The sequence below is a fragment of the Amycolatopsis sp. NPDC051716 genome (genome assembly GCF_040681595.1).
Classification (GTDB): domain Bacteria; phylum Actinomycetota; class Actinomycetes; order Mycobacteriales; family Pseudonocardiaceae; genus Amycolatopsis.
Genome location: NZ_JBFAZA010000016.1, coordinates 96,054 through 153,724, shown reverse-complemented (window position 1 = coordinate 153,724; position 57,671 = coordinate 96,054). Strand labels below are relative to the sequence as shown.

The following is a 57,671-nucleotide window of genomic DNA, read 5'->3' as shown; positions in this document are numbered from 1 at the left end:
GCGTGCTCTCGGCGCTGGAAGGCACCCTGATGCTGCCGCTCTACCTGCGCCGCACCGGCATGGACATCGGCAAGCGCGTCGTGCTCGGCGAAGGCTTCGCCCAGGTCGTCGACCCCGACATGCTGCACTTCGGCGACGGCGCGACGGTCAGCGCGATGTTCCAGGCCCACACGTTCGAGGACCGCGTCCTCAAGATCGACCACGTGTACGTCGGCGCGCATTCGACGCTCGCGCACGGCACGGTTCCGTTGTACGGCGCGGAAATCGGCGAACACACCCACGTCGCCCCGCACAGCGTGATCATGAAGCGGGAACACCTGCTCCCGCGGTTGCGTTACGCGGGCGTCCCGACGAAGGAGCAGAAAGCCCCGTCGCCGCGGACGAACCCGGAGCTGCGGACCCGGCCTCCGCGGCCGAGCGGCCGGCGGCCCGTTCCCGAGCCGCCGACCCAGGCGTTCTGGCAGGTCGACCGGACCTTCGCCGTGCCCGGCGAGCAGCCGGGCCGGCGAAGTTCCCCCGCTATGGCGCCGTCAGGTCGAACCGCTGGAGGGTGACCGAGCCGCCGAGCGCCTGGGTGGCGTGGTTGAAGACGGCGAACCGGTACCCCATGAAGAACTGCCAGGCGTTGTTGAGGGTGAACGGCGAGCCCAGCGGGGTGAAGTTCACCCCGTCGGTGCTGTAGGAGAACCGGGCCTGGCGGCCGGTGCCGGGGCGGATGTCGGCGTTGGCGCGCACCCAGATCCGGCTGCCGGGCAGGTCGGCGCTCGCGACCTCGGTCCCGGTGCCGGTGGTGTTCCAGTTGCCGTCCATGGTGAGGCCGTTGACCATGACCACCCGGTTGCGGCCGCCGTCGCGTTTGACGCCGATGTACGCCGAGGAGTCGCGCAGCATCGCCAGGCCGGTGCGGTCGCCGTCGCGCATCGACGTCAGGTCGAGCGTGGCGGTGGCCGTGGAGGACGGCCCCTGGATGCGGTGGGTCACGGTGTTGCGGGCGGAGTACAGGTCGTTGGTGACCGTCGCCGTGGACAGCTTGAGCCCGTTGCCGACCGAGAACTTCGTCGTGTCGGGGTTGTGGTTCCACTCCCATTGCGGACTCAGCGCCGGCCCCGGGAAGGTGTCGGTGCCCGTCATCGGCTCGACCTGGCGGGGCGGCGGTGGCAGGTTCGGCTTCGGGTAGGTCGTGCCCCAGCGGCCGTTGACCGTCTGCAGCTTCGGCCAGCCGTCGGCCGTCCAGGTGACCGGGGCGAGCACCGGGACCCGGCCGCCGGGGTAGGCGTCGACGAAGGCCATGTAGTACCAGTCGCCGTTCTGCGTCTGCACCAGCCCGCCCTGGTGGGGGACGCCGCCGCCGGAGACCGGGCCCGGCAGGTCCAGCAGCACCTGCTGGATGGTGTACGGCCCGAACGGGCTGCTCGCCTTGAGGATGTACTGGCCGTTGGCCGGCCGGGTCGTGAAGATGTAGTAGCTGCCATTGCGTTTGTAGAACCGGGAACCCTCGAGCGTGCCGATGTTCGACGGCGTCTGGAAGACCTGCTGCGAGCGGACTTCGGTCTTCCCGTCCTTGGAGAGCTGGGCGACGCTGAGGGTGGTGTTGCCGTAGGCGACGTACATCGTGTCGTCGTCGTCGACGAGCATGCCCGCGTCGTAGTAGCACTTGTCGATCGTGGTGTGCTTCGACCACTGCCCGTCCACCGCGGTGGCGGTGTAGATGTAGGTCTTCGCGAAGTCGACGCAGCCGCCCCAGTAGAACGTGTCGTTGCTGGCGCGGTGGTTGAAGAACGACGCCCAGATGCCGCGCACGTACCCCCGGCCGCCGTTCATGTCGTACTTCGCGCCGAAGTCCAGTTTGGGCACGGAGTGGCCGGCGAACTCCCAGTTCACCAGGTCGTAGGAGCGCAGGATCGGCGCGCCGGGGGAGTAGTGCATCGTCGAGGCGGAGTAGTAGTAGGTGTTGCCGACGCGGATGATGTCGTCGTCGGCGAAGTCCTGCCACAGCACCGGGTTCGTGAAGGTCGACGGCTGGTTCGGGGTGGTCGTGGTGGTGGGGGTCGTCGGTGTGGTGGGTGTGGTCGGCGTGGTGGTGGCCGTGGTCGTGGGGTCCACGCCGCCGGTGCACAGGGTGCCGTTGAGCCGGAACCCGTCCGGGACGGGGTTGGCCGAGGTGAACGAGCCGTTGAAGCCGAACTCCGCCTTGCCCCCGGTGGGGATGGCGGCGTTGTAGGTGACGTTCTTCGCGCTCACCTGGGTGCCGGCCTGGGTGATGGTCGCGTTCCAGTGCTGGCCCACCTGCTGACCGGAGGCGAACGACCATTCCAGCGTCCACCCGTCGATCGCGTCACCGAGGTTGGTGATCGACACGGACGCGCCGAAGCCGCCTTGCCATTCGGAGGTCTTCGTGTAGGTGACCGAGCACCCGGCCGCGGCGTGCGCGGCCGGGGGCGCCACCAGGACGGCGCCGGCGAGGCCGGTCGCGGCGAGCAGGGCCGAGGCGGCCGCCCGGGATCGTCGGCGTGACACCACGTATGTCCTTTCCGGTCAGCAGGGGGTGGAAGGGAAAGCTCAGGCGGAGAACTGCCACCAGTTCACGTTGAACAGGTAGCCGCTGCCGCCGGTGAACCGCAGGACCAGGTCCTGGGTGCCGGTCACTCCGCTGACCGGGCAGGACACCGAGGTCCACGTCTGCCAGCCGCCGGTGCCCGCGACGGTGCAGCGGCCCACCACCGTGCCGGTGGCACTGCCCAGGCGCACCTCGATCGTGCCGCCGGCGTTCGCGGAGGCGACGCGGGCGGTGAACGTCTTCGCGCCCGCGCCGAACGCGACGTTGCGGACCTTGACGGTGTCACCGTTCTCGATCCACCCGATGTTCATGCCGCCTTCGGACGCCGGTTCGGTCTCGATCCCGGTTTCCCAGTTGATCGTCTCGGCTTCCTGCCGGACGAAGGGGTTCAGCGTGTCGGCCGGCGGCGGCCCGCTGTTCGTCATGGTGATGGTGGGGATGCTGCCGTCGGCGTTGTAGGCGAACTTCTCCACCGACACCGAGCGGGTGTAGCCGCCCCCGCCGGGCAGGGCGCCGTTGTGGTAGAAGAAGTACGAGCCGCCCTTGTAGTCCACGATTCCCGGGTGGTTGGTGAAACTGCTGCCCTGCGTGGGCATGACCGTGCCGCGGTAGGTCCACGGGCCGGTCGGGCCGGGCGAGGTGGAGTAGCCGATGAACTCCGAGCAGCACTTCGCCGCGAACACGTTGTAGTACGTGCCGTTGCGCTTGTAGACCCAGGGGCCTTCCTCGTACAGCGTCGGGCGGCTGCCGCCGTTCGGACGGGTGCCGAACCCGGCCGTGGTGAGCGGGATCTGGTTGATGCCGCCCGAGTACGACGTCATGTCGGTGTTGAGCCGCACGTACGACAGGTTGGGGTTGCCCCAGTACAGGTACGCCTGGCCGTTGTCGTCGATGAAGACGGTGGGATCGATCTCCCCGTTCTCGACGAGCGGGTGGCCGATGGCGTCGCGGAACGGCCCGGTGGGGCTGTCCGCGACGCCGACGCCGATGGCCATCCGGCCGGTCGCCCGGTTGACCACCGGGACGTACCAGTAGAACTTGCCGTTGCGCTCGACGGCCTGCCCGGCCCACGCGTCCTGCTTGGCCCAGCTGAACGTGGCCAGGCTCATCGGCGAGCCGTGGTCGGTCCAGTTGACCATGTCCGCCGACGACCAGACCCGCCAGTCCTTCATGGTGAAGTAGGTCGAGCCGTCCTCGTCGTGCCCGGTGTAGAGGTAGACCCGGCCGTTGTACACCAGCGGCGCCGGGTCGGCGGTGTAGATGTGCTGCACGATCGGGTTGTCGGCGTGCGCGGTGCCGGGCAGGAGTGCCATCGCGCACAGGGCCGCGGTCATCCAGGCGAGTACGCGCTTTCGGTGGTGCACGATGGTTTCTCCTTCGTCGGGGAGCGGGGTCAGCTCGCTGAGCAGGTCGACGTAATGCCCTCGGCGCTGCCGGTGCCCTGGAAGCCGAACTCGGTCGTCTGCCCGGCCGCGACGGTGCCGTTGTAGGAAACGTTGGACCAGGTGACGCTGCCGGTGGTGCCGCTGTTGCTCGCGCTCCACGAGCTGGTCACGGCCGCGCCGGAGGGCAGGTTCGTCGTCACCCGCCAGCCGTTGAGGGCGGAGCTTCCGGCGGTGACCTTCACGTTGGCCACGAAGCCGCCGTTCCACGAGTTCAACGAGACCGACGCGCTGCAGCCGCTGGGGTTCGGCGTGGTCGGGGTCGTCGGCGTGGTGGGGGTCGTGGGCGTGGTCGGGGTGGTCGGCGTGGTGGGGGTCGTCGGGTTGGTCGGCGTGGCGGCGTTCAGGGCGTCGAGGACGCTGTTGTACGCGGCCTTCTTGTTCCCGTTGCCGTCGAACAGGAGCGGGTTCTCCCCGGTGCGCCAGGAGTCGGTGTCGCGGATGCCCCACGTGGTGATGCCGGCGCAGCGCGCGACGGCGACGCAGGCGCGGGTGACGGCGCCGTAGGCGTTGGCCTGGTTGGAACCGGCGATGTCGAGCTCGGTGATCTGGACTTCGACGCCGAGGTCGGCGAACCGCTGGAGGTTGGCCTGGTAGTCACCGGGCGGGTTGCCGCTGAGGTGGGACTGGAAGCCGACGCAGTCGATCGGGACGCCGCGGGACTTGAAGTCGCGCACCATGTTGTAGATGCCGGTGCTCTTGGCGTTGACGCCGTCGGTGTTGTAGTCGTTGTAGCAGAGCTTCGCGCCCGGGTCGGCGGCCCGTGCGGCGCGGAAGGCGGCTTCGATCCAGTCGTTGCCGGTGCGCTGGAGGTTCGAGTCGCGGCGGCCGCCGCTGCCGCCGTCGGCGAACGCCTCGTTGACGACGTCCCAGGCGTAGATCTTGCCCTTGTAGTGGGTGGCGACCTGGGTGACGTGGTTCATCATGGCCTGGCGCAGGTCGGAGCCTTCCATGCGCTGCGCCCAGCCCGGTTCCTGCTGATACCACAGCAAAGCGTGCCCGCGCACCCGCTTGCCGGTGCTGACCGCCTGGTTGAGGATCCGGTCGCCGCCGCTGTAGTTGAACTGCCCCCGGTTGGGCTCGGTGGCGTCCCACTTCATCTCGTTCTCGGGCGTGATCATGGTGAACTCCCGGTTCAGGATGTTCACGTAGGTCGAGTCGCCGAGCTTGCCGGCCGCGACGGCGGCGCCGAAGTACCGGCCGGACTGGGCGGCGGCCGCGCCGAGCGTCGAGGCCGCGCCGCCGGCGGACGTGGCGAGCACCAGGGAAACTCCGAGTGACGTCGCCAGGAACGTCGAAGCCAGCGCGGCGCGGGAGAGTGCCCGCGATGTCATCTTCATGTGCACACCTTCATTCGTGGGTACGGGTTCGCGGTCACGGGCTGGTGCACGTGGCCGCGTCGAGGCTCGCCGTGCCGGGGCCGGACACGAGGAAGCCGAAGGTCGTCGAGGCGCCGGCGCCGAGCGCGCCGTTGTAGTTCGCGTTCTTGACGGTCACCACGCTGGTGCCGCTCGCCGTGCCGCCCCAGACCTGGCCGAGGCTCTGGCCGCCGGGCAGGGTGAACCCGGCGGTCCAGCCAGTGAGCGCCGCGGCACCGGTGTTCGCGACGGTCACTTCGCCCTGGAAGCCGTTGTTCCAGGTGCCGACGATCCGCGGCGTGGCGGTGCACGGGCCGCCACCGGCCGGGGGCTGCGGGTCCCCGCCGGTGCTGCCCGGTACCGCCTTGAGCGCGTTGTACCAGGTGGTGGCCATCTTGCTGTAGCCGGCAGCGTTGGGGTGGATGCCGTCGGGCAGGTCCGCGATGGCGACCGAGGGGTACATGTCGACCAGGTGCACGCGCTTGCCGGCGGCGGCCTTGGCCCGCATGTCGGGGGCGATCGCCGCGTTGAAGGTGCGGACCGCCGGATCGGCGAACCGGATCGGGATGATCGTGGCGACGAAGAGCTCGGTGTCCGGCGCCAGGTTCGTGATCCGGTCGACCAGGGCCGACAGCCGCCGCGGCGCGCCGGCCGGGTCGCTGCCGTACATGTCGTTGGTGCCGATGTGGAGCAGGATCGTGTGCGGGTGGTACGTGTTCAGCCAGCCGGTGACGGATCCGTCGAGCTGCGCGATGGTCCAGCCCGGGTGTCCTTCGTGGTTGCGGTCGGGCATGCTCGCGGGTCCGTCGGCCAGCGAGCCGACGAAGTCGATCGAGCGCCCGTCGGCCCGCAGCTTCGCGCCGAGGTCGAGCCGGTAGCCGCCGATCGAGCCGCCCTGGGTGATCGAGTCCCCCAGCGGCATGATCGGCACCGCGGCGGCGGCTTCCGCGACCGCCGGCACGACACCGAGCGCGACGCAGGCCGCCAGCACACCGGCGAAGATTTTGGCGAGTTTCATCGGTGAATCCTTCGGGTACCGCGGATCCGGTGTAAATTACATTTCGGCGGGGTTCCGAAACTTTCGCCGCCGGCAGTTTCGGAATTGCCCGGTGGAAACGTTAGCGCTAACAGTGACCGGGGCCGATGGCCGGGCGCCTGCGTGGCGCCCGGCCGCCGTTTTCCGGCCTAGTTCACGCTCGCGGAGAACGAGTTGACCGCGAGCCCGACGCCGCCGCGCCACGGCTCGAAGCCGGCCTGGATGCTGGTGAGGTACCAGGAACGGTCGACGCGGGTGCGGTTGTCGACGTCGTTGACGAAGTCCATCACGTTGAACGACCAGCCCGAGATGGTGGACTGGGCCACGTAGGACACCACGTCGTTGCCGCCGTTGTTGCCCTGCCACACTTCCCAGCCCCGGCCGCCGATGCTGGTGGTGCCGACCCGGCCGCCGACCGGCTGGACCCCGCCGACGCGGTTGAACCAGATCATCAGCTCCATCTGGTTGACCCCGTTGGTCTTCGCCGTCGGGTCCATCCAGATGTCGTAGGAGGCGTCGAAAACCGAGTTGCCGACGTAGTTGTACGAGATCGACGACGGCACGCTGCCGATCCGGCTGAGCTGCCGGGGGAGGGGACTGCCGGGGGAGCAGTTCGAGTAGTGGCAGCCGAGGTAGACGGCCGGGTAGGACAGCGGTGCGCCGCCGCTGGTGGACCCCTGCTGGGTCTGGATCCGGAACCCGCTGCCGGTGACGTTGATGCACTGCTGCGCGCTGCTGCCCCAGCGGTTGTTCATCACGACGTACCGGCCGCCGATGGTGGTCGAGCCGTACTGGTCGCAGATCAGGGTGTCCGCGTGCGCGGCCGGGGCGACGGCCATGGGCGCCGCGACACTGGCCGCGGCGAGCAAAGCCGCGGACAGGGCGTTCCTCAGTTTCATGATCTCCTCCACGTCGTCGTGGCATTTTCTGGGAGCGCTCTCATTCGAATCGCCATTGATGTAACCACAGCGGGCGGCCGGATAAAAGAGGATGGCGGTGATCGATTTTCCGAATGCGTTCCCGGCGCCCCGGAAGCAATGGGGAACGAGCCGGTCACGCGGCCGCGCGCAGCGCCCACTTCTGGTTCGCCTGCCCGTTGCAGGTCCACAGGATCAGCTGGGTACCGGCGGCCGTGCCCTGCCCGGTCGCGTCGAGGCACCGGCCGGACTGCACGCCGGTGATCGTCCCGTCGGCGTTGACGGTCCACTGCTGGTTGGCTTGGCCGGAGCAGGTCCAGATGATCACCTGGGTGCCGTCGGCGGTGCCCTGCCCGGACGCGTCGAGGCACTTGGACCCGGCGGTCGTCAGCTGCTTGCCGGCCGGCGTCCACGCCGGTGCGCCGCAGTCCCGCAGCTGCACGGGGGTGCCGTCGGTGGCGGCCGCGACCTCCGCGCACCGGCCCGACTGCGCGCCGAAGAGCTGCCTCGCCGTGGACTGCCCGGGCGTCCCGATGCTGCCCGGGACCGACTGCAGCGCCGAGTACCACACCGCGGCCATCTTGTCGTAGCCCCCGGCCGTGGGGTGGACGCCGTCGACCAGGTCGGCGGCCGTCAGCGCGGCGTGCATGTCCACCAGGTGCACGTGCTTGCCGGCGTTCTGCTTGCTCTGCACCATGCCGGGGATCGTGGCGTTGAAGGTGCGCCCGGCGGCTTCCTGGCCGCTGTTGGCGATCGGGATGATCGTCGCGACGAAGACCTCCGCGTCCGGTACCGCGCCGGTGATGTGGTCGACCAGCGCGGACAGGCGGCCCGGCGCGCCCGAGACGTTGTAGTTCTGCAGGATGTCGTTGGTGCCGATGTGCAGCAGGACGGTGTGCGGGGCGCTGGTGCGCAGCCAGCCGGCGATGTTCGCGTCGATCTGGTCGATGCGCCACCCCGGGTGTCCCTCGTGGTCGTGGTCGCCGAGCGTGGCCGGGCCGTTGTACTGCGAACCGACGAAGTCCACCTGGTAGCCGCCCGCGGTGACCCGTTGCCAAAGCCCGATCCGGTACCCGCCGGGCACCTGAGTCCCCTCGGTGATGGAGTCGCCGAGGGGCATGACCCGGACCCCGCCGTTCGATTCGGCGGCGGCCGGGGTGCCCGGCAGGAGAGCGGCCAGGACCGCCGCGGCCGCGGCCAGCCACCCGAATCGTGTACGCATGCTGTCTCCTCGCCGGCCGCCGTCACACGGCGGTGATGGTCCACTGGTTGTTCGTGCTGCTGTTCGGTGTCCAGAGGCCCACGCTCGAGCCGGCGGCGGTGCTGCCCATGCCGTCGAGCGCCGTGCCGGTGGCCCGGTTGACGACCTGGTACCGGCCGTTGCCCAGCCCGGTCAGCTTCCACTGCTGGCTGGTGGCGCCGGTCCACGCCGTCTGCGCGCAGATGGCGCCGTTGGCGGTGTTGCCCCGGCTGTCGGCGACCAGCCCGTTGGTGCGGTTGACGATCCGGACGTAGCCACCGCCCGCGTCGGTCAGCTGCCACTGCAGGTTGGTGCTGCCGTCCCAGTTCCACTGCTTGAGCGGGGAGCCGGCCGCGACGCTGCCGCCGCCGTCCAGCACCAGGCCGGTGGCGACGTTCGCGATCCGCGACCAGCCGGTCGGCAGGGGACCGGAGCCCGGCGTGGGAACCTGGCCGGAGAAGGTCAGCTTCACCACGTACGCCGGCGCGTCGAACGGCGGGTTGGCCGAAGGCAGCTGGACGCGCAACGCGGAAGCGTCCTGGACCGGCATGGGCAGGGCGGTGGCCGCGCCGGCGTCCGGGCCGAGCAGCTGCGCCGAGACCAGGTTGGCCAGGTTGATCCGGTTCGAGCCGAGCGTCGTGATCGGGAAGGTGCTCCCGGGCCAGCCCAGCACGGTCGCGTACAGCACGGTGTTGTCCTTGCTGCGGGTGAACCGCACGTCGGTCCGCGTGCCTTCCACCGGGGTGGTGAACGAGCCGCCGCCCATCTTCGTCGGTCCCTCGCCGTACACGGCCCACGCGCGGGTCCCGTAGAAGGATTCGCCGAACCGCTTGAGGTAGTTCCCGATGCCGAGCAGGATCGTGCGCTGCCCGGCCGGGATGGTGCCGTCGGCCATCGGGGCGATGTTCAGCAGCATGGTGCCGTTCTTGCTGACCCGGTCCAGCAGCGAGTGCAGGATGGCCTTCATCGAGTAGTAGCCGATGCCGTTGGTGTAGCACCAGCTGGAGCTCGAGATGCTGTCGTCGGTCATCCAGTAGGGGCTCATGAGATCGCCCGGCCCGCCGCGTTCGAAGTCGAAGACCTCGCCGCGGTTGTCGAACCCGTCCTTGTAGGTGGCGACGACGTCCTTGTTCCAGGCCACGGCCTGGTTGTAGTAGTGCGAAAGGAAGTTCAGCCGCTGCGCCTCGTCGACCTGGGTCAGGTTGAAGTCCTGGTAGACGAGGTCCGGCTGGTAGCCGTCGACGACCTCCCGGAGCTTGTCGTACCAGAGCTGGTTCTCCGCGGACCGGCCGTTCTGGCCGAACAGCCGCCGCAGCGACTCGGTCGGCTGGTTCGGCACGTGGTCGTAGTACCCGGTGAAGTGGTACGCGTGGTGCAGCGCCGTCAGCAGCTTGAGGCCCTTCCCGCGGATGGCGTCCGCGTGCAGCCGCAGCAGGTCCAGCTTGGGCCCGGTCTTGACCGAGTTCCACTCGTTGGCGGCGCTGTTCCACATCGAGTAGCCGTCGTGGTGCTCGGCGACCGGGCCGGCGAACTTCGCCCCGGCGTCGGCGAAGAGCTGGGCCCACTCGGCGGGGTCGAAGTTCCCGCCCGCGGACTTCAGCTTCGGCGCGAACTGCACCCAGTTCCCCGCCTTGTCCCGGGCGCCGTTGATGAAGTTCTGGTACGGCCACGCCGACGGATCGCCGAAGACCGCCTTGTGGTGGTTGTTCTCGTTGGAGCCGCCGATGTACATGTTCCGCGGGTACCACTCGTTGCCGAACGCCGGGACGCTGAACACGCCCCAGTGGTAGTAGATGCCGAACTTGGCGTCCTGGAACCACTCCGGGGCCGGTGGGTGCTGGTCCACCGAAGACCAGCTCGGCGTGTAGCTGCCGGGGCCTTCGGTGGCCCACGCGGTGCGGACGCGGAACACGCCGGCCGCCGCGGCGGCCCCGGCCACCACGATCAGCCTGCGCCTGGACAGCTCGAACGAAGACATCGCAGGGAACCCTTTCGGAAGTTCGGTCAGCCCAGGGACCACTTCTGGTTGTTCGCCCCGGTGCAGGTGGCCAGCTGGATCGCGGTGCCGTTCGCGGTGCCGGAGCCGGTGACGTCGAGGCACAGCCCCGATTGGGTCCCGGTGACGGTGCCGTTGGCGTTGAACGTCCACTGCTGGTTGTTCTGCCCGTTGCAGTTCCAGATGATGATCTTGGTGCCGGGCGTGGTACCCCGGGCGTTCGCGTCGAGGCACCGGACGTTGCCGCCGTCGTAGACCGTGAGCTCACTCGAGCCGCTGCGGGTCCAGGTCTGGTTGGTGCCGCCGTTGCAGTCCCAGATCTGGACCGCGGTGCCGGGCGTGGTGGAGACACCGTTGACGTCGAGGCACTTGTTCGCGCCCACCGCGTGCACCGCCCCGGTGCTGGTCGGGCCGCCACCGGTGCTGTAGCCGGCCGCGGTGATGCTGGCCTGCACCGCGTTCTCGGTGGCGTCGGTCGGGAAGCCGCTGGTCACGGCGCCTTCGAAGAACTCGCCGACGCCGGAGACGCTGTTGTCCCCGCCGGTGCCCAGCAGGATCGACGGCTCCAGCTTCATGGGCGAGTAGCCGCGCGGCAGCCCGCCCGAGTACGGCGTGGTGAGGCCGCCGGTGGTGGCGTCACCGTACTTGAGGGTGAAGTTGCTCGTGCCGTTGTTCTTCAGCCACGCACTGACGAACGGGTGGTGCACGCCGGGGTTGTTCGGGTCCTTGTTGGACCCGGTTCCGGTGTGGTACATGCCGTTCTCGAGGTCGGCTTCGACCCACGGGCCGGTCCCGGTGCAGCCGTTGAACCAGCAGGCGGTGCCCCAGTAGATGGCGTTCATGGTGGCGTTGCCGGTGTCGTTGTGGGAGGTTTCGCCGCTGCCGTAGTCGAAGCAGCACCACTGGTTGACGTAGTTCGACGAGGTGATCATGTAGATCCCCTCCGGCTGGGCCCCGACCGGCGCGCCCTTGGCGTTGTCGATCCGGTAGCCGACGCCCTGGGTGACCTTGATCCCGTACACCGGGTGCCCGCCGACGGTCACCGGCAGCGCCATCGCGTCCGCGCCGACGTCCGACCCGTTCGGGCCGGGGCCCTTCCAGAACCCGCCCCACGAGATCGGCAGGTCGTTGTGGTTCGCGGTCTGGTCGTAGATCTTCGTGACCGTGCACCGCGTTCCCGCGCAGAAGGAGACCTGCGGGGCCGAGTCCGCGTAACCGCCCGCCTCCAGCAGCCCGATGTCGAGGTACTTCTGGTCCGATGCCCGCTGGATCTGGTACAGCGGGCCGTTGTACGCCCCGAAGAGGGCGCGGGTGGTGCTGTGCGCCGTGACGCACGGGGTGCCGCCGGTGGCGTAGAGATCGCACGCCTGCGGGGTGGCCGCCTGGGCCGTCGGGGCCGTGGCGGCCACGGCCCCGGCGGTCAGCAGCAGCGCCGCCACCGTGGCCTGGAGGGCTCTTCTCAAGGAACGCTTGCGGAAGACCATGGCCGAACTCCTCTGTTCGTCAGCCGAGAGTCCACTTCTGGTTGTTCGCGCCGGTGCAGGTGGCCAGCTGGATCGCGGTGCCGTTCGCGGTGCCGGAGCCGGTGACGTCGAGGCACAGCCCGGACTGGACACCGGTGATGGTGCCGTTCGCGGTGACCTGCCACCGCTGGTTGCCCTGCCCGTTGCAGTTCCAGATCGCCACCTTGGTGCCCGGGGTGGTGCCCTGGCCGGAGGCGTCGAGGCACCGCGTGCTGTCGCCGCTGTAGACGGTCAGCTCGCCGGTCGAGGTCCGGGCCCAGGCCTGGTTGGTGCCGCCGTTGCAGTCCCAGATCTGCACCTGCGCGCCGGGCGTGGTGGAGACGCCGCTGACGTCGAGGCACTTGTTCGCGCCGACCGCCCGGACCGGGCCCGCGGCCGGCACGCTCCCGCCGCCGGTGCCCGCGGCCGCGATGACCTGCTGGGCGCCCGAGGGCCAGTTGGTGCCGCTGACCTGGACGTTCCCGCTCAGGACGTTGTTGTGCGGCGAGCCGGTGGCCACCTGGGTCGCGCCGCCGTTGTACCAGTTGCCGCTGAAGGTGTTGTCGTTGGTGTTGTTGGACCCGTTGGCGTTGGTGAAGGCCCAGACCCCGGAGTCCTGGATCACGTTGGCCGACAGCTTCACGTAGCGGGAGCCCTCGTCCAGGTACAGGCCGACCGTGCGGTTGTTGTCGAAGATGTGGTTGTGGTCGAAGGAGCTGCCGGGGTTGGCGGAGAGGTTGTAGATGCTGCCGCCGTCGTGCATCAGCTTCTTGGTGCCGTGCACCCGGTTGTAGCTGATGACGGTGTCCCGCAGCGTGGTCGGCGTCGAGTAGACGGGCTGGTAGTCGTACAGGCCGCGGTTGCGGTAGTCCTGGCTGCCGCCCTGGTCGTTGGCGCCCCAGCCCCAGCCGACGTCGATGCCGTCGTAGGTCAGGTTCGAGACGTCGTTGTGGGTGATGACGGTGTGCGTCGCGTAGGTCGAGAGGATGCCGGCCATCTCCCGGTAGTCCAAGGCGACCCGGCTCACCGTGTTGTACGAGATGGTGACGTCCCGGATCGTCATCGCGGAGTTCGACGGGTGGTGGGCGTCGGCGCGCACCCCGCCGACGATGATGCCGCCGCCGGAGTTCTCGGTGAAGGTGTTGTGGTCCACGGTGATCGACGACGCGCCCAGGCCGACGCCGGAGGCGTGGGCGTTCGCGTCGTTGCCGATGCCCAGGGCCACCTGGCCGAGGTGGGTGAAGGTGTTGCCGCTGAAGGTGATCCCGGTGGCGGCCGAGACCTGGACGGCGGCCGGTGCCTGGGCCCAGGTGCTGCGGGCGCCCTCGAACTGGCGGCAGCCGGACTGGCAGGAGGTCAGGAAGTCGCCCGGCATCGGGACCGCGGCCGGGAGGAACGTGCCGGTCTGCTGGTTCGCGTAGCCGACCGACGTGCTGGGCGTCAGCCAGGTGGTGTGCTCGAAGTTGAGGCCCTTGAAGGTGAGCCCGCGCACCGGGTTGTCGAGGGTGCCGCCGATCTGCAGCAGCGACTGCAGCCGCGGGAGCTCGACGTCGTGGCTGCCGGGGACCCAGCCGCCGGGCGCCTTGTAGTAGAGCTTCCCGGCCTGCGGGTCGAGGTACCACTGGCCGGTGTTCTTGAGGAACGAGTACGAGTTCTCGAGGAACAGCTGGCCGCCGCCGAACGGCTTGGCGAGGGTGTCGTAGCCCCAGTTGTTGTTGTTCCACGCGGGTTGCTGCATGACGATCGAGGTCCCGCTGATGTGGTCGACGGGGGAGTACCGGTCGGTGAAGGAGTTCTGGCTCTCCACCTCGATCCGGTTCTGCTGCGGCAGCGTGGCCAGGTAGTTCAGCGCGGAGTTGGTGATGGTCATCCCGGACGTCGTGAACTGCACGTCGTTGCGGGAGATCGTGATGCCCGCGCGCGGGGCGAGCGCGCCGTCGACGAACAGCTGCCGGGAGTCGGCGCCCTGCGGCACGGACGCCACCCAGATGTTCTGGCCCGCGTCCTGCACCGACCAGCCGCCGACCTGGCTGCCGCCGGAGAGGACCGGCGTCTGGCCGGAGGCGGCCTGCCAGGTGACGGTGTGTCCGTTTTGCCCGGAGTCGGCGCTGGTGAAGCGCAGCGGGGCGGCCAGCCGGTAGGTCCCGCCGGCCAGCTGCACGACGACGTCGTTGCCGGCCGACTGGGCGCGGGCCAGCTCCTGGGCCTTCGCCGGGGTGGCGACCGGCTGGTCGGGGGTCCCGGGGTTGGCGTCGTTGCCGGTCGGGGCGACGGCGATGGTGACGGTCGCGGCCTGGGCGGACGGGGTGGCGATGGCGGTCACCACGAGAGCGGTGACGAGCGCGGCGGCGATGCGCGACGGCATGGGCGGGGACCTCTCCGGAACGAGGCGGCGGTCGGGGGCGCCCAACCGTCCACTGTGTACTGATCACCGGCACCCGGCGGTCAGCCGCCCGCGGCGCGGTGCCGGGGCCGGCCTCCGTCCGGTGGCGGACCGGGCAGGATGTGTCCGACTCATTCGACGCGGTAAGGCTCGGACCGCGATCGAAAGTTTCGACGTGACTCAGGGAGTTTCCGTTGGTGTGTCGGTGATCCATGAGAACAGTGCGCCTGCCCGGCGTCAAGCGAGGAGGTGGCCCATTGCTCCGTATCGCCCCTGCACCCGGCGCTGTGGGTGTAACTTTCAATCCGCTCTGACAAAGATTGACCGGGTGGTGGGTCGGCGAGGTAAGGTGCTGCCCGGAGTTACTGAGTCATACTCATTGCGTGACCCGTGACGAGGAAGTAGCACCGCCTGTCCCGTACCGCCCCGGCTACGAAGTCGTGGCGGAGCAGATCCTCCGGCTGATCGCCGAACTGGAACTGCGGCCCGGCGACCGGATGCCGACCGAGAACGAGCTGGCGGCGCGGATGGGAACCAGCCGGACCATGGTGCGGGAGGCCGTCAAGATCCTCTCGGCCATCGGCCGGGTGCGAGCGCACAAAGGACGTGGGCTGTATGTCTCCGATGACGAGGGCATGCTCGGCGGATCCCGGTGGGGTGCGTTCTTCATGCCCGCCGATCTCGACCACGTCTACATGCTCTTCGAGTTCCGCCGGATCCAGGAGACCGCGGCGAGCCGCCTGGCGGCGGCCAACGCCACTCCCGCGGAGCTGCGCGCGATCGAGGCCGCCGCCGAAACCTGCCGGCACGGCCACCTGACCGGGCAGTACTCGCTGTTCGACCGGGGCGACGACGACTTCCACGCCGGGATCGCCGCCGCGTCGCACAACCAGTTCCTCGTCGCGTCCGTGCGCGAAGCCCGCCGCCTGCAACGCCAGTCGAACATCATCGGGATGTCCGGCGCGATCGGTGGGCACGCGGCGGGCGCGATCGACGAGCACACCGCGATCTACCGGGCGATCCGGGACGGCGACCCGGACGCGGCGGCCCACGCCGCCGGCGTCCACCTGGACAACACCCTGGAGGACTACCGCCGGGAGATCCAGCGCCGGCTCTTCGGCCGGTGAGCACACTCGCTGAACATTCCATTGTGGACTTATACGCTCCCGGGATCTTCCCCGGCCCGGGAGGCCGACGACGACGTCCGTAGACAGAGGGAGCCCCCGTGATGGTGAAGAGATCCTTGTTCGCCTCCGCCGTGATCGGAGCCGTGCTCGCCTTGCTGGGGGGCGGGACAGCGCAGGCCGCCCCGGCCACCGTGGCGGCCCCGGCTACCGCGGCCGCCGGCACCGCGGGGTGCGGGAAGGCGCCCGGGCTGGCGAGCGGCAACCACACGATCTCCAGCGGCGGCCAGAACCGCAGCTACATCCTGCGGGTCCCGGCCAACTACGACAACAACCACTCCTACCGGTTGTTCGTCGGCCTGCACTGGCGGGGCGGAACGATGAACGACGTCGACTCGGGCGGGACCGACGGCTACAACTGGTCCTACTACGGGCTTCGCCGGCTGGCCGACAGCTCGGGCAACAACACGATCTTCGTGGCCCCGCAGGGCAACGGCAACGGCTGGGCCAACCCCGGCGGCCAGGACGTCACCTTCATCGACGACCTGCTGAAGCAGCTCGAGGGCGCCCTGTGCGTCGACACTTCGCAGGTCTTCGCCGGCGGCTTCAGCTACGGCGCCGCGATGAGCTACGCGCTCGCCTGCGCCCGGCCGACGGTCTTCCGCGCGGTCGCCGTCTACTCCGGCGCGAACCTCAGCGGCTGCAGCGGCGGCACCCAGCCCGTCGCCTACATCGGGATGCACGGCATCAACGACAACGTCCTGCCCATCGCTTCCGGCCGTCAGCTGCGTGACCAGTTCGTGCGGAACAACGGCTGCACCCCGCAGAACCCGCCGGAGCCCTCGAGCGGCAGCCACACCCACATCGTCACCGCCTACTCCGGTTGCCGGGCCGGCTACCCGGTCGTCTGGGGCGCCTTCGACGGCGGGCACGACCCGGGCCCGCGGGACGGCTGCAGCTGCAGCGGCTGGCAGACCTGGACCTCCGGCGAGGTGTGGAAGTTCATCACGCAGTTCGACTCCTCCACCCAGCCGCCGAACCCGCCCGTCCAGACCGGCGTGAACTACAAGCTGGTGGCCCAGCACAGCAGCAAGCTCGTCGGGATCACCGGCGCCTCGACGGCGGCCGGCGCGCTCATCGAGCAGGAGTCGGCCAACGGCGGGCTCGGCCAGCAGTTCGACTTCGTCGATTCCGGTGACGGCTACTACCGGGTCCGGGCGCGCAACAGCGGCCTGGTGCTCCAGGCGGCGAACGCGAACACCGGCGCGGACATCAGCCAGCAGGCCGACACCAACGCCACCGCCCAGCAGTGGCGGGTCGTCGACCAGGGCAGCGGCGCGGTGAGCCTGGTCAACCGGATGAGCGGCCTGGCGCTGGACGTCTGGGGAGTCTCGACCGCCGACGGCGCGCGGATCTCCCAGTGGACGTTCACCGGGAACCCCAACCAGCGGTTCCAGCTCCAGCGCGCCTGAGCCCGTGTCCATCGTCGAACCGTCGGGGTTCCGGCCCACCCTGGCCGACGTCGCGCGGGCGGCCGGGGTGTCCATCGCCACGGCCTCCCGCGTGCTCAACGGCTTCCCGCGGGTGAGCCCGGAACGCCGCAAGCAGGTGGAATCCGCGATGCTGGCGCTGGGCTACGCCCGGCAGCGGGCGGCGAAGGCGAGCAGCGCGCGGCACACCGGCTCGATCGCCCTGGTGGTCTGCGAGGAAGTGCCGCGGTTGTTCACCGACCCGTACTTCCCGCGGATCGCCGCGGGGGTCGGGCGGGAGCTGACCGCGGTGGGGGTGCAGCTCGTGCTGCTCACCGTGCCGGCCACCGACGACTACCAGTCGCCGGTGGTGCGGTACCTCGACGGCGGGCACGTCGACGGCGCGCTCGTCGTCGGCATGCACGGCCGCCGCCCGCTCGACCTGGACTGGCTCGGCATCCCGGTGGTGTTCGGCGGCCGGCCGGTCCAGGCCGGCCGCACGGGCCGGCTGCCGTACGTCGACGCCGACAACCAGGGCGGGGCGCGGCTGGCGACCCAGCGGCTGCTCGACGGCGGCCGCCAGGTCGTGGCGACCGTCGCCGGGCCGCAGGACATGACCGCGGGCGCCGACCGGCTGCTCGGCTACCGGCAGGCGATGACCCGGGCCGGCCGGTACGACGAGAGCCTCGTCGTGTGCGGCGACTTCGGGCAGGCCTCCGGCGAGTACGCGGCGGCCCGGCTGCTCAGCCGCCGTCCGGACGTCGACGGGATCTTCGCGGCCTCGGACATGATGGCGGTCGGGGCGTTGCGCGCGCTCCGCCGCGCGGGCCGGAAGGTGCCCGAGGACGTCGCCCTCGTCGGGTTCGACGACCTGCCGATCAGCTGCTGGACGGACCCCCCGCTCACCACCGTGCGCCAGCCGGTCGAGGAGATGGGCGCCCGGATGACCGCCGAACTGCTGGCGATGATCGACGGCGCGGCCCCGCGCCGGAGCACGGTGCTCGACACCGAGCTGGTGCCGCGCAAGTCGGCGTGACGCCGCCGTCCACTCCAGGACGGCCGACCCGAGGAGGATTCGTGCGCGTGTTCGTGGTGGTGGCCGCGATGGTGGTGACGGCGCTGGCCGGGGCGATACCCGCTTCGGCCGCGCCGGCGCCCCTGGTGAGCGCGGCGTCGGGACGGTGCCTGAACGTCAAGGGCGGCACCGACACCCAGGGAGCGACGCTGGAGATCCAGGACTGCACCGGCGCGGCCGGGCAGGCCTACGAGTTCACCGCGGCGGGCGAGCTGCGGACGATGAACGGCACGCGCTGCGTGGACGCCTCCGGCAACGGGACCTCGCCCGGCACGGCCGCCATCATCTGGTCGTGCCACGGCGGGGCGAACCAGCAGTGGCGGCAGAACGCCGACGGCACGATCAGCGGCGTCCAGTCGGGGCTGTGCCCGGACGTGACCGGCGCCGGCACGGCTAACGGCACCGCGGTCGTCCTGTGGACCTGCCACGGCGGCAGCAACCAGCAGTGGACCGGCGGGACGACCCCGCCGCCCCCGTCCGGCACGGCGCCGTGCGACATCTACGCGTCCGGCGGCACGCCGTGCGTCGCCGCGCACAGCACGGCCCGCGCGCTCTACGGCACCTACGCCGGCAACCTGTACCAGGTCCGGCGCTCGTCCGACAACACGACCCGCAACATCGGCGTCCGGGCGGCGGGCGGCACCGCCGACGCGGTCGCCCAGGATTCCTTCTGCACCGGCACATCCTGCGTGATCACCGTGGTCTACGACCAGTCCGGACGCGGGAACGACCTGTGGTACCAGGGCTCGACCGTGGTCCCGGGGTCCAACCAGAGCAGTCCGGCGAAGGCCACGTCGGAGTCGCTCACGGTCGGCGGCGCGAAGGCGTACTCGCTGTACATCAACCCCGGCAACAGCTACTGGCGCGACGGCCACACGACCGGGGTACCGACCGGCAGCGCTCCCGAGGGCATGTACATGGTGACCAGCGGGACCCACGTCAACAGCGGCTGCTGCTTCGACTACGGCAACAGCGAAACGACCCGGAAGGCCGACGCGGCCGGCGCGATGGACGCGATCAACTTCGGCACGGAGTGCTGGTTCGGCGGCTGCCAGGGCTCGGGCCCGTGGGTCCAGGCCGATCTCGAGTGGGGGCTGTACCCCGGCGGCAGCCAGCAGTGGAACCCGAACCAGCGCGCGCTGCCGAGCAAGTTCGTCACCGCGATGCTGAAGAACAACGGCACGTCCCGCTTCGCGCTCAAGGGCAGCAACGCCCAGTCGGGCAGCCTCACGACGATGTGGGACGGCGGCCTCCCCGGCGGCTACAGCCCGATGAAGAAGCAGGGCGCGATCATCCTGGGCAGCGGCGGCGACTGCTGCAAGCCCGGCGGTGGGGCGAACCTGAGCGCGGGGACGTTCTACGAAGGTGCGATGGTCGCGGGCTACCCCTCGGACGCGACCGAGAACGCGGTGCAGGCGAACGTGGTGGCCGCCGGCTACCGGTAAAGCCGCTGGAGCGGACGAAAGGGGCTTTCCCCGCGGCTTGGCGACGCGGGGAAAGCCCCTTTTGGTGATCACGACCCCGAAGCTTCAGGTCCGAGCCGACGCGACCCCGCCCGGGCCTCCTCGCCCAGACCTCCCCGCCGAGGCCTCCCCGCGCAGACCGTTCCACCAGACCTTCCTGCCCCGGCCTCCCCGCGCAGACCGTTCCACCAGGCCTCCTCGCCCCGGCCTCCCCGCGCAGACCGTTCCACCAGGCCTCCCCACCCCGGCCTCTCTGCCCAGACCTCCTCCCCTCCCGGCGGGGGCCAGACCCCCCCGGCCCCCCACCCAGACCTCCCCCCGCCACCCCGATCCGAAGCCCGCACGCGGACGGTGGTGCCGGGTCAAGGCACGCTTTCCCGCCTTGACGCGGCGCTACCGTCCGTCGTCACAATCCGGCTTCGGGGTGGTGGGTCACCGAAAGCTTCGGGCGGCGGGTGCACCGCACTGGACCACACCATGGCCAGACCGCCACCGAACCGGTTCGCCTCCATTTGGCCGATTGTCGCTGATTTCCCTGCGGCGTAAGTTCCTCACTGGTCGAACCGGTTCGATGACCGGGTCGTCCCCCGCACGTCCACCGCCAAAGGAGTCGTCTGTGGACCTCTCGCGTCAGCGGCCCCGCGCTCGCCGTGGCCTGGCCGCCCTCCTGATCACCGGCGCACTGACCGGTGCCTCCGCCGTGGCCCTTCCCGCGCCGGCCCAGGCCGCGGACGAGTCGGTCTCGGTCGACTTCTCCGCCGTCGGCGGCTCGCCCACGTACCGGGCTTCCGGGTGGATCTACGGCATGACCGAGAACGCGGCGGGGCCGCCCGACCACTTCTACCGGGACGTGAACTTCCAGGCGATGCGGGCCGGGGGAGCGCAGCTCGACAGCCCGGGCGGCTGGGTGTCGGGCAAGTACGACCGGCGGTGGAACGCCACCCGCGCCCAGCTGCTGCGCACCCGGTCGCTCGGCGGGCAGTTCGTCCTGCTCGTGCACGACCTCTGGGGCGCCGACGGCTACCCGATTTCCCGGTTCCCCGGCGACAACGGCGACTGGACCGACTACGACAACTTCCTCACCCGCCTGATCGGCGACGTCCGGGCGACGGGTGCCCCGGTGGAGTGGGACATCTGGAACGAGCCCAACATCTCGCTGTTCTGGAACCGGCCGCAGAGCCAGTACTTCGCCATGTGGCAGCGCGCCTACCAGCGCATCCGGGCGGCCTTCCCGGCGCAGTCGATCGTCGGCCCCAGCCTCGCCGGGGTCCCGTCGACCTCGGGGAGCTGGTGGACGCAGTACCTCGACTTCGTCCGCAGCTCCAACACCGTGCCGGACATCGTCAGCTGGCACTCGCTGCCGGGTGACCCGGTGGCGAACGTCGCCGCGGCCGACGCGTCACTCGGCTCGCGCGGCATCCCGCACCCGAAGCCCTACCAGATCAACGAATACGGGGCGTCGAACGAGCAGAACCCCGGCGACGGCGCCTGGTACATCGCCCGGCTCGAACGCGCCGGCGCCGACGGGCTGCGCGCCAACTGGGCCAGCGGCGGCAACCTGCACAACGACCTCGGCAACCTGCTCGTCCGCAATTCCGCGGGCCGGTACCAGCCCAAGGGCGAGTGGTGGGCCTACCGCTTCTACGCCTCGCAGACCGGCCAGCTCGTGGCCACCAAACCCAGCCCGGGCTACGACCCGTTCGCCACGAAAGCGGCCGGGGTGGCGAGGATCCTGGTCGGCGGCGGTGGCACGACCGGGAACGTCGCGGTCGCCCTGCAGCGGCTGGACACCACCTCCGGTGTGGTCCAGAACAACCAGGTGCGGGTGATCGTCCAGCGGATCCCGTACAACGGCGGGGCCGCGGTCCAGAGCCCGGTCACCATCCAGGACTCCGTGGCCACGGTTTCCGGCAACGCCCTGACCGTGAACCTGCCGCACACCACGGTCGACGACGCGTTGAGCATCACCCTGCTGCCGCCGTCGGACAGCGGTTTCCAGACCGTCGCCGTCGCCCAGCATTCCCAGCAGTGCCTGGACAACACCGACCTGGGCACCGCCGACGGCAACCGGCAGCAGCAGGACGTCTGCGACGGCGGAGCCCAGCAACAGTGGAACTTCCGGCCGGTGGCCGGCGCCGCGGGCACGTACACGGTCGTCAACCAGCAGAGCGGCAAGTGCCTCGAAGTCGCCGGTGCCTCGGCCGCCGACGGTACCGCCGTCCAGCAGCGCACCTGCACCGACGGCGCGACGAACCAGCAGTTCTCGCCGCGGCGGGTCACCTACGGCGGCAACGACTCCCACGACTACCAGCTCGTCGCCCGGCACAGCGGCAAGTGCGTCGACGTCAACGGCGTTTCCACCGCCGCGCGCGCCCAGGTGATCCAGTGGACGTGCAAGCCGGTCACCCAGAACAGCCCGCTCAACCAGACCTGGCGGCTGTGGGGCCGGGGACCGGCCTGACCCCGGCGGGCCCGGCGCTTTTTCAGGCGCCGGGCCGGTTTCCGGTGGGGATCGTGATGGGCGTGCTCGTCGAAGACGTGCCCTTGTTGAGGAACAGCATGGCGAGCGCGCGGATGAACTGGTCGAAGAGGTAGAAGCCCGCCGGGGCGATGGGCAGCAAGCCCTCCCGGAAGGCGATGTACGCGGGCCACCCGGTGCGGACCAGGGTGGCTGCCGCGTAGTCGCGCGGCAGGCCGAGCCAGTCGCCGACTTCGTTGCTGAGCACGTACCGCACGAACTCGTTGAGGAAGCCGCGGGTGACGCCCAGGTCGATCTGGGCGGTCAGGCCGAGCAGGTCCGCGGCCAGTTCCTTGCCTTCGGGCGTCGGGGCGAGCAGCGGCGTGAGCACCTGGGCCGACTGCGTGTCCGCCTCGGCCCACGTCTTCGGGATGAACTCGTCCCGGACGCCGAGCAGGTGGATGGCGACCTGCCACTGGTGCAGGAAGGCGTCCTCGTCCGCGGCGGACATCGGGACGTGCCACTCCTTGAGCTTCCGGTGCACGAAGGTGCCGAGGCTGTGGAAGGTGACCAGGATGTCGCCGTTGCTGATCGGCACCCGCTCGTCGGCGACCGCCCGCCAGTGCGACGACTGCGGCAGCAGGTGGCGCACGGCGGCGTGCACCAGGCGCGTCTTGTTGGCCGTGACCACGAACTGGCCCGAGGGCTCGAACGCGTGCGCCTCGCTCAGGTCGTAGCCGAAGGTGAACGTCTTGGCCGCACGGTCCTGCATGTCGGCACCCCCGGCGGACCAGTAGACCGACCGGGCCTCCCGCGGGATCACCGTGCTCATGATGCCGCTGCCCAGGCCGTAGAGCATGAACAAGTAGGTGTCCTTGCGCCGGTTGAAGTCCGCGGCGCGGCGCAGCTTGGCCGGGTCGGCCCAGGACGGCAGCCGGTTGGCGCCCTGGAGCCACGCGGCGACGTCGGCGGGCAGGCCGGTGGGCAGCGGGTCGGCGTTGTCCACCCACGACCGCAGGGCGGTGTTGACCGCGGGGACCCCGCCGGTGTCGAGGACGCCCGCCATCAGGCGGTCCACTTCGTCGTCCCAGACCCACCAGGGGTCGGTCGCGGTCGTCGACGCCCAGGCCGGGACGACGCTCGCCGCGCCCACCAGGCCCAGCGCCACGCCGAGTGAAAGGGCGTTCCTCCTGCTGAGATTGCTCATTTACTTACCTAGCTTCCTTGGTAGGCAGTAGCCGGTCAGACTGGGTATGAGCGGTGCTTGAGAGGAGATTCCTCATTAACATAAAAGGTGACTCGCGGGTCGGCAAGACCTCGCCAGCCTGTGGTTGACTGACACGCATGGCCCCGCGCACTTCGTCCTGGTGGCCGCGGTGACCGCCGAGCCGGCCGCGGCCGTCCGGCCCCGCAACCGGCGGCAGCTCATCGTCGAGGCGGGCGCCGCGGTGTTCAGCGAGCGCGGCTACCACGCGGCGTCCATGGAGGAGATCGCGGCGCGCGTGGGCATCACCGCGGCCGCCCTGTACCGGCACTTCCCGAACAAGTACGCGCTCTTCGCCGAGTGTGCGAACGTCATGGCGGACCGGCTCGTCGCCGCGCTCGCCGAGGTGGCCCCGGACGCGCCCCTCGCGGAGATCTTCGCCGCCGTCACCGGTGTCACCGTCGCCCACCGGGAGACCGGGGGCGTGTACCGGTGGGAGGCCCGGTACCTCGAGCGCGAAGACCGCCGGCTGCTTGCCGGGAAGTTCGCGCACGTCGTCGAGCGCGTGGCGGCGGCGGTGCGGCGCGAGCACCCGTGGCCCGGCGAGCACCTGCGGGCCGTGGCGGCGCTGGGGGCCATCGGGTCGGTCACGACGCACCACAACTCGATCGGCCGGCGCCGGGTCGGGGACCTGCTGCGGGCCGCGGCGGGCCGGGTGGCCGCCACCGGCCCCGCCGCGGCGCACGCGCCCTTCGTCGAGATCCCCGCGCCGCCGGTGCCCCGGACCCGGCGGTCGGAGATCCTCGCGGCCGCCGTCCCGCTGTTCGAACGGGACGGGTTCGCCACCGTGACGAACGGCCGGATCGCCGAGGCGGTCGGCCTGGTGCCGTCCGCGCTCTACCGGTACTTCCCGGGCAAGGCCGACATCCTGGCGGCGGCCTGCCTGCAAGCCGCGGCGCTGCTGGCCCAGGCCGTCGAGCACAACCTGCGCGGGACGACCGATCCGCACGGCGCCCTGAGCGCCCTGACGGCGACGTACGTGGCCTACAGCTTCGAGCACAGTGCCCTCAACAGCGTGGCCAACGCGGAAATCGCCGGCTTGCCCGACGCCCTGCGCCGCCCGCTGGTCGCCGCGCAGCGCGAGCACATCGCCGTGTGGGAGCAGCACCTGGGCGAAGCCCGCCCGGAACTCGATGCCCGCCAGGCCCGGGTGCTGGTGCACGCGGGCTTCGGTGTGGTGGTCGAGGCCGGCCGCCGGCTGCGGTGGGCGGACAGCCCCGAACACCGGGCCGCGGTGGCCGCGCTGCTCGTGAGCGCCCTCGGGCTGTGATCTCCGGCCGGCTGACAACTTTCCGCCCCGCGAGCACATCTATTCCGGTGTGAAGCAGACAGAGGACGCCGAGACCGGCCGCGACGCGGAGTTCCGCGAGTTCGTGCGCAGCCGGGCGACACCGCTGCACCAGAGTGCGTACCTGCTCTGCGGTGACCGGCACCTGGCCGACGACGTCGTCCAGGACACGCTGGTCAAGGCCTACCAGCACTGGCGGCGGGTGCGGCAGGCCGACAGCCCGGACGCCTACGTCCGGCGCATCCTGCTCAACGAGGTGCGCGGGCGCTGGCGGCGGCGGGAGCGCTCGGTGCCGGTCGCGGAGTTCGCCGACGAACCCGCCGTGGCCGATCCCTCCGACGACGTGGTCCGGCGCGACGGGCTCCGGCAGGCGCTGCTGACGCTGCCGCTGCGGCAGCGCGCGACGGTGGTGCTGCGCTACCTGGAGGGCCTGTCCGAGCGGGAGACGGCGGCGGTGCTCGGCTGCTCGACGGGCACCGTGAAGAGCCAGAGCTCCCGGGCGCTGGCCGCTCTCAAATCCTTCTTCGACCGGACGGGGACCAAGCTGTGAACACCGAACAGGAGAACCGGCTCCGCGAAGACCTCCGGCGGGCCGTCGACGGCGAAACCTTCCGGACCGACCCCGACGTCGTCCTCGGGCGGGCCCGCCGGGCGCGGCGGCGCACCCTGGTCGCCCGCGGTGCGGCCGGGACCGGCGTGCTGGCGGTGGTGGCGGCCACGCTCATCGCAGGCCACCCCGGTGACGCCCCGGAAGTCCGCACCGCGGCCTACGTCGTCGAGCGGGTTTCGGCAGCCTTGGACGGCGGCCCGGGGTACGTCTACCGGATCGTCGACCACGACGAGGGCACGGTCTGGTACCAGGACCAGGTCACGATGAGCCAGTACTGGGTCTACGGCACCGGCGGCACCCGGATCGAGGCGTGGGACAGCTCGCCGGTGATCGACCACGCCGCGCACCTGCTGGACACGACGGTGAACCACCAGGACCGCACTTACTCCACAGAGGACACGAAGCTGCCCGGTCACGTGGCGGGCGAGCTGCCGCCGAAGACGAACTTCGTCGACCGGATCAAGAGGTCGATCAGCGGGCAGGAGATCGTCGGGTCGGGCGAGTACCAGGGGCACCGGGTGCTCAAGCTCGGTTACGCCGCGGGGGAGCTGTGGGTCGATGCCACCACGTACCTGCCGGTGTACCGGATCACGACGGACGCGGACGGCCGCAGGACGACCAGCGACCTCGCGTTCCTGCCGCGGACGCCCGATCTGGTGCAGACGGTCAACACCCCGCGGGTCCCGGCCGGGTTCACCAAGGTCGCGGAGGCGAACACCGGCCCGGGCCACGGCGGCTGAGGGCGCGTCAGCCGCAGGGCAGCGTCCCCGTGCGCAGGGCGTGGCCGCCGTCGTTGCCGTCGTCGGACCACACGACGGCGCGGCGCCCGGCGGCGCAGGCCGGGGCGATCGCGAACCCTTCGTTGTTGTAGTCCGGCATCTTCGCCGGCCGCGCGTAGGTCGCGGTCACGGTGAACTCGCCGCCGGAGAGCTTCAGCGTCGCCGACTTGCCGGAGCAGGTGTCGTCGCAGACCGACCAGAGGCTGCCGGTCGCCGGGTCGAACTCCAGCTCCATCACCTTCGGGAAGCCGGCCGGGAAGGACGCCACCCGGGTGAAACCGCCGCCGGCCGTCTCCAGGGCGTAGGCGTAGATCCGCCCTTCGTCTTCGAGGCCGAGGAAGTAGAGGCCGGTCCCGTGGCCGGGGTAGGCCGCCGGGTCGTAGAGCGCCTTGGTGTGGTCGTCGCGGAAGCCGCCGGCGGTCAGGAAGGCGTCCGGGATCCAGGTGATGCCTTCGAAACCGCCGTTGTCGCCGACGGCGGGCAGGTCGTCGGTGAGATCCCAGTCCGCGGTGGCGTCGAGCTCGCTCGCGGTCGATGCGGTGTCGTACCGCAGCACTTTCAGCAGGCTGCCGTCGCCGTCGTTGTCGCGCTCGGTCGCGGCGAACAGGCCGTCGGGTGTGACGACGACGCCTTCGGCGTCCGGGTCGCCGCTGCCGTCCCGGTAGCGCAGCCGCTTGCCGGCCGGCCAGCCGTCGGCGGGGCGCCAGCCGCTGCCCGAGCGGACGAGCCGGTGGAGGGTGCCCGGGCCGTTCTTGACGGCCCACAGCACATCGGGCCCGTCGAAGGAAAGCCCGCTGACGTTGTCGCCGAGCACCCCGGCGGGATTGGCGACGGCGACGGCGGGATCGCCGGGCCACTTCTGCGTGGTGGCGGCTTGCGCGCTGCCGGTGGGCGCGCAGAGCAGGACAGCGGCGAGGTAGAGGAGAAAACGCACGTCGTGCTCCCGGGTTCGAAGGGGCAACGCGGCGTTGCTTCGGACTGTACCGAGCCGATCACCTCGCGGGCAACCTCGTCTCGCACCGCACTTGCGGCGCGGCCTCGGTCCCGGAGGCCACGCAGTCGACGACCCGGCCGGGCGCGGGAACGGGGTAGCTGAAGACGATCGGCGCGTCGGAGTCCGGCCCGGCCGAGAACTTGACGACCGTGGCCTTCCGGTTTCCGTTGCCGTGCAGGGTTTTCGAGTAGTACGTGGTGTGCGGCCCGATGGCGGTGGTGATGCCGTCGCCGCCGTCGTCGAGTTCGTGCACGTTGAGCACGTAGTCCCCGGTGGTGTACTTGCCTTCGTTCTCGTGCCCGGCATCGGCCGGGGCCGAGCTGGTGATTTCGGGCGAGACGGGATCGGCGGCGGTGGCGATGACGGTCGCCCCGACGGCGACCACCGCGGCCCCGGCCACGGCCGCGGTGACGACGACTCGCTTGGCGGTGAACTTCATGGTCCCCTCCTCCCCGCCTGACGATCAAGCTAGGGGAGGGCGGGGGCAGGTCACCTCGGCCGAAGGGGCGGTTCGGCCGCCGTGGGCTCGTCCTTTCGGCCGATGTCCGGCGGCACCGGCCGGATCGCGGTGACCGGGCGGCGAATCGGCGTTAACCTGCGTGCGGGCGAGAGGGGCCGCATGCGGGGTTGCTGCTGCTGGGTGCTGCTGTTCTTCGTCTCGAGCGCCGTCGGGCTTCCCCTCGCGACGGGAGACTGGCGGAGCGGGTTCTGGGCGTTCCTGATCGCGCCCGTCCTGGCGTGGGCGGCCTACTTCTCCATGCTGGACCTGATGGCCCGCCGCCGGTTCCGCCGGTACTTCGCGCTCGCCGACCGGATCGGCGCCCGCGACGGCCAGGTCATCCGGGAGCTGAGGAATAAGTACTACGTCATCGCCTTCCATCCCGAGGTGACCGTGCAGACCCTGCGCCCCGGCACCGAAGCCGAAGTGCGCGAGAAGCTCCGCGGGGCTGCTCTCGAGGCGGGCTACGGGTTCGCCCCTCGCGACCGGTTTCGCCTCGAGAGCGAGGCATTCACCGTCTCGCTCAGGATCCAGGTGTTCGGGCCGGGCGGCCACCCCCTGGTGCACGTTCCCGAGGGGTACGTGATGACGGAAGTCTCGGTCGAAGAGGGGTGAGGGCGTCCAGCCGGCCAAGCTCCGGCGCGCCCGCGATGGTGACCGGCCGGCTGAGCCCGGTCACGACCTTGCCCGCCGCCACACCGCCAGCGCCGTCGCGGCCAGCGCACCGCCGGCCGCGGCGACCACGCCGTGGTGCCGGCTCGCCCACAGCTGCCCGCTCCTCGGCGTCGCCTTGTCGTCGAACTGGCCGTGCGCACCGAAATCCCGCGCGCGATCCGCGGGCGACCACAGGTTCTCCGGCTGGTCCGACGGCTTCGTGGCTCCTGTCTGCTGCGACCGGTAGCCGGTCCGGGCGAGGTACCGATCGAGGACGCCCGGCGCGACAGCGTTCGCGATGAGCGTGCCGACCGTGCTCCCGCCGACCCAGTACTCGCGACGACGCGGGTGATCGGCCGCGTGCAACACCGCGCGCGCCGCCACCTCCGGCTGGTAGATCGGGGGCACCGGCTGGGCCTGGTTCGGCAGCTTGGACCGCACCCAGGAGAACTGCGGCGTGTTCACCGCCGGCATCTGCACCATCGTCGTGCGGACGTGGCTGCCGTCGTGCAGCAGCTCGCAGCGCAAGGCTTCGTTGAACCCCTGGATCGCGTGCTTCGCACCGCAATACGCGCTCTGCAACGGGATTCCGCGGTACGCCAGCGCCGAGCCGACCTGTACGATCGTGCCGCGATCGCGCGGCTTCATCCGGCGCAGGGCGGCCATCGTGCCGTGGACGTAGCCGAGGTAGCTCACGTCGGTGACGCGGCGGAACTCGGCCGGCTCGATCTCGGCGAACGGCGCGAACACCGACGTGAACGCCACGTTCACCCACACGTCGATCGGGCCGAGTTCCCGCTCGACCCGGGAAGCGGCGGCGTCGACCTGGTCGAAGTCGGCGACGTCGGTGGGGATGGCGAGCGCCGTCCCCCCGCTTCGGGTGACGTCTTCCGCGGCGGCTTCGAGGCCTTCCTTCCCGCGTGCCAGCAGGGCGACCCGGGCCTGCCGGGCCCCGAACGCCCGCGCCACGGCGCGGCCGATACCGCCACTGGCTCCGGTCACGACGACGACCTGGTTCATGCTTGCCTCCGTTCTCCGGTACGGGCCGCGCGGGCCCAGGCGGCCGCGACCACCGCGTTCGCCAGCGCCGCGGTCCGCCACCGCGGCGACACCACGGCCAGTCCGAGCATGCTGGCGCTGTGCGCCGCGTCGAGCGTCCAGCCCCGGCGGGCCATCAGGCCGTTCGGCCGCCGCAGGACGGCCGCGGCTTGGGCGAGGTGCCGGATCCCCAGCGCCAGCGCCACTTTCCGCGGGATCGGCAGGGAACGCGAGGCGAGCACGATCCCGCCGCCCCACACCGCGCGCGCCGCCGCGACCCCGCGCGTCACCGGTTCTTCCCGGGCAGGAACTCCTGCAGCTTCGTCTTGACCCCCTGCGCCACGAGGTGGAACGCGTCGGGGTCGCCCTTCAGCACCGCCTGAGCGGCCGACTTCACCTGCTCGAAGGTGGCGTGCGGCGGGATCGGCGGCACGTCCGGGTCGCAGCGGACGTCCAGCACCGCCGGCTTGCCCGCGGTGAGCACCGTGTCCCAGGCCGAAGCGAGCTGGTCCGGCTTGTCGACCGTGACGGCGGCGAGGCCGAGGGACAGGGCGAAGCCCGCGTAGTCGACGTCCGGCAGGGTCTGGGACTCCTCGAACTTGGGCGCGCCGCCCATCGCGCGCAGCTCCCAGGTGACCTGGTTGAGGTCGTTGTTGTGGAAGACGCAGATCACGCAGCGCGGATCGCTCCACAGCGTGTGGTAGCGCGCGATGGTGATCAGCTCGGCGAGGCCGTTCATCTGCATGGCGCCGTCGCCGACGAGGGCGATCACCGGCCGGTCGGGGTGGGCGAACTTGGCGCCGATGGCGTACGGCACGGCCGGCCCCATCGTGGCCAGGGTGCCCGACAGCGACCCGCGGATGTCGCCGCGGATGCGGAGGTTGCGGGCGTACCAGTTGGTGGAGGAGCCGGAGTCCGCGGTGACGATGGCGTTCTCCGGGATCCGCTTCGACAGCTCGGACACGATCGCCATCGGGTTCACCGGGTCGGCGTCGACGGCGGCTTCCTTCTCGACGGTCTCCCACCAGGAGGCGACGTTCTTTTCGATCGTCTCGCGCCACGCCCGGTCCGGCTTGCTCGTCAGCTTCGGCAGGAGTGCGCGCAGCGTGGCCGCGCTGTCGCCGACGAGGTTGACCTCGGTCGGGTACCGCATCCCGATCAGCCGGCCGTCCAGGTCGATCTGCACGGCCCGCGCCTGGCCGAAGTCCGGCAGGAACTGGCTGTACGGGAAGTTCGAGCCGACGATCAGCAGCGTGTCGCAGTCGCGCATCAGCTCGTAGCTCGGGCGGGTGCCGAGCAGCCCGATCGAGCCGGTCACCCACGGCAGGTCGTCGGGTAGGACATCCTTGCCCAGCAACGCCTTCGCCACGCCCGCACCGGTGATCCCGGCGACCTCGCGGACCTCCTCGGCCGCGCCGCGGGCGCCCTGCCCGACCAGGATGGCGACCTTCTCGCCGGCGTTGAGCACCTCGGCCGCCGCGTCGATGTCGGCCTCGGCCGGCACCGGCCGCGACCACGCCGTGCCCGGCGGGCTGGAGGGCACCTGCTTGAACGCGTGCTGCGGCGGCGAGTACGCCTCCTCCTGCAGGTCCGCGGGGATGATCAGGGCGGTCGGGCAGCGGGACGACTCGGCCGTCCGGATCGCCCGGTCGAGCGCGTTCGGCAGCTGCTCGGGGACGTTGACCTCGACGAGGTACTCGCTCGCGACGTCCTTGAAGAGCGCCTGCAGGTCGATTTCCTGCTGGTAGCTGCCGCCCATCGCGCTGCGCGCGGTCTGCCCGACGATCGCGACCACCGGCACGTGGTCGAGCTTCGCGTCGTAGAGCCCGTTGAGCAGGTGGATCGCGCCCGGGCCGGAAGTCGCCATGCAGACGCCGACCTTGCCGCTGAACTTCGCGTAGCCGACGGCCGAGAAGGCGGCCATCTCCTCGTGCCGGGCCTGCACGAATCGGGGCTGGTTGTCCGCTTTGCCGAACGAGGCGACGAGCCCGTTGATGCCGTCGCCCGGATAGGCGAAGACCTGGTCCACGCCCCACTCGCGCAGGCGCTGGAGCAGGTAGTCACCGACTGTCTGGCTCATGAGTACTCCCTTTGGCGTGCGGTGCCGCTTCGGTGAGCGCCTCGTGGACCCGGCGGGCCACCACCGCGGGCCGGGGCCGCGCCGGTTCGGGCCACCGGACCAGGACCGCGGGCTCTTCCGCGCCGTCCGGTTCCACGGCCAGGCACCACCCGTCGCCGTCGGTCCACGACAGCATCAGGAACCGGTCCGCGTGCCGGTCGGCCAGCGCGATGTAGGCGGTGGACGGGCTGCCGGGTTCGCTCCACGACGCGGCCGGTTCGACGCGCAGCAGCTCGGCGACGGTCTCGACGTAGTCGCGCAGGGCCATGGCCTCGACGTGCCCGGGATCCGGTTTCACCGGCGCGGACGCCTCCTTTCGTGGTCCCGTCGGCGCTCACGGAATCGCTGTACCCGCTTTCGGCGGCTATCATGCTTGCGTGACGCAAACGTGGCAGGAGCACGACGGCGCCGACGCGGCGTTGGCGGCGTTGCGGGCGATGGTGCTGATCGCCGACTCGACCGTCGAGCGGAACACCGGGCAGCTGACGCTGACCCAGTTCCGCGCGCTGCGCGTGGTGGTCGGCCGGACCCCGGTCACCATGGGCCGGGTGGCGCGCGAGCTGGCGATGAACCCGTCGTCGGTCACCCGGGCGTGTGATCGGCTGGTCGCGCTGAACCTGCTGGAAAAAGCCCCGAACCCGCTGAACCGGCGCGAAACGCTGCTCGCGCCGACCGGACCGGGGCGCCAGCTCGTGGACCGCGTCGACCGGGATCGCCGCCGGGTGCTGACGGGCGTCCTGAGCCGCCTTGACCCCCCGGCGCGGGCGGCCGCGATCGTCGCGTTCGAGCGGTTCGCCGGAGCGGTCGAAGCGGATGAATCGGATGCGCGCTCACTTTTGCGTCGCGCAAACTAAACCGGGCGAAACGCCGTTTGGCCGCGGGAATCGCGGGTACCCGCGCGCCGGCGAACCCGGCGAGGCGAGCTGGGGCACCCGCCCGCGGTGCGTCGACCCGCGGGACACCCCGGTCGCCTGCTTTCGTCAGCCGCCGGACTCGCTGTCCTTGTCGTCCCCGCCGGGCCGGTGCTGGTCGGCGACCTGCCGCAAGAACGCCACCGGGTCTTCACCGAGGCTGGTGAGGCTCCGGTGGCGGATCACCGCCGTCACCGCGGCCGTTCCCACCGCCCACACCGCGATCACCAGCACCACCGCCGGGGCCGGCAGCACGCGGTCCAGGAACGCCAGGTTGACCGTCACCGCCAGGGCCGCCACCCGGGCCAGCGCGAAGTACCAGCGGTGCGACCCCGCCGCGAAGACCCTCGTGCCGGCCAGGTACATCGTCAAGCCCGCCGTCGTGAACCACACCGCCGCGCTCGGCGGGGACTCGTGCAGGGACAGATTCACCCCGGCCGCCATCAGCACCAGCGCGAAGGCCGGCATCAGGTGCCCGCCCGCGTACAGCGAATACGCCAGCGCCGGGTTGCCGCCCGAGAACCCGAGCAGGCGCTCGTAGATCTCCACCGCCGAGGAGAAGTACACCCACCACAGCGCCCCCGCCAGGACGAGCCCGCCGGCGAGGGCCAGCCAGTACCCGAGGTCGTCGGCCGGCCGCTCCAGCGCCGCCGTGCCCACCGTGATCACCAGCTCGCCGAGCAGCAGGATCATGAACAGCCCGAACCGCTCGGCGAGGTGCGCCGAGTCGATCGCCAGGTTCGGGTCGCGCGGCGGCGCCAGCATGAGCCGCCACCGGGCTTCGCGCGTGGGCCGCTCGCCGCGCTGCCGTCCGTGACGGTCGCCGAGCAGCAGGAACCCGGCTTCCTGCAGGAGCGCGACCGCCCACAGCGCCCACGAGTGCGGGATGACGGCCGAGACGCCGAACAGGACCGCCGAAACCGTGTAGCCCACGCTGATCCGCCGCTGGTCGATCCCGTCGCGCGGCCACCGGTGCGCGGCCGCCAGGATCAGGCGGACCCCGGCCATCGCCGCGGCGAAGATCGCCGGGTGCCCTTCGAAGACGTGGTGCGCCTGCGTCGCGGCGATCCCGCAGGGGATCGTGCCGGCGAGCACGAACAGCCGGTCGGCGACGCGGCTGTCGTCGCCGCGGCGGTTGTACAGCACGGCGAAGCCGATCCACGTCCACCAGAGCGTCGCGAACAGGCCGAGCGCCGCGGCCGCGCGCGCCCAGTGCGGGTCCGCGACGATGCCGTGCGCCACCTGTCCCACCGCGAACACGAAGACCAGGTCGAAGTACAGCTCGACCCAGCCGACCCGCTTGCCGCCTTCGTCCACATCGGTCACGGGGAATTAATAACACACCGTCCGAACAATGCCGGAATTCGCCCCACCCGTTCCTGTGGGTAATTCTGCCGCCAGTGCGAAGCCGCGTCCCGTTTTGCCGCCTCGGTGGGCTCGGAGCTGCGCGAACACCCTTGAACAGTGTGCAAGCAGCGACCGCCGGAACACAATCCGTGAGACGGGGAAATAATTAGATCTCGGCGTTCCGAAACGCCGCCGGGCAGGGTTGACAAGCACGCAGCGGGTGATGTCTTCTGCTGATCGGCTCGATCAACGCCACGTCTTCCCTGGGGCTCCTCGTCCTGTCCGAGTTCGACATCGGCCGTACCCGCGGCTGGGAATCGAGCGATTCCGCCATGCACGAAAGCAGATCCACGCCCCGCCGCCCGGCGGACGCCGCGTGGTGGCCGGCGCACTGGAGCGTCCGCACCAAGATCAGCGTCGTCCTGCTGCTGCCGGTCCTGGTGGCGGTGGCGCTCGCGGAAGTCCGGATCCAGGGCGAACTCGACCGGGCGACCGCGCTCAGCGCGGCCCGCGACCGGCTGCCGGTGCTGCACGACACGATCGACCTGACCGCCTCGCTGGGCGAGGAAATGGTGGCCGCGGTCGCGGTTCCGGCGGGCGCGCCGGACACGTTGACCGCGGCCGTCGACGCGAAGGTGGCCGCGGTCCAGCGCGACGCCGGTTTCGCGCCGCTGCCGGGCGACACCGGCCGGGCGCTGAACACCGCGCTGGGCAAGCTCGCCGGGATCCGTGCGGCCGGCGCCGGCGGGGGCGACGTCCGCACGAAAGCCGCCGGCTACAACGACATCATCGCCACCCTCGGTGACCTCGTACCCGCCTTCGTTCCGGCCGACGCCGGTGCCGAAACCGCGGCCGGCGCCGAAACCGCCCGGCTGCTGGTGCACCTGCGGGCCGAGCTGGCCACCGAAGAGACCTACGCGCGGGCGGCCCGGAACAGCCCGGACGACGCTTCGCTGCGCCCGGCCGTCGTGCAGACCGCGGCCGAGCAGGAGGTGCTCGGCGAGCAGGCCGAGCACCAGCTCTCCGGGGACCTCCTGGCCCGGTTCAAGGCGGCGACGAGTTCCGCCGAGGCCCGCCTCGACGCCCTGCAGGAGAGCGGGAACAATGCGCCGCTCGCGTCGTTCGCACCCTCGATCACCGCGGAGACGACCGGCGTGACGGCCGTGCTGGACGACGTCGCGGCAAAGCTGGCGGGCGACGTCTCGGCCGCGGCCGACCGGGCCCGCGCGGATTCGCTGCGCGACGCGGCCCTGGTGCTCGGTTCGCTGCTCGGCGCGCTCGCGATCGCGCTGCTGGTGGTGCGCTCGCTGGTCACGCCGGTGCGCCGGCTGCGCGCGGAGGCCCTTCGCGCGGCGAACGAGCAGCTCCCGGAGACGGTCCGGAAGATCCGCGAGGGGCACGACGTCGACTGGCGCGCGGTGCCCGGCAGCGGGGTCCGGACCGACGAGGAGATCGGGCAGCTGGCGCGCGCGTTCGACGACATGCACCGCCAGGCGGTCCGGCTCGCAGTCGAGCAGGCCGAGCTGCGCAAGCAGGTCAGCGAGATGTTCATGACGCTGTCGCGGCGGAGCCAGTCGCTGGTCGAGCAGCAGCTGTCGATCATCGAAGACCTCGAGGCGGGCGAGGACAACCCGCGCCGGCTCGACGAGCTGTTCCGCATCGACCACATCGCGACCCGGCTGCGCCGCAACGGCGAGAACCTGCACGTCCTGGCGGGCGGGCGCCCGGTCCGCCACGGCCGCGAACCGGTGCCGACGCGTGATCTTCTGCGCGCGGCGACGTCGGAGGTCAAGGACTACCGCCGGGTGGCGCTGGGCAACGCGCCGCGCAGTTCGGTCCAGCCCGAGGCGGCGGCGGACGTGGTGCACATCCTCGCCGAGCTGCTGGAGAACGCGACGCGCTTTTCGCCGCCGGAGCACAAGGTGGCGCTGACGGCCGACCGCGGCGCCGACGGCGGGCTGCTCATCGAGGTGGTCGACCAGGGGCTGGGCATGACCCCGGAGGAGCTGGCGACGGTCAACGCCCGGCTGGCGGCGGCCGGCACGGTCGGCCCGGAGACGACCCGACGGATGGGCCTGTTCGTGGTCGGCAGGCTGGCGGCCCTGCACGGCGTGACGGTGCGCTTGCGGGCCACGGGAGCGGCGGGCCGCCACGCGGGGGTGACGGCGAGCGTCCACGTCCCGGGCGCACTGGTCCTGGCGGACCTGGCCCGCCCGATCGGCGCGGGCCGGCGCGGACCGGCGGGCCGCAACGGCCACCCGCGGCCGCCGGTGGCCCCGGAGGTGCCGGCCCAGGCTTCGACGCCGATCTTCGAGCAGGTGGTGACGAGCTGGTTCACCGAGCCGCCGGCCAAACCGGTGGTCCGCCGCAACGGAGCAAAGGAACCGATCCGGTGGCCGGCGGCGGGGGAGCGGCCGGCGGACGCGGAGCCGGAGGAGAACGCCGCGGCCGAGCGTCCCGCCGCCCACCGGGCACCGGCGGACCCGGTGGCCACGGCGGAATCCGCGGCCGACCGGATCGCTTCGGTCGAGGCTGGGTGGGCGAGCCGTGCCGAGACTTCCGCGGCGCGGGGAGCGGATCCGGCGGATTCGGTGGGCTCGGTGGACGAGATCGCTTCGGTCGAGGCGGGCCGCGCGGAAACTTCCGCGGCGCTCCGAGCCGCTCCTGCCGAGCCGGTGGACCGGATCGCCCCGGCGGAGGCTGGGTGGGCGAGCCATGCCGAGACCTCCGCGCCGCAGGGAGTGGTTTCGGCGGAGCCGGGGGATCGGATCGCTTCAGCCGAGGTGGGCCGCGCAGAGGCTTCCGCCGCACATGGAGCCGTTCCGGCGGACCGGATCGCCCCAGCCGAAGCAGGGTGGGCGAGCCGGGCCGAGACTCCCGCGGCCCACCGAGCCGCTCCGGCCGAGCAGACCTCTTTCGCCGAAGCGGCGAGCCGGCCCAGCCGAGCCGAAACCCATGCCGCCGATCCCCACGCCGCCGATCCCACCTTCCGTCCCGCGCCAGCCCCCGTCGGCGATTGGGACACCCCGGCCGATCGCACGCGGCAAGCCGCCGAAAGCGCTCTCAAGCCGCCCGCCGCGCGGAACCTCACCGATGCCGGCCTGCCCACCCGGCGGCCCGGGGCGCAGCTCGCTCCCGGCGCCGTCGTTCCTCGCGCGCGCGAACAGGCCGGCGGGACCTTCCGCGACGCCGCCGCCGTGCGCAGCAGTCTTTCGCGGCACTACCAAGGCATGCGCGCCGCCCGGATGGAAAGCGCCGCGCGTGCCGAACAATCCGGAAAGGACGAAGTGGATCCGCGATGACGGAACTGCACCCCCGGCGCTCCGCCACCCAGCAGGCGGCCCGCTCCCTCAGCGGGACGCTCCCCGCGCCGCCCGAACGGTCCGCGACGCTGAACTGGCTGGTCCACGGGTTCGTCCAGGACGTCTCGGGGGTCGCGCACGCCGTGCTCGTCTCCGCCGACGGCCTGCTCGTGGCGGCCGACGACACCCTGCCCCGGGAACGCGGCGACCAGCTCGCGGCCATCGCGGCCGGCCTGTCCAGCCTGTCCCTCGGCACCGCCGAGCTGTTCACCGCCGGCCGCGTCGTGCAGTCGGTGATCGAGATGGAGCAGGGGTTCCTGCTGCTGATGAGCGTCGGCGACGGCTCGAACCTCGTCGTGCTCGCCTCGACCGGCTGCGACATCGGGCTGGTCGGCTACGAGATGACGATGCTGGTCGAGCGGGTGGGGCAGAAGGTCGACGTGCCCGCGCGCGAGATACCGGTGGCCCAGGACCACCGGTGACCGACGATCCGCCCGGGGACGAGCCGCGCCGCAGCCCGGCGCTGGCCCGCCCCTACGCGTGGACCGAAGGCCGGACCGCCCCGGCCGTCGAAATCGCCGTCGAAGCCCTGGTCGAGACCACCGCCGACGGCCGGGCCGAGGCCGTCTACCAGACGTCGAGCGCGCTGGCGGAGGTCCTCGAGCTGTGCGTCCGGCCGCGGTCGCTGATGGAGATCGCCGCGCTGCTGGCCCTGCCGCTCGGCGTGGTCCGCGTGCTCGTGTCGGACCTGATGCAGGACTACCTGGTGATCGTCCGCGACACGCTGTCGGACACGGCCACCTGGGACGAGCGCCACGACCTGATGGAACGCGTGCTGCACGGGCTGCGCGACCTGTAGAGAGGACTTCGCCATGGAGCATTTCGCGCTGGGGCACTGGCTGCTCGTGCTCGCGTACCTGACGTCGGTGGTCGGCTGCGCGCTCGGGCTGGCGTGCGCGGTCCAAGCCCGCCACGCCGCCGATCCCCGCCACCGCGTGCGGTGGCTGGTGCTGGCCGCCGTTTCGATCGGCGGCGTCGGCATCTGGCTGATGCACTTCGTGGCCATGCTCGGCTTCAGCACCCCGGGCATGCCGGTCCGCTACGACATCTTCCGCACGGTCCTGTCGGCGATCCTGTCGGTGGCGGCGGTGTTCGCGGGGCTCGTGGTGGTGGGCGGCCGCGCGAAGTTCGGCTGGTGGCGCCTGGCCCTCGGCGGTGTCATCACCGGCTTGGCGGTGAATGTCATGCACTACACGGGGATGTCGGCGCTGCGGGTGAAGGGCGACTTCGGCTACGACGGTGGCCTGGTGGCCCTCTCGGTGGTGATCGCGGTGGTGGCGGCGACCGCCGCGCTGTGGTTCGCGGTCTTCCTCGACCGCCTTTCGCTGCGGCTGCTGGCCGGCTTCGTGATGGGCGCGGCGGTGACGGGCATGCACTACACGGGCATGGCGGCGGTCCGGATGACGATGGACCCGAACGCCCCGGACCCGGCGGGCGCGGAGGTGTTCTCCTTCCTGTTCCCGGTCTTCGTGCTGGCGGCGATCGCGATGGCCGTGCCGCTGTGCGCGGTCCTGATGGCGCCGGCGGTCCCGGCGGAGACCGCCGAGACCGTCGTGGAAGACGCCGTCACGGTGTGAGCCGGCCCGCGGAGAACGTCCGCGGGCCGGCATCTCACCTCCTCACAGGCTGCACAGCAGCGAGCAGGCCTTGGCCGACGACCAGTCCGTCGTGGACGGAGGTGTCCCCGGCGGGACGTTCACCGGTACGTAGGTCACCTTCGCCTTGTTGGTGATCGGGAACAGGTTCAGCAGCGCGTACGTGGCGCAGTACACCTGCTTCGTCTGGCCCGCCGCCAGTGCGAACGGCCCCGTCTGGCAGGTCGGCTCCACGGTGTCCACGACCTGCGCGGACGTGATCCCCACCGGACCCTGGTTCGTCACCGTGATCCGCCAGTACGCCGACGCCGCGAGCACCCCGAGCAGGCCCACCGGGGCCTGTTTCGCCCACGGACCGGCGCCGCCCGGGCCGCACTGGGCCGGGTGGATCGCCGTGCAGATCTCCTTCTCCACGGTCACCTTCGGGGTGCACGACGCGCCGGGAGCGACCGGGAGCGTCACCGTGTTGGAGCTGAACGAACCCGTCGAATCCGTGCCCGTCGCCGTGTTCGCCACCGACGTCACCGTGCAGTCCGCCGAGATCGTCGTGCGGAAGCACACCTGGGGTGCGTCGCCCGCGAAGTCGACCACCAGCGAACCGCTGAAGCCCGCCGCGCTGTGCAGCACCAGGGTTGTCGTCACGGTGATCGACGGGTGTGCCGCCACCGAGACGCCGGTGAGGTCGACCGAGCCGTCCGGGGCGAAGCCCGGGGTCGGCACCACCGCACCGTCCTGGTCGACGACCGTCACCCGCGACGCCGCGAAGTCGACGTTCGCCGGGTCGACACCCGTCAGCCGCGCGGACGTGTAGCCCTGGACGTGACTTCCGCCGTCACAGTAGAAGTCACCCGGCCGCAGGGTCACCTGCCCACCGGAGCGGACACACGGCGTGGCCCCGGTGATCGGGTCCATCGAGAACAGCACGCCCGCGTCGCCGAGGCCGATCAGGCAGCCCGACGGCGGGTCGTAGGCGTAGCCGTAATCCCGCGTGGCGCCCCCGTTCACCGAGGGGTGGGTGATCCGCGCGGGCAGCCCCGCGCACGCCGCCCCCGTCGTCCAGTCGTGGCACACCGCCGCGCCCGCGATGCCGCCGTTCCAGACCGGGAGGTAGCTGCGCACGTGGCCGCTCGGGTCGGTGACGACCTCCGGGTTGAACACGTACGTCCCGTTCGGCAGCGCGGCCGCACCCGGCGGCGCGGGCAGCGCCGAGCCGTCGAGGGCGTAGCACGTCGTGACGTTGGTGCCGCCGGTCGTCGACGAGCACACCCCCACCGGGGCACCCGTCGTGCCGAACGCCGTGTAGGCGTTGTAGGTGAAGTTGCCCGCCGGTCCGGTCGGCCGCCAGGACGCCCAGCCGGCGCAGGCCGTGGCCGTCGCCGGGTCGAAACAGCCCAGCGACGGCACCTGTGCCGTGCCGGGGTTCGACGACGACGCGAACACCTTGCCCGCCACGACGTCCAGCGCGCCGTAGACGTACGAGTTGCCGCTGATGGGCGGCGCGATCGGCGCGTACGGCTGGCCGCCGCAGGCGCTCTGCGTCGCGATGGTCCAGCAGGTCACCGCGCCGCTGCTGACCAGCCCGTACACGTTGCCGCCGGTTTCCACGAACCCGGTGATGCCGGTCACCGCGGGCGATCCGCCGATGGCGGCCAGCGACCAGTACCCGCAGTTGGCCGAGGCGGCCATGTCGAGGCAGGCGACGCCGACGGAAGCCGCCGTCACGGCGGGGTAGTAGACCTTCGCGGGCGCCGCGGGGTCGCGGACGTACTGCTCGACCATGGTGGTGGCGATGTCCCCGGCCCCCAGCGTGCCGAGCGGGCCGGGCGCGGTGTTGAGCACCTTCGGCCACGGGCCGCCCGGGCACCGCGTGCCGGTGGCGAGCTCGGTGCAGACCACCTTCGGCGACGTGGCCCCCAGGTGGTGGTAGATGTTCCAGGCCTGCAGCGAGCCGCTCGGCGTGCGGTACAGGATCGGCGAGAAGCCGTCGCCGCCGGTCGCGGTGGTGACCGCCTGCACGGGCGGGGTGAGGGCGCCGGTCAGCTGGGTCGCGTCGGGCCCGACGGCCGGGTTCGACGCGCGGACGGCGGCGACACCGGACCCGGGTTCGGCGCCGGTGAACGTGCTGCCGTCGGTGGACCACTCCGGCGTCCAGCCGGGCGGGACGTGCAGCGAGCCGGACTGGTAGGCCTGGCCGGCGCCGACGGCGTCGGTGATGGTGGCGGCGCCGGTCGTGGTCGCGTGGTCTTCGTAGCCGACGACCCAGTTCGCGGTCGCGCCGTGGGCGGCCGGGGAACCGGTGCCCTGCACGGACTTCGTCAGCGCCGAGACCGCCGGGGCGGGGTCGGCGGCCGCGGGCAGTGGGACGACGACGGCCGTCGCGAGCGCCAGGGGCAGGACCGCCCCCAGCATGCGTCTTCGCATGGTTGGTCCTCGATTCCGGAAAGGGGTGAAATGCGTCAGGAAACGTTTTCCTGGCCGAAGGAAAATCCTATGCCGCTTCGGCAGTGCGGTTGAAGCACTCTCACCCGGGCGCCGAAAAAGCGATGCGAACAGCGCAATTGCTGGGCCGTATGCCGTGGTGGGCACCTGCCGTGACGAGGGAGTTTCGGCGTGGTTGTCACCCGAACGCCGTCCGGCGTTCACTCGTTCGGGTAACGAGGGTGGGCTAAGAAACCGCGTTTTCCTGCGGGTCGAAGATTTATTAACCGGATTCGGCGTCGAAGCGGAGTTTCGACGTGATGCGGTAACGGTCGCCGCGGTAGACCGAGCGGGTCAGCTCGACTATCCGGCCCGTGGTGTCCCGGGTGAGCCGTTCGATGTGCAGGATCGGGGCGTACACCGCGATTTCGAGGAGCTCGGCCTGGCCGGGGTCGGTGACCGCCGGCTCGATCGTCTGCACCGCGTCCTGCACGGCGATGCCGAAGCGTTCCCGCAGCAGCCGGTAGAAGTTGCCCGCCTCCAGGTCGGCCGGGCGCAGGCCGGGGACCAGGGAAGCGGGCAGCGCCAGGCCTTCGATCGCGATCGGTTCGTCGTCGACGTACCGGACGCGGGTGACGCGCAGCACCGGCGCGCCCGGCTCGAGTTCCAGCTCCCCGGCCAGGGACCGCGGGGCGGGGGAGACCGCGAACGCGACCACCCGGCTGGTCCAGTGGCCTTCCGCCGGCGGCACCGCGAGCCCGGTCGCCAGTTCCTGGGTGACCTTGTGCGGGCTGGTGAACGTGCCCCGGCCGCGCTGGCGCACCAGCAGCCCGGTGCGGGTCAGCTCGTCGATGGCGGCCCGGACGGTCGGGCGCGAGACGCCCAGCTCCGCGGCCAGGTCCCGTTCGGAGGCGAGCCCGGTGCCGGGGCCGGCGTTCTCGATCACCTTCAGCAGGTGCCGCCGGACGCGGTCGCGCTTCACGGTGGGCGGCGGGTCGCCGGCTCGGGGCGGAGCCGCGGATGGCCCGGCTTCGTTTCGGGGGCTCCGGGTGGCGGAGCCCCCGCCTTGGGGCGAGGCTCCGGATGGCCCGGCTTCTGTTCGGGGATTCCGGATGGCGGAGCCTCTGGCCCGGGGCGAAGTCTCGGCTGTCACGGCTTCGTTCCGGCGGCTCCGGGCGGTGGAGCCCCCGGCCTGGGGCGCATCCCCGGATGGCACAGCGGTCAAGGCACCGTCTTCCCGGATACTCCGAGCGCGCCGGCGAACCGGACGCGCTGCTTCGGCAGGGCACCCAGCGCGCGCAGCCGGTCGAGGTGGCCGGCCAGGCGCTGGCGGAAATCAGCATAACCGCGGCTCGGCGGCGACCACGCCCGCTCGGCCAGGGCGCACAGCCGCGGGAACGCCAGGTGCCGCACGTGCTCGGGCGTCGGTGCGTGCTCGGTCCACAGCTGGGCCTGGGTGCCGAGCACGCCGGGCGTCGTCCCGTCGCTGACCGGCAGCCCGCCCGCCAGGGGATCGAAGCGGTAGACGTCCTCGAGCGTCGTCACGGGCTCACGCGGCGGCTCGCCGGGGTCCTCGCTCTGCCGGTAGTCGAAGTACGTCGACGTGTGCGGTGCCATGACCACCTGGTGGCCGCGGGCGACGGCGAGCGCGCCGTGGGCCGGGTCGCGCCACGCGGTGACGATCAGGTCCGCGGGCAGCCCTCCCGCGGCGTGGCCGGTCTCGTCCCAGCACACGGCCCGGCGGCCCAGCTTCGCGACGATGCCGTGCAGCCGGCCGAGGAACCACGGGTGGAGTTCGGCGGGGCGCACCCCGAGGCCCGCCGCGGTGGCCTGCGCGTCCGGGCTGGTCTCCCACTGCGTGGTCGGGCATTCGTCGCCGCCGATGTGCAGGTACGGCGCCGGGAACACGCCGGCGACCTGCGTGAGGACGTCCCGGCAGAAGGCGAAGGCTTCGTCGTGGACGCCGAGGATGTCCGGGCTGATGCCCCATTCCGTCCACACCGGCAGCGCCACCGAAGGCCGGTTGCCCAGCGAAGGGTAGGCGGCCAGCGCCGCGCGCACGTGCCCGGGCAGGTCGATCTCCGGCACGATCCGCACGCCGCGTTCGGCGGCGAAGGCGACCAGGTCGCGCAGCTCCCGCTGGGTGTAGAAGCCGCCGTGCGGGACGCCGTCGAAGACGCCGCTGCCCGCGGGCCCGACCATCGATTCGGCCCGCCAGGCTCCGACCTCGGTGAGCCGGGGCCGGCCGCCGATCTCGATCCGCCAGCCCTGGTCGTCGGTGAGGTGCAGGTGCAGGACGTTGAACTTGTGCAGGGCCAGGAGGTCGACGAACTCGCGCAGGAACGAAAGCGGCATGAAGTGCCGGGCGACGTCGAGCAGCACGCCGCGCCACGGCAGGCGGGGCGCGTCGCGGATCGTCAGGCACGGCAACCGCGGGTGCAGCTGGCGGATCGTCTGCACCCCGGCGAGCAGGCCCGCGTCCGTCGACGCGGTGAGCAGCGCGCGGCCGGGGGTGACCTCCAGGGTGTATTCCTCCGGCCCGAGCCCCGGCTTCCGCGCCAGCCGGATGGCGGGCCCGTCGGGGACCAGCGGGAGCCCGGTGTACGCGGCGAGCAGCCGGGCCGGGCCGTGGGTGCCGGGACCCGCGAGGATCCCGGTGGGCACGCAGGAACCGGCGCGGCGGGTCAGCCGCGCGGGGCGGGGGATGAGCATCAGCCCTTCACCGCGCCCGCGGTCATGCCTTCGACCAGGTGGCGCTGCACGAGCGCGAAGAAGATGACGACGGGCAGCGCGAACAGCGTCGATGCGGCGATGAGGCCGCCGTAGTCGGTGCCCGTGCTGGTGCTGAACGAAACCAGCCAGACCGGCAGCGTGTAGCCCGAGCTGTCCTTCATGATCACGTAGGCGAAGAGGAAGTCGTTCCACGCGGTGATGAAGGCGAACACGCTGGTCGCGATCAGCCCGGGCAGCACGAGCGGCAGCAGGACCGAACGCATGACCCGCCCGCGCGTCGCGCCGTCGACCATCGCCGCCTCCTCCAGTTCGACCGGGATGCCGTGCAGGAAACCGCGCAGCGTCCAGATCGTGAACGGCAGCACGAGCGCCACGTAGGTCAGGATCAGCCCGGGCAGCGTGTCGAGCAGGTGCGCGCTCTTGAGGCCGAGGAACAGCGGGATGACCAGCGCGGGCACCGGCACCATCTGCAGCACCAGCACGCCGACGAGGAAGCCGCGGCGCCCGAAGAACCGGAAGCGCGTCAACGCCGTCGCGGCCAGGAAGGCGACCACAATGGACAGCAGGACGACCGCGACGACGACCACGACGCTGTTGGCGAGGTCCTGGACGAACCCGGGCTTGGCCAGCGCGCCGGCGAAGTTGGCCAGGGTGACGTCGACGGGCAGGAACTCCGGCGTCGGCTGGAGGATCTTGCCCGCCGGCTTGAACGCCGTGAGCACCATCCAGTAGACCGGGAAGATCCACACGAGGCAGAAAACCGCCGCGATCGCGTTGCGGCCGAACCGCCGGATCACAGGTCCTCCCCGGACCGGACGAGCCGCCGCACGTACACGGCGGTCAGGCCGACCAGCAGCACCACCGAGACGACGGCGATCGCCGCGCCCTGGCCGAAGTCGTTGCGGCTGAAGGCACGCGTGAAGGTCCAGATGCCGAGCGTCGTGGTGCCGCCGCCCGGGCCGCCCTGGGTGAGGATCCAGATCTGGTTGAACACGGTGAAGTCCCAGATGATCGAGAGGATGGTGACCAGGCCGAGGATCGGCTGCAGGAAGGGGACGGTGATCGTGCGGTGCACCCGCCACGGCCCGGCGCCGTCGAGTGCCGCGGCTTCGTAGTAGGAGCGTGGGATCTGCGAGAGGCCGGCGTGCAGGGTGAGCGCGGCGAACGGGACCGACTGCCACACGACCAGCAGCCAGACGAGGGTGAACGCCGACGCCGGGGTCGTGGTCCAGTCGTGCTGGGTGAGGTCCCCGAACCCGAGCCGGGTCAGCAGCCAGTTCACCACGCCGTAGCCGGGCTGGAAGAGCCACTGCCAGACCAGGGTGGACGCCACGTTCGGCAGGGCCCACGCCGCGATCAGGCAGAGGGTGACCGCCGTGCGCATCCGGCGGCCCAGGCCGCGCAGCAGCAGCGCGACGCCGGACGCGATCACCAGCGTGCCGGCCACCAGTGCGCCGCAGAACCCGAGGCTGCGCCCGAGAACTCCGACCAGTTCGGGGTCGGCGAGGACGCCGGCGTAGTTGTCCCAGCCGGCGAAGCGGGTCGTGCCGGTGAACAGCGACCGCAGCCCGTAGTCCTGCAGCGAAATGACGACCAGCCGGACGAGCGGGTAGCCGAGCACCAGCCCGAGCAGCGCGGCCGCGGGCAGGAGCAGGCCGTAGGGCAGCAGGGAACGGCGGCGGGGCGCCACCGCTCTTTCCCGGGTGGGTGCCTTCTCGAGCAGCACGGGGACTCCTTCGCGGAACAGGGGCGGGGTGGCCCGGCGGGGACGGCGGTCGGCCGGGCCACCCCGCCGGTCAGCGGGCGCCCAGCGCCTCGGTCAGGTGGGCGTCGAACTCCCGGGCCGCGTCGGCGATCGGCCGGCGTCCGGTGGCGATGTCGGCGAAGAACGTGTTGATGGACTTGTCGCTCTCGATGGTCGCCCAGCCGGGGGCGGCCGGCGTGGCGACGCTGGTCTTCGCCGCGGTGGCGAACGCGACGTTGATCGGCGGCAGCGCCGGCGTGATCCGGTCGATCAGCTCGGTCGAGATCGGTGTCCAGCCGTCGATGCCGGCGATGGCGTCACGCTGCACGGCCGGGTCCGTCGCCGCTTTCAGGTAGGCCAGCGCGAGGTCCTGGTTGCGGCTCTTGGCGGCGACGACGAGGTCCGAGCCGCCGAGGAACACCGGCTGCGTCTTCCCGGGCGTGCCGCTCGGGAACGGGAAGGTGCCCAGCCGGTCCTTCAGCTCCGGCTTGTTCTTGAGCACGGTGTTGACGCTCGTGTCGAGGATGGCCGCGGCCCCGCCGGCGGAGAAGATCGCGGCCTGGTCCGGGGCCTTGGTGTCGACGTTGCGGGACGCGGGGGAGGAGTAGGCGTTCTGGAAGTCCTTCCACGCCTGCAGCCCCTTGAGCGCTTCGGGGCTTTCCAGCGCGCCGGTCCACTTCCCGTCCTTCTGCGTGGCCAGCTGCCCGCCGGCGTCCCAGACGAACTGCAGCGCGCCGAACCAGTACCGGCCGGGGAAGTGGAAGGCCGAGTAGTCCGGCGCCGGGTGCTTCGCCTTGATCTTGTCCAGGGCGGCGGTGAGCTCCGGCAGGGTCTTCGGCGGGTCGGTGACACCGGCGTCGGCCCAGACCTGCTTGTCGTAGATCACCGCGCGGTTGCCGGCGAACAGCGGCGCGCCGTAGAGGTGTCCGTCCACAGTGGCCGGTCCGGCCAGGCCGGGCAGCCAGGTCTGGCCCGCGGCGAGCTCGCCGTGGTGCGGGGTGAGGTCGGTCAGCGCGCCGTTGGCGGCGAACAGCGGGACGTCGGTGTTGCCGATTTCGATGACGTCCGGCGTGCTGTCCTGGGCCAGCGCGGTGCTGATCTTCGTGTTGATGTTGTCCCATTCCTGGATCTGCACGGTGACCTTGGCGCCGGTGGCCTTCTCGAACGCGGCGCCGATCGCCGCGGCGGCCTTGTCGCTGAGGTCGCCGTTCATCAGCCAGACGGTCAGCGCGCCGCCGCGGGCGGCGGGAGCGGGGGTGTCGGTGCCGCAGGCGGTGGCGGTCGCGGCGGCGACGGCCAGTACGGCGGCGAGGATGCTTCTGCGCACGGGGAGCTCCTGAGTTCTCAGCAGTGGCCGAGGTCGCGCCACTGGGCGGTGAGGCCGGGCTCCGAACCCTGCGTCCACCAGTTCGCCTGCCAGAGGTGGGCGTTGTGCTTCACTCGCTGGCCCTCCAGGTACACGGTGCCCCAGTCCCATTCCGCTGCCGACGAACAGTTCGCGGGCTGGGTCGGCGTGGTGGGGGTCGTCGGCGTGGTGGGCGTGGTCGCCGGCGGGGTGGTCGGTGTGGTGCAGCCATTGACGCTGTCCACATGGGACGTTCCGGCGGAGCGGTACTGCCCGGCCTGCGCGACGGCGTCGGCCGGGGAGACGACCTGGTTGCCCGCGTAGTAGGTCCAGTCGACCTGTTCGGTGTAGGCGCTGGTGCCGCTCGTGTGGCCGGCGGTGTCGATGAACCACATGTTGTAGTTGATCGACATCGGCGTGCGCGGGTACACCGGGTCGCCCTGCGCGTCGGTGGTGTGGTCCGCGGTGAGCACGCCGTCGATGTAGTACTTCACGTGCCCGCCGGAGACCTGCGTGACGACGTCGTGCCAGCCGGCGAAGCTGCGGTTCTGCGCGGTGGACGTGCGCAGGCCGTCCCACGTGGGGTTGTTCCAGTAGGTGTACCAGCTGGTCTGGTAGTTCGCGGTCGAGCCGCCCCAGCCGCCGTTGGGCAGGTACTCCGAGAAGTCCAGTTCGCTGTAGAGCGGGTCGCGGTCGTACCGCAGCGGGGAAATCGTGAAGTAGGTTTCGTTGACGTGGTCGCCGTCGGGGCCGCTGTCCGGCGCGTCGGTGAAGCGGACGCGGCTGGCGTACGTGCCTTCGAAGAACCGCAGCTGGTTCTGGTACAGCTCCGCGTGGGTCGTGCCGGCGGCGCTGCCGTCGGTGGTGGCGGTGAGCTGGGCGACGCGCTCGCCGTTCACGGCCGGGAAGCTGATGTTGCTCGTGAGCCAGCGCGCGCCCGGCACCCCGGGGCTGCCGACGTCGTTGCGCGTGGTCCACCCGGCGCTGCCGAAGGCGCCGTCGGTGGGTGAGGCGTAGTGGAAGTCGTCGAAGAGCACACCGCAGCCGGCGGCGGACGCCGGGCTGGCGGCGGCCCCGCCGGAGAGGACGAGGGCGGCCGTGGCCGCGGTGGCGAGGCTCGTCAGGGCTGCGGTGGTGGTCCGGATGCTGGTGCGGGACATGGGTCTCCTCCTGGGGATGCCGTACCGCGGGGAGCGCCGATTGGTCTAGACGAATCAGGTGGCCAGTACCTTCCTCCCTGACCATTGGTAAAGTCAAGGAGGCGGAAAAACTTACCTTTGGTAATTTCGGGGTCGTCAGCGAACCCAGTCGCGGTAGGCGCTCAGGTCCACGTTGCCCCCGCACACGACGGTCACCACGTGCCGGCCGGCGAACCGGTCCCGGTCTTCGAGGATCGCCGCGATACCCAGCGCGGCCGAGGGTTCGACCACCAACCCGGCGTGCTCGAAGAGCAGCCGCATCCCGGCGATGATCGACGCCTCCGAGACGAGAACGGCGTCGTGCGCGACGACGAGGAGGTCGGCCAGGACCTCCGGGATCGGCCGCCGCCCGGCGACGCCGTCGGCGATCGTGTTCGTCGGGCCGGTGGTGACGACGCGCCGGGCGTGCCAAGAGCGCGTCATCGCCGGAGCGCCCGCCGGCTGGATGCCGAGCACCTCGGTGCCGGGCGCCAGGGACCGCACCACGTGCCCCACGCCGGTCGCGAGAGCCCCGCCGCCGAGGGCGAGCAGGACCGCGTCGAACGAGGACCCGGCGCCCGCCAGTTCCAGGCCGATGGTCGCCGCGCCCTCGCAGGTTTCGAGGTCCAGGCTGTCTTCGACCAGCCGGATGCCGTCGCGGCGGGCGATGGCCGCCGCGCGCTCGCGGGCCAGTTCGTGGTCCCCGTCCACCAGTTCGAGCCGGGCGCCCAGCGCGCGGATGCGGTCGAGCTTGGCCGCCGTCGCGTGCCGGGACGCGACGACGGTGACGTCGAGCCCCCGGCCGCGCCCGGACCACGCGAGGGCCTGGCCGAGGTTGCCCGCGCTGGCGCACACCACCGCTCCCGCGAGCCCGCTCGCGACCACTTCGGTGCCGCGGCCCTTGAAGCTCCGCACCGGATTCGCCGTCTCGAGCTTGATGCTCACCGCACAGCCGAGCACCGGTTCCAGCGCCTCGCAGCGGTACAGCGGCGTGTCCAGGAAGACCGGATCGATCACCTCGCGGGCCGCCCGGATCCGGGCGAGGTCGAGGCGTGTTTCCGGCACGGCCGCAGCCTAGTGCGCGGGCTGGAACAGCTCCACGAGGTTTCCGGCCGGATCGGTCAGGAGGATCTGGCGGCCGCCGGGGCCGGACACCACTTCGGTGCGGAACGCCACTCCGGCGCCGGTCAGCCGGGCGATCTCCGCGTCGAGGTCCGCGACGATCAGGTGGATGCGGTTCCGGCCGGCGGCGGCGGACTCCGCGGGGGTGGCGCGGGCGCCCGAGCTCGCCGGGCCGGAGAGCAGCAGCCGCAGCGGACCGCGGACGACGTCCGCGAAGGCGGGCGCCGCGCTCATCCGCACCGTGAAGCCCAAGTGGGTCGTGTAGAAGTCGATGGCCGCCGGGACGTCGTCGACGACGTACCGGACGCCGGCGAGCTGTTCGCTCATGGCCGGACCTCTTTCTTCCGTGGGGCAACGAGTTCCGGCAGCAGGTGCCGGACGCGCGTGTCGAGTTCCGCGGCCGTCTCCGAAAAGGAGCCCGGCTCGGGGATGCTCCAGTGGCGGCGCCGCGGGCGGTGCGGGAACTCGGGGCAGACCTCGCGGACCTTGTCGCACACCGTGATGACGTGGTCGAACCGCTGCCCGGCGACCGCGTCCAGGTGCCGCGGCCGCCGGCCGCCGACGTCGATGCCGAACTCCCCGAGCGCCCGGATCGCGCCGGGGTGCAGGGCGGCCTTCGGGTGGCTGCCCGCGCTGGTCACCGTCACCTCCCCGGCGGACCGCCGTCTCAGCAGGGCTTCGGCGATCGGGGACCGGGCGCTGTTGCCGGTGCAGAGGAACAGCACCGAGACCCGCCCCGGCGGCGGCGGGACTTCCGGGCGCAGCGCGGGATGCGGGGTGGGATCCAGGCTGGGATGCAGGGCCGCGCCGGTCTCGGCGAGCGCGCCCGCGCAGCGGTCGAGATCGAGGTGGTAGTAGCTGTCCCGGCCGTCGAAGCTGCTGCGGGTGGCCGTGACGAGCCCGCCGTCCCGCAGCAGCCGCAGGTGGTACGAGACCAGGTTCTGCGGCTCGCCGACGCGCTCCACCAGCTCCCGGACCCGCAGGTCGCCGCCGGCGAGCGCGGTCAGCAGCGACCACCGCAGCGGGTGGGCGGCGAGGCGGACGAACACGGGCGGCTCGGAGGCCATCCCCGGACAATACATCAAGTGGATTTGATGGAAAAGAGGGTCATGATGGAGGCGCGAGCCGAGCGAGAGGACAGCGGATGGACGGGCTGACCGAAGAGGAGGCCGCGATCGTCGCGGTGGTGCGGGACTTCGTCGACCACGACGTCCGCCCGGTGGTGCGGGAACTGGAGCACACCGACACCTATCCGGAAGCGCTCATCGAACGGATGAAGGAGCTCGGCGTCTTCGGGCTCGCCGTCCCCGAAGCCTGGGGCGGCACGCCGGTTTCGGCCCGGTGCTACGCCGAGGTCACCGAGCAACTGGCGTGCGGGTGGATGAGCCTCGCCGGCGCGATGGGCGGCCACACCGTCGTCGTGAAGCTGATCGCCACCCACGGCACCCGCGAGCAGCAGGAGCGCTACCTGCCGCGGATGGCCACCGGCGAGATCCGCGCGACGATGGCGCTGACCGAGCCCGGCGGCGGGTCCGACCTGCAGGCCCTGCGCACCACCGCCCGCCGCGACGGGGAGTCCTACGTGGTCGACGGCGTGAAGACCTGGATCACCAACGCCCGCCGCTCGCAGCTGGTCGCCCTGCTGTGCAAGACCGACCCGCACGCCGACCCCGCGCACGCGGGCATCAGCATCCTCCTGGCCGAGAAGGGCGCGGGCTTCGACGTCTCGCGCGACCTTCCGAAGCTGGGGTACAAAGGCGTCGAAAGCTGTGAGCTGTCCTTTTCGGACTTCCGGGTGCCGGCCGGTGCGCTGCTGGGCGGGGAAGAGGGCCGGGGGTTCGCGCAGATGATGCGCGGGCTGGAGATCGGCCGCATCCAGGTGGCCGCCCGCGCCCTCGGCGTCGGCCGGGCCGCGCTGGCGGATTCGCTGCGGTACGCCCAGGAACGCGAGACGTTCGGCAAGCCGATCTGGCAGCACCAGTCGGTCGGCAACCTCCTCGCCGACATGGCCACCAAGCTGGAGGCGGCCCGCCAGCTGGTGCACCACGCCGCCCGCCGCTACGACTCCGGTGAGCGCGCGGACCTCGAGGCGGGCATGGCGAAGCTCTTCGCGTCCGAGACGGCGATGGAAATCGCGCTGAACGCGGTCCGCGTCCACGGGGGCTACGGCTATTCCACGGAGTTCGACGTCGAACGGTACTTCCGCGACGCGCCGCTGATGATCGTCGGCGAGGGCACCAACGAAATCCAGCGCACGGTGATCACCCGGCAGCTGATCCGGCGCCAGCGCCTCGGCTGATCCGGGGCGGAGCGAGCGTGGTGGGGCCGTGCCGACTTGGGGGGAGGGGAAGGCACGGCCCCACCACGCTCTGCCGGGCGCCGCGAGGTGGCGCCGCGCGCCCGGCTGGTCCGGAATGGCCTATCCGGCGGCCGGTGTCCGGCTGGGTGCCGAATGGACCGTCCAGGGCGGATTGCCGCACTGTGGGCGCCAAGTACCGACGTGCACCCATTGCCGGCCCCAGGCGTGGGACATCAGGACCGTGGGCCGCCGGCACCGGGGACAGGTCTGCGGCGCCGAATCGATGGACACCTCGTCCTCCTCCGGGCGGTGGGTGGTCGCGAGGAAGAGGATCGTCCACAGGGGACGCCGAGCGGACCGGGGAAACTACCCGGATGGCTACGCGGGTTGCCCGGGCTGCCCCACCAGCCACGAAGCCACCTGGGTGCGCGAGGTGAGACCGAGCTTCACCAGGATGTTCTCGACGTGCCCTTCCACGGTCCGTCCGCTGAGGACCAGCGCGGCCGCGATCTCCTTGTTGCTCATCCCGCGCGCCACCAGCTCGGCGATCTCCCGCTGGCGCCGGGTCAGCCCGCCGGGCTCGGCCGCCTTGCCCGCCACCCGCGTGGCGGGCCGCTCCCGCAGCGCGTACCGGACCACCTCGTCGAGGCCGAAACCGGCCGCCTCGGCGAACGCCGTGTCGAAGGCGTCGTGCCCGAGCGCCGTGCGGGCCGGCGCGGCGCACTGCTCGTCGACGCCCTGGTAGGGACTCATCTCGCCGACGCGGGCGCCGCTGAGCCGCCAGACCGCGTCCGCGCCGCCGAGCAGCCGCGCCGCCCGGTCGTGCTCGCCTTCGGCGGAGTGGCACCACGCGAGCGCCTCGATGAGGAACGCGAGCAGCGTCCGGTCGGGCAGCCGCAGAGCGACGGCTTCGTGCAGCAGATCGGCGGCCTGCCGGGGCTCGCCGGCGCGCCAGCGGTGGATCGCGACCGCCCACAACGCGTAGCCGCGGGACCAGCGCGCCTCGTGCCGGTCGGTCAGGGCGAGCGCCTCCTCCGCGGCGGCCGCACCCCGCGGATCGCCGAGGAAGAAGCGCGCCGCGGCCAGCAGGATCAGCGTGTCGAACACCAGCAGCGCGTCCCCGGCCGTGCGGTACCCGGCCAGCGCCCGCTCCAGCAGCCCGGCGCCGCCGGCCAGGTCGCCGGTGAAGAACGTGGCCATGCCGGCGCACTCGGCGTGGCCCGCCCGGAGCCGTTCGTCGCCGAGCTCTCCGGCGAGCTCGTCGAGTTCCGCCAGGAGTGCCGCGTGCGGCGCGCCGGTCTGGATCGCGAGGAACGCCATCGCGTACAACCCCCGGGCCCGGACCAGCGTGCGCTCCCCGCACAGTTCGAGGCCGCGCCGCAGGTACCCGCAGCCCTCCGGCACGAGACCGCCGCCGTACCAGAAGTTCCACAGCGACGCGGCGATGTCCAGCGCCTGGCTCGCCTGCCCGGGGCCCGACAGGCAGTGTTCCAGCACGGCCCGGAGGTTGGCGTGCTCGCGGCGGAGCCGGCCGAGCCACTCCGACTGCCGCGGGCCGAACCCCTCGGCCCGGTAGCGCCGCGCGAGGTCCGCGTAGTACCCGGCCAGCCGGGCCCGCACGCCGGCCTCGCCGCCGCCGGTGGCCAGCCGGGCGGCCCCGTATTCGCGGACGGTCTCCAGCATCCGGTACCAGGCGTGCCGCCCGAAGGTGCCGTTCTGGCGGCTGAGGACCGATTTGTCCACCAGGCCGGTCACGACGTCCAGCGCGCTGCCGCCGCCGTCCGCGGCAGGGGAGCAGACGTGCTCGGCGGCGTCGAGGTCGAATCCGCCGGGGAACACCGAGGCCTGCGCCCACAGCCGCTGTTCCGCGGGGGTGCACAGCTCGAAGCTCCAATCGATCGCCGCTTCCAGGGTCCGGCGGCGGGGCTGCACGGCGGCGGGCCGCGAAGTGAGCAGGCCGAGCCGGTCGTCGAGCCGTTCGAGGACCTGGTCGACCGCCAGCACGCGGACGCGGACGGCGGCCAGCTCGATGGCCAGCGGGATGCCCTCCAGCCGGCGGCAGATCCGGCGCACCGTCCCGCGGTTGTCCGGGGTGAGCTCGAAGCCGGGCGAGACGGCGGCCGCCCGATCGGCGAACAGCGTGACCGCTTCGACCGGGCCGCCGCCGGTGTCCTCGTCGCCGGGGACGGGCAGCGGCTCGACGTGCAGCAGGTGCTCGCCCTCCACGTGCAGCGTGTGCCGGCTGGTGGCGAGGACCCGGAGCCCGCCGGAGACCGCGAGCAGTTTCGCGACCAGCGTCGCGCACTCGTCGGCGACGTGCTCGCAGTTGTCCAGCACCAGCAGCAGCTGCTTGTCCTCGAGGTACTCGGCGAGCCCGGCGGCCTGGTCGCTCGTGCCGCGCAGGCCGAACGCGGTCGCCACGGTGTTCGGCACCAGGTGCGGATCACCCACGTCGGCCAGCTCGACCAGCCACACGCCGTCCGGGAACGCCCGCCGCACGTCGGCGGCGACCCGCAGCGCCAGCCGCGTCTTGCCGACACCGCCGGCCCCGGTCAGCGTGACCAGCCGGGCCGTGGCCAGCAGCCGTTTCGCTTCCCCGAGCTCGTGGCGCCGGCCGACGAAGCTGGTCAGCTCGGCCGGCAGGTTGCCGGCGCTTCGGCGGGAACGGGCACCCATGCGCCAGAGTCTAGGTCCGCTCCCGCGTGTCGTCCCTCCGATCACGCGTGATGCCCCGCCAATCACGCGTGATGCCCCTCTGCTCACCCGAGATACCCGAACCGACGAGTTTCGTCGTAGATATTGTTAACAATCTCATCGACGATTAGGGTGCCGGTATCGAGACCCGAAGCGACGAGGACCCACCTTGATCATCGACTGCCACGGCCACTACACCACCGCCCCGCCCGCCCTCGCGGCGTGGCGCGAGCGGCAGATCGCCGCGCTGGACGGCTCCGGCGCCCCGCCGGCCGCGGCCGGCCCGCGGATCAGCGACGACGAACTGCGCGAGACGATCGAGCCGAACCAGCTGCGGCTGATGGACGAACGCGGCATCGACCTGACGGTCTTCTCGCCCCGCGCCTCCTTCATGGCCCACCACGTCGGCGGGTTCGAGACGTCGGCGGCGTGGGCGGCGATCTGCAACGAGCTCTGCCACCGCGTCAGCACGCTCTACCCGGAGCGGTTCGTCCCGGCCGCGATGCTGCCGCAGTCCCCGGGCGTCGACCCCGCGACCTGCCTCCCGGAGCTGACCCGCTGCGTCGAGGAGTACGGCGCCGTGGCGCTCAACCTCAACCCGGACCCGAGTGGCGGCCACTGGACGGCCCCGCCGCTCACCGACCGGTCGTGGTACCCCGTCTACGAGAAGATGGTGGAGTACGACGTCCCGGCCATGGTGCACGTCAGCACCAGCGTCAACCCCGCCTTCCACACCACCGGCGCGCACTACCTCAACGCCGACACGACCGCGTTCATGCAGCTCGTGCAGGGCGACCTGTTCACCGACTTCCCCACGCTGCGGCTGATCATCCCGCACGGCGGCGGCGCGGTGCCCTACCACTGGGGCCGGTTCCGCGGCCTGGCCATGGCGCTGGGCAAGCCGCAGCTGGCGGAGCACGTGCTGAACAACGTCTTCTTCGACACCTGCGTCTACCACCAGCCGGGCTCGGACCTGCTCTTCGACGTCATCCCGGCGCGCAACATCCTCTTCGCGTCGGAGATGATCGGCGCGGTCCGCAGCGTCGACCCGCGGACCGGGCACCACTTCGACGACACCCGCCGGTACGCCGAAGCCGCCGCTCTGTCCGAAGAGGACTGGGCGGCCATCCGGGAGCACAACGCCCGCGCCGTCTACCCGCGGCTGGACGCCCTCCTGAAGGGGCAGGGCCGGTGACCGCGTCCAAGACGCCCGGCTGGCTGGACTGGTGCCCCGAACCGTCCACACCGGACTTCCGGCTGCCACCCGGGGCGGTGGACGCCCACTGCCACGTGTTCGGCCCACAAGCGCGATTCCCCTTCGCGCCCGGGCGCAAGTACACGCCGTGCGACGCGGGCAAGGACGCCCTGTTCGCCCTGCGCGACCACCTCGGCGTCACCCGGAACGTCATCGTGCAGGCCACCTGCCACGGCGCGGACAACTCCGCGATGGTCGACGCCGTCCGGGCGTCGGGCGGCCGGGCGCGCGGGGTCGCGACCGTCCGGCCCGACGTCCGTGCCGCCGAACTGCGGGAGCTGCACGCGGCGGGGGTGCGGGGGGTGCGGTTCAACTTCGTCAAGCGGCTGGGCGACGCCTCGCCCCGCGAAGACCTGAGCGCGATCGCGAAGAAGATCGCCCCGCTCGGCTGGCACATCGTGCTCTACTTCGAGGCCGCCGACCTGCCCGAGCTGGAAACCTTCTTCGGCGGCTTGCCGGCGCCGCTGGTGATCGACCACCTGGGCCGCCCCGACGTGACCCAGCCGGTGGACGGCCCGGAATTCCGCCGGTTCCTCGACTTCGCCGGGACCCACGACGTCTGGGTGAAGGTGAGCTGCCCCGAGCGGCTCACCGTGACCGGGCCCCCGGCACTGGCGGGCGAACGCCACGCCTACGCCGACGTCGTGCCGTTCGCCCGCCGCGTCGTCGAGGAGTTCCCGGACCGGGTGCTGTGGGGCACCGACTGGCCGCACCCGAACCTGAAGCACCACATGCCCGACGACGGCCTGCTCGTCGACCACGTCCGCCACCTCGCGGACACCCCCGGACGGCAGCGGCAGCTGCTCGTCGACAACCCGATGCGCCTCTACTGGCCCGGCGAAACCGCCTGAACCCCCGAAGGGCATGCAATGCAGCACGCCAACGCGCTCAACCGGCTGAACCGCCTGCCGATTTCCCGGTTCCACAAGGTCACCCTGTTCGCCGTCTCGTTCGCCTACTTCTTCGAGTTCGCCGACATCAACAGCTTCGCCACCACCGCGCCCAAGCTGATCAAGCTCTGGGGCGTCACGGTCAACCAGGTCGCGTACGTGACTTCGCTGTCGTTCGTCGGCATGTTCTTCGGCTCGGTCATCGCGAGCACGATCGCCGACCGCTGGGGCCGGAAGAACGCGCTCGTGCTGACGACCGTCTGGTTCGGCGTCTTCTCGTTCGCGGCGGTGTTCTCGTGGGACATCGTGTCACTCGGCGTGTTCCGGGTCCTGACCTCGGCGGGCCTGTCCGCGATGACCGTGGTCGCGGTGATCTACGTCAACGAGCTGTACCCCGCGGCGAACCGGGGCAAGTACCAGGCTTACGCGATCGTGATCGGCATCTGCGGCACGCCGGTGACCAACCTGATCGCCAGCGTCGTGGTCCCGCTCGGCGACTGGGCGTGGCGGCTGGTCTACCTGTGGGGCGCGCTCGGGGTCCTGCTGGTGCTGTTCACCCGGCGGCTCAAGGAGTCGCCCCGCTGGTACGAAAGCCGCGGCGAGCACGCGAAGGCCGACGCGGTCCTGCGGGAGATCGAGGCCCAGGTGGCGGCCGAAAAGGGCCCGCTGCCGGAGCCGGCGCCGCCGGCCGGGGAGGCCGCGGTGGCGAAGGCGCCGCTGAGGCTGTTGCTGCGCAAGAAGTACCTGCTGCCGACGCTGCTGCTCACCGTGCTGTGGGTGACGCAGACGATCGGGTTCTTCGGCTATTCGAGCTGGGCGCCGACGCTGCTGGCCAAGGAGGGCTTCAGCATCGAGAAGTCCGTGTTCTACGTGGCGCTCACGACGGTCGGCGCACCGCTGGGCTCTTACCTGGCCGCCCTGGTCACCGACCGCTTCGAGCGCAAGTGGTGCCTGGTCGCGTTCGGCACGGTGATCGCGCTGTGCGGGCTGCTCTACGGGCTGACGTTCAACCCGGTCCTGATCGTGGTGTTCGGCTTCCTGGTCAACATGTTCGAGCGCGGCTACACGGCGCTGGGGTACGCGTATTCGCCGGAGCTGTTCGACACGCGCGGCCGGTCACTGGGCACCGGCGTGTCGTACGGCCTGGGCCGGCTCTCGAACGCGGCGGGCCCGCTCATCGTGGCCGGGCTGTACAACGGCAGCGGCTACCGGAGTGTGTTCTTCTTCATCGCGGGAACGTGGCTCGTCGGCGCGCTGGTGCTGGCGGCGTTCGGGCCGCGGACCCGGCAGGCGCGGCTCGAGCACGTCTCCGCGACGGCGGCTGGCGTGTCAACGGTTCGGTGAGTGGGCGGGGTGTGCCGGCTGGTCGCGGGCCGTGGGTCGGGCGGTTGTGGGTCGGCCGCGTCTGTGCGGCGGGGGCTGGCGTGTCAACGGTTCGGTGAGTGGGCGGGGTGTGCCGGCTGGTCGCGGGCCGTGGGTCGGGCGGTTGTGGGTCGGCCGCGTCTGTGCGGCG

Annotated in this window: 47 protein-coding genes (1 of these 47 only partly in view); 19 read left to right on the top strand and 28 right to left on the bottom strand. The window is 71.6% G+C overall.

What is annotated here, in order from left to right; genetic code table 11:
- A protein-coding gene (locus tag AB0M30_RS23280; protein ID WP_364586938.1) for an amino acid adenylation domain-containing protein crosses the window boundary here: on the top strand, window positions 1-554 show its 3' portion. Its footprint begins 3,649 nt before the window's first position; 554 of the gene's 4,203 nt are visible here — the last part of the coding sequence; its start codon lies beyond the left edge, outside the window; the stop codon is at window positions 552-554.
- Here the strand turns inward: AB0M30_RS23280 and AB0M30_RS23275 are convergent.
- The 9 genes from AB0M30_RS23275 to AB0M30_RS23235 all read right to left on the bottom strand — a co-directional run bounded on the left by AB0M30_RS23275 (window position 520) and on the right by AB0M30_RS23235 (window position 14,413).
- Complete coding sequence (locus tag AB0M30_RS23275) at window positions 520-2,520, bottom strand: family 43 glycosylhydrolase (protein ID WP_364586935.1); 2,001 nt, start codon at window positions 2,518-2,520, stop codon at window positions 520-522. The two genes, AB0M30_RS23280 and AB0M30_RS23275, sit on opposite strands and share 35 nt — an antisense overlap.
- A gap of 39 nt (window positions 2,521-2,559) precedes the next feature.
- Window positions 2,560-3,891 (bottom strand): glycoside hydrolase family 43 protein, encoded by a 1,332-nt coding sequence (locus AB0M30_RS23270; RefSeq protein WP_364587088.1) that lies wholly within the window; start codon window positions 3,889-3,891, stop codon window positions 2,560-2,562.
- A 59-nt stretch (window positions 3,892-3,950) separates the two neighbouring features.
- Window positions 3,951-5,339, bottom strand: coding sequence for an endo-1,4-beta-xylanase (locus AB0M30_RS23265; RefSeq protein WP_364586932.1), 1,389 nt, complete (start codon window positions 5,337-5,339; stop codon window positions 3,951-3,953).
- A gap of 34 nt (window positions 5,340-5,373) precedes the next feature.
- Window positions 5,374-6,375 (bottom strand): cellulose binding domain-containing protein, encoded by a 1,002-nt coding sequence (locus tag AB0M30_RS23260; RefSeq protein WP_364586929.1) that lies wholly within the window; start codon window positions 6,373-6,375, stop codon window positions 5,374-5,376.
- Between the two features lie 167 nt (window positions 6,376-6,542).
- A complete protein-coding gene (locus AB0M30_RS23255) occupies window positions 6,543-7,292 on the bottom strand; it encodes a glycoside hydrolase (RefSeq protein WP_364586926.1) in 750 nt (249 codons plus the stop codon).
- Window positions 7,293-7,446: 154 nt separating this feature from the next.
- Window positions 7,447-8,532 carry a ricin-type beta-trefoil lectin domain protein gene (locus tag AB0M30_RS23250; RefSeq protein ID WP_364586923.1) on the bottom strand — a complete coding sequence of 362 codons (1,086 nt, stop codon included), beginning with the start codon at window positions 8,530-8,532 and terminating at the stop codon, window positions 7,447-7,449.
- Between the two features lie 22 nt (window positions 8,533-8,554).
- The gene (locus AB0M30_RS23245) at window positions 8,555-10,528 is read right to left on the bottom strand and encodes an alpha-L-fucosidase (protein ID WP_364586921.1); all 1,974 of its coding nucleotides are present in this window, start codon (window positions 10,526-10,528) and stop codon (window positions 8,555-8,557) included.
- Window positions 10,529-10,554: 26 nt separating this feature from the next.
- On the bottom strand, window positions 10,555-12,030 hold the full coding sequence (locus AB0M30_RS23240; protein WP_364586918.1) for an arabinofuranosidase catalytic domain-containing protein: 1,476 nt from the start codon (window positions 12,028-12,030) through the stop codon (window positions 10,555-10,557).
- Between the two features lie 19 nt (window positions 12,031-12,049).
- The gene (locus tag AB0M30_RS23235) at window positions 12,050-14,413 is read right to left on the bottom strand and encodes a ricin-type beta-trefoil lectin domain protein (protein WP_364586915.1); all 2,364 of its coding nucleotides are present in this window, start codon (window positions 14,411-14,413) and stop codon (window positions 12,050-12,052) included.
- Between the two features lie 401 nt (window positions 14,414-14,814).
- On the opposite strand from AB0M30_RS23235, the gene AB0M30_RS23230 reads away from it, so the two are divergent.
- The 5 genes from AB0M30_RS23230 to AB0M30_RS23210 all read left to right on the top strand — a co-directional run bounded on the left by AB0M30_RS23230 (window position 14,815) and on the right by AB0M30_RS23210 (window position 22,023).
- Entirely contained in the window at window positions 14,815-15,558 is a 744-nt protein-coding gene (locus AB0M30_RS23230; RefSeq protein ID WP_360171828.1) for an FCD domain-containing protein, read from the top strand.
- 101 nt (window positions 15,559-15,659) lie between these two features.
- Window positions 15,660-17,027, top strand: a complete 1,368-nt coding sequence (locus tag AB0M30_RS23225; protein WP_364586911.1) for an RICIN domain-containing protein — start codon at window positions 15,660-15,662, stop codon at window positions 17,025-17,027.
- 4 nt (window positions 17,028-17,031) lie between these two features.
- Window positions 17,032-18,060 carry a LacI family DNA-binding transcriptional regulator gene (locus AB0M30_RS23220; RefSeq protein WP_103337731.1) on the top strand — a complete coding sequence of 343 codons (1,029 nt, stop codon included), beginning with the start codon at window positions 17,032-17,034 and terminating at the stop codon, window positions 18,058-18,060.
- Window positions 18,061-18,101: 41 nt separating this feature from the next.
- Window positions 18,102-19,544, top strand: a complete 1,443-nt coding sequence (locus tag AB0M30_RS23215; RefSeq protein WP_364586907.1) for an arabinofuranosidase catalytic domain-containing protein — start codon at window positions 18,102-18,104, stop codon at window positions 19,542-19,544.
- Between the two features lie 634 nt (window positions 19,545-20,178).
- The gene (locus tag AB0M30_RS23210; RefSeq protein WP_364586904.1) at window positions 20,179-22,023 is read left to right on the top strand and encodes an RICIN domain-containing protein; all 1,845 of its coding nucleotides are present in this window, start codon (window positions 20,179-20,181) and stop codon (window positions 22,021-22,023) included.
- 22 nt (window positions 22,024-22,045) lie between these two features.
- Here the strand turns inward: AB0M30_RS23210 and AB0M30_RS23205 are convergent, their stop codons facing one another.
- Complete coding sequence (locus tag AB0M30_RS23205) at window positions 22,046-23,227, bottom strand: oxygenase MpaB family protein (protein WP_364586901.1); 1,182 nt, start codon at window positions 23,225-23,227, stop codon at window positions 22,046-22,048.
- Window positions 23,228-23,396: 169 nt separating this feature from the next.
- On the opposite strand from AB0M30_RS23205, the gene AB0M30_RS23200 reads away from it, so the two are divergent.
- The 3 genes from AB0M30_RS23200 to AB0M30_RS23190 are packed head-to-tail and all read left to right on the top strand — an operon-like array spanning window position 23,397 to window position 25,922.
- On the top strand, window positions 23,397-24,554 hold the full coding sequence (locus tag AB0M30_RS23200) for a helix-turn-helix domain-containing protein (RefSeq protein ID WP_364587086.1): 1,158 nt from the start codon (window positions 23,397-23,399) through the stop codon (window positions 24,552-24,554).
- Between the two features lie 49 nt (window positions 24,555-24,603).
- The gene (locus AB0M30_RS23195) at window positions 24,604-25,122 is read left to right on the top strand and encodes a SigE family RNA polymerase sigma factor (RefSeq protein WP_364586899.1); all 519 of its coding nucleotides are present in this window, start codon (window positions 24,604-24,606) and stop codon (window positions 25,120-25,122) included.
- Entirely contained in the window at window positions 25,119-25,922 is an 804-nt protein-coding gene (locus AB0M30_RS23190; protein WP_364586896.1) for a hypothetical protein, read from the top strand. Before AB0M30_RS23195 ends, AB0M30_RS23190 begins: the two co-directional genes overlap by 4 nt.
- Window positions 25,923-25,929: 7 nt before the next feature.
- Here AB0M30_RS23190 and AB0M30_RS23185 read toward each other — a convergent pair whose 3' ends face one another.
- Both AB0M30_RS23185 and AB0M30_RS23180 read right to left on the bottom strand, forming a co-directional pair.
- Window positions 25,930-26,895, bottom strand: coding sequence for a hypothetical protein (locus tag AB0M30_RS23185; RefSeq protein ID WP_364586893.1), 966 nt, complete (start codon window positions 26,893-26,895; stop codon window positions 25,930-25,932).
- Window positions 26,896-26,953: 58 nt separating this feature from the next.
- On the bottom strand, window positions 26,954-27,394 hold the full coding sequence (locus tag AB0M30_RS23180) for a hypothetical protein (protein WP_364586890.1): 441 nt from the start codon (window positions 27,392-27,394) through the stop codon (window positions 26,954-26,956).
- Between the two features lie 102 nt (window positions 27,395-27,496).
- On the opposite strand from AB0M30_RS23180, the gene AB0M30_RS23175 reads away from it, so the two are divergent.
- On the top strand, window positions 27,497-28,069 hold the full coding sequence (locus tag AB0M30_RS23175; protein WP_364586887.1) for a hypothetical protein: 573 nt from the start codon (window positions 27,497-27,499) through the stop codon (window positions 28,067-28,069).
- Between the two features lie 60 nt (window positions 28,070-28,129).
- On the opposite strand, the gene AB0M30_RS23170 is transcribed toward AB0M30_RS23175, so the two are convergent.
- From AB0M30_RS23170 to AB0M30_RS23155, 4 genes are read right to left on the bottom strand one after another with little or no spacing between them, the layout of a single operon-like run.
- Window positions 28,130-29,128 carry an SDR family oxidoreductase gene (locus tag AB0M30_RS23170; RefSeq protein WP_364586884.1) on the bottom strand — a complete coding sequence of 333 codons (999 nt, stop codon included), beginning with the start codon at window positions 29,126-29,128 and terminating at the stop codon, window positions 28,130-28,132.
- Window positions 29,125-29,436, bottom strand: a complete 312-nt coding sequence (locus AB0M30_RS23165; protein ID WP_364586881.1) for a hypothetical protein — start codon at window positions 29,434-29,436, stop codon at window positions 29,125-29,127. Before AB0M30_RS23165 ends, AB0M30_RS23170 begins: the two co-directional genes overlap by 4 nt.
- The gene (locus AB0M30_RS23160; RefSeq protein ID WP_364586878.1) at window positions 29,433-31,226 is read right to left on the bottom strand and encodes a thiamine pyrophosphate-requiring protein; all 1,794 of its coding nucleotides are present in this window, start codon (window positions 31,224-31,226) and stop codon (window positions 29,433-29,435) included. Before AB0M30_RS23160 ends, AB0M30_RS23165 begins: the two co-directional genes overlap by 4 nt.
- Window positions 31,207-31,563, bottom strand: coding sequence for a DUF6292 family protein (locus AB0M30_RS23155; protein WP_364586875.1), 357 nt, complete (start codon window positions 31,561-31,563; stop codon window positions 31,207-31,209). The genes AB0M30_RS23160 and AB0M30_RS23155 overlap by 20 nt, the downstream gene beginning before the upstream one ends.
- Before the next feature lie 79 nt (window positions 31,564-31,642).
- Here AB0M30_RS23155 and AB0M30_RS23150 point away from each other — a divergent pair, with 79 nt between their 5' ends.
- Window positions 31,643-32,119 carry a MarR family transcriptional regulator gene (locus AB0M30_RS23150; protein WP_364586872.1) on the top strand — a complete coding sequence of 159 codons (477 nt, stop codon included), beginning with the start codon at window positions 31,643-31,645 and terminating at the stop codon, window positions 32,117-32,119.
- Between the two features lie 126 nt (window positions 32,120-32,245).
- On the opposite strand, the gene AB0M30_RS23145 is transcribed toward AB0M30_RS23150, so the two are convergent.
- On the bottom strand, window positions 32,246-33,502 hold the full coding sequence (locus AB0M30_RS23145) for a low temperature requirement protein A (protein WP_364586869.1): 1,257 nt from the start codon (window positions 33,500-33,502) through the stop codon (window positions 32,246-32,248).
- Window positions 33,503-33,855: 353 nt separating this feature from the next.
- On the opposite strand from AB0M30_RS23145, the gene AB0M30_RS23140 reads away from it, so the two are divergent.
- From AB0M30_RS23140 to AB0M30_RS23125, 4 genes are read left to right on the top strand one after another with little or no spacing between them, the layout of a single operon-like run.
- Entirely contained in the window at window positions 33,856-36,825 is a 2,970-nt protein-coding gene (locus AB0M30_RS23140) for an ATP-binding protein (protein WP_364586866.1), read from the top strand.
- On the top strand, window positions 36,822-37,307 hold the full coding sequence (locus AB0M30_RS23135; protein WP_103335741.1) for a roadblock/LC7 domain-containing protein: 486 nt from the start codon (window positions 36,822-36,824) through the stop codon (window positions 37,305-37,307). Before AB0M30_RS23140 ends, AB0M30_RS23135 begins: the two co-directional genes overlap by 4 nt.
- The gene (locus AB0M30_RS23130; protein ID WP_364586863.1) at window positions 37,304-37,684 is read left to right on the top strand and encodes a DUF742 domain-containing protein; all 381 of its coding nucleotides are present in this window, start codon (window positions 37,304-37,306) and stop codon (window positions 37,682-37,684) included. Before AB0M30_RS23135 ends, AB0M30_RS23130 begins: the two co-directional genes overlap by 4 nt.
- A 13-nt stretch (window positions 37,685-37,697) precedes the next feature.
- A complete protein-coding gene (locus AB0M30_RS23125; protein WP_364586860.1) occupies window positions 37,698-38,462 on the top strand; it encodes an MHYT domain-containing protein in 765 nt (254 codons plus the stop codon).
- Between the two features lie 42 nt (window positions 38,463-38,504).
- Here AB0M30_RS23125 and AB0M30_RS23120 read toward each other — a convergent pair whose 3' ends face one another.
- The 10 genes from AB0M30_RS23120 to AB0M30_RS23075 all read right to left on the bottom strand — a co-directional run bounded on the left by AB0M30_RS23120 (window position 38,505) and on the right by AB0M30_RS23075 (window position 50,087).
- On the bottom strand, window positions 38,505-40,901 hold the full coding sequence (locus tag AB0M30_RS23120) for a hypothetical protein (RefSeq protein ID WP_364586857.1): 2,397 nt from the start codon (window positions 40,899-40,901) through the stop codon (window positions 38,505-38,507).
- A gap of 280 nt (window positions 40,902-41,181) precedes the next feature.
- Window positions 41,182-41,880: a GntR family transcriptional regulator gene (locus AB0M30_RS23115; RefSeq protein WP_364586854.1), complete on the bottom strand. Its 699-nt coding sequence runs from the start codon at window positions 41,878-41,880 to the stop codon at window positions 41,182-41,184.
- 239 nt (window positions 41,881-42,119) lie between these two features.
- The gene (locus AB0M30_RS23110) at window positions 42,120-43,610 is read right to left on the bottom strand and encodes a beta-N-acetylhexosaminidase (protein WP_364586851.1); all 1,491 of its coding nucleotides are present in this window, start codon (window positions 43,608-43,610) and stop codon (window positions 42,120-42,122) included.
- Window positions 43,610-44,428, bottom strand: coding sequence for a carbohydrate ABC transporter permease (locus AB0M30_RS23105; protein ID WP_364586848.1), 819 nt, complete (start codon window positions 44,426-44,428; stop codon window positions 43,610-43,612). Before AB0M30_RS23105 ends, AB0M30_RS23110 begins: the two co-directional genes overlap by 1 nt.
- On the bottom strand, window positions 44,425-45,357 hold the full coding sequence (locus AB0M30_RS23100; protein ID WP_364586845.1) for a sugar ABC transporter permease: 933 nt from the start codon (window positions 45,355-45,357) through the stop codon (window positions 44,425-44,427). Before AB0M30_RS23100 ends, AB0M30_RS23105 begins: the two co-directional genes overlap by 4 nt.
- 70 nt (window positions 45,358-45,427) lie before the next feature.
- Window positions 45,428-46,702, bottom strand: a complete 1,275-nt coding sequence (locus AB0M30_RS23095) for an extracellular solute-binding protein (RefSeq protein WP_364586843.1) — start codon at window positions 46,700-46,702, stop codon at window positions 45,428-45,430.
- A gap of 17 nt (window positions 46,703-46,719) precedes the next feature.
- Window positions 46,720-47,880: a carbohydrate-binding protein gene (locus AB0M30_RS23090; RefSeq protein ID WP_364586840.1), complete on the bottom strand. Its 1,161-nt coding sequence runs from the start codon at window positions 47,878-47,880 to the stop codon at window positions 46,720-46,722.
- A 135-nt stretch (window positions 47,881-48,015) separates the two neighbouring features.
- Window positions 48,016-48,963, bottom strand: a complete 948-nt coding sequence (locus AB0M30_RS23085; protein ID WP_364586837.1) for a pyridoxal-phosphate dependent enzyme — start codon at window positions 48,961-48,963, stop codon at window positions 48,016-48,018.
- A gap of 9 nt (window positions 48,964-48,972) precedes the next feature.
- Window positions 48,973-49,347, bottom strand: coding sequence for a VOC family protein (locus AB0M30_RS23080; protein ID WP_364586834.1), 375 nt, complete (start codon window positions 49,345-49,347; stop codon window positions 48,973-48,975).
- Window positions 49,344-50,087 (bottom strand): ArsR family transcriptional regulator, encoded by a 744-nt coding sequence (locus tag AB0M30_RS23075; protein WP_364586831.1) that lies wholly within the window; start codon window positions 50,085-50,087, stop codon window positions 49,344-49,346. Before AB0M30_RS23075 ends, AB0M30_RS23080 begins: the two co-directional genes overlap by 4 nt.
- Window positions 50,088-50,164: 77 nt before the next feature.
- Between AB0M30_RS23075 and AB0M30_RS23070 the strand changes: the two genes are divergently transcribed.
- Window positions 50,165-51,319, top strand: a complete 1,155-nt coding sequence (locus tag AB0M30_RS23070; protein ID WP_364586828.1) for an acyl-CoA dehydrogenase family protein — start codon at window positions 50,165-50,167, stop codon at window positions 51,317-51,319.
- Between the two features lie 378 nt (window positions 51,320-51,697).
- On the opposite strand, the gene AB0M30_RS23065 is transcribed toward AB0M30_RS23070, so the two are convergent.
- Complete coding sequence (locus AB0M30_RS23065; protein ID WP_364586825.1) at window positions 51,698-53,995, bottom strand: LuxR C-terminal-related transcriptional regulator; 2,298 nt, start codon at window positions 53,993-53,995, stop codon at window positions 51,698-51,700.
- Window positions 53,996-54,182: 187 nt separating this feature from the next.
- On the opposite strand from AB0M30_RS23065, the gene AB0M30_RS23060 reads away from it, so the two are divergent.
- Genes AB0M30_RS23060 through AB0M30_RS23050 form a run of 3 tightly spaced genes read left to right on the top strand, consistent with a single transcriptional unit; the run spans window position 54,183 to window position 57,502 of the window.
- Window positions 54,183-55,208 (top strand): amidohydrolase family protein, encoded by a 1,026-nt coding sequence (locus AB0M30_RS23060; protein WP_364586822.1) that lies wholly within the window; start codon window positions 54,183-54,185, stop codon window positions 55,206-55,208.
- A complete protein-coding gene (locus AB0M30_RS23055; protein ID WP_364586819.1) occupies window positions 55,205-56,119 on the top strand; it encodes an amidohydrolase family protein in 915 nt (304 codons plus the stop codon). Before AB0M30_RS23060 ends, AB0M30_RS23055 begins: the two co-directional genes overlap by 4 nt.
- Before the next feature lie 18 nt (window positions 56,120-56,137).
- Entirely contained in the window at window positions 56,138-57,502 is a 1,365-nt protein-coding gene (locus AB0M30_RS23050; RefSeq protein WP_364586816.1) for an MFS transporter, read from the top strand.
- Window positions 57,503-57,671 lie beyond the last annotated feature (169 nt).

What these genes read in the sequence shown, in the direction of transcription:
- AB0M30_RS23270 (WP_364587088.1), bottom strand. Translation starts at nt 3,891, where the DNA reads ATGACCGCGGCCCTGTGCGCGATGGCACTCCTGCCCGGCACCGCGCAC.
- AB0M30_RS23265 (WP_364586932.1), bottom strand. Translation starts at nt 5,339, where the DNA reads ATGAAGATGACATCGCGGGCACTCTCCCGCGCCGCGCTGGCTTCGACG.
- AB0M30_RS23260 (WP_364586929.1), bottom strand. Translation starts at nt 6,375, where the DNA reads ATGAAACTCGCCAAAATCTTCGCCGGTGTGCTGGCGGCCTGCGTCGCG.
- AB0M30_RS23255 (WP_364586926.1), bottom strand. Translation starts at nt 7,292, where the DNA reads ATGAAACTGAGGAACGCCCTGTCCGCGGCTTTGCTCGCCGCGGCCAGT.
- AB0M30_RS23250 (WP_364586923.1), bottom strand. Translation starts at nt 8,532, where the DNA reads ATGCGTACACGATTCGGGTGGCTGGCCGCGGCCGCGGCGGTCCTGGCC.
- AB0M30_RS23245 (WP_364586921.1), bottom strand. Translation starts at nt 10,528, where the DNA reads ATGTCTTCGTTCGAGCTGTCCAGGCGCAGGCTGATCGTGGTGGCCGGG.
- AB0M30_RS23240 (WP_364586918.1), bottom strand. Translation starts at nt 12,030, where the DNA reads ATGGTCTTCCGCAAGCGTTCCTTGAGAAGAGCCCTCCAGGCCACGGTG.
- AB0M30_RS23235 (WP_364586915.1), bottom strand. Translation starts at nt 14,413, where the DNA reads ATGCCGTCGCGCATCGCCGCCGCGCTCGTCACCGCTCTCGTGGTGACC.
- AB0M30_RS23225 (WP_364586911.1), top strand. Translation starts at nt 15,660, where the DNA reads ATGGTGAAGAGATCCTTGTTCGCCTCCGCCGTGATCGGAGCCGTGCTC.
- AB0M30_RS23205 (WP_364586901.1), bottom strand. Translation starts at nt 23,227, where the DNA reads ATGAGCAATCTCAGCAGGAGGAACGCCCTTTCACTCGGCGTGGCGCTG.
- AB0M30_RS23180 (WP_364586890.1), bottom strand. Translation starts at nt 27,394, where the DNA reads ATGAAGTTCACCGCCAAGCGAGTCGTCGTCACCGCGGCCGTGGCCGGG.
- AB0M30_RS23175 (WP_364586887.1), top strand. Translation starts at nt 27,497, where the DNA reads ATGTCCGGCGGCACCGGCCGGATCGCGGTGACCGGGCGGCGAATCGGC.
- AB0M30_RS23170 (WP_364586884.1), bottom strand. Translation starts at nt 29,128, where the DNA reads ATGAACCAGGTCGTCGTCGTGACCGGAGCCAGTGGCGGTATCGGCCGC.
- AB0M30_RS23160 (WP_364586878.1), bottom strand. Translation starts at nt 31,226, where the DNA reads ATGAGCCAGACAGTCGGTGACTACCTGCTCCAGCGCCTGCGCGAGTGG.
- AB0M30_RS23140 (WP_364586866.1), top strand. Translation starts at nt 33,856, where the DNA reads ATGCACGAAAGCAGATCCACGCCCCGCCGCCCGGCGGACGCCGCGTGG.
- AB0M30_RS23135 (WP_103335741.1), top strand. Translation starts at nt 36,822, where the DNA reads ATGACGGAACTGCACCCCCGGCGCTCCGCCACCCAGCAGGCGGCCCGC.
- AB0M30_RS23125 (WP_364586860.1), top strand. Translation starts at nt 37,698, where the DNA reads ATGGAGCATTTCGCGCTGGGGCACTGGCTGCTCGTGCTCGCGTACCTG.
- AB0M30_RS23120 (WP_364586857.1), bottom strand. Translation starts at nt 40,901, where the DNA reads ATGCGAAGACGCATGCTGGGGGCGGTCCTGCCCCTGGCGCTCGCGACG.
- AB0M30_RS23110 (WP_364586851.1), bottom strand. Translation starts at nt 43,610, where the DNA reads ATGCTCATCCCCCGCCCCGCGCGGCTGACCCGCCGCGCCGGTTCCTGC.
- AB0M30_RS23090 (WP_364586840.1), bottom strand. Translation starts at nt 47,880, where the DNA reads ATGTCCCGCACCAGCATCCGGACCACCACCGCAGCCCTGACGAGCCTC.
- AB0M30_RS23080 (WP_364586834.1), bottom strand. Translation starts at nt 49,347, where the DNA reads ATGAGCGAACAGCTCGCCGGCGTCCGGTACGTCGTCGACGACGTCCCG.
- AB0M30_RS23075 (WP_364586831.1), bottom strand. Translation starts at nt 50,087, where the DNA reads ATGGCCTCCGAGCCGCCCGTGTTCGTCCGCCTCGCCGCCCACCCGCTG.
- AB0M30_RS23070 (WP_364586828.1), top strand. Translation starts at nt 50,165, where the DNA reads ATGGACGGGCTGACCGAAGAGGAGGCCGCGATCGTCGCGGTGGTGCGG.
- AB0M30_RS23065 (WP_364586825.1), bottom strand. Translation starts at nt 53,995, where the DNA reads ATGGGTGCCCGTTCCCGCCGAAGCGCCGGCAACCTGCCGGCCGAGCTG.
- AB0M30_RS23050 (WP_364586816.1), top strand. Translation starts at nt 56,138, where the DNA reads ATGCAGCACGCCAACGCGCTCAACCGGCTGAACCGCCTGCCGATTTCC.